Source organism: Pseudarthrobacter sp. 1C304 (assembly GCF_052245515.1).
Lineage (GTDB): Bacteria > Actinomycetota > Actinomycetes > Actinomycetales > Micrococcaceae > Arthrobacter.
In genome coordinates, this window is the sequence record NZ_JBQQCH010000002.1 from 57,201 (window position 1) to 114,871 (window position 57,671).

A 57,671-nucleotide genomic window follows, 5' to 3' on the forward strand; every position below is an offset into this window, starting at 1 on the left:
GGCTGCGGGCGGGGCTCGGGCCGGGGCTCCTGGGGTCGTTCACCACGTTCTCGGCGGTGGTGTACGCCGTCGACCAGCTGTACCGTAGCGGCCTCCATGCCAGCTGGGTGGCCTACCTGGTGCTTTCACTGGTCCTGGGGCTCGGCGCGGCGGCCGCCGGCTGGAAAACCGGCAAGGCGCTGGCCGACCTGGGCGGCGGTGCACCATGATCACGCCGCTGCTGGTGGGGGTCTTCGGCGTCGTGGGCGCCCTGCTGCGCTTCGCCGTCGACTCCTGGTTTGCCCACCATCCGGGGCGGCATCCGCACTGGCCCTGGGCCACGCTGGCCGTCAATGCGACCGGTTCCTTCATCATCGGCGTCGCGATGGGGGCGACCGGCCAGCTGGGCCTGGGCCCCGAATGGCACGCGGGCATCGCGACGGGGCTCGCGGGCGGGCTCACCACCTTCAGTTCCTGGACCACCGCCACCGTACGGCTGGCGGCCGAAAACCGGTACCGGGCGGCCGCCCTTAACGTTGCCGCGAACCTGGCACTGGGCCTGGCGGCGGCAGCGCTTGGCCTGGCACTGACCGGACGGTAAGGGGCCCGGTGACGGGTGCCCCGGGGCACGTCGGGGCCCGTCCCATCACGTATCGTTGAAGGATGGTTACCCGACGCGAAGCAGCCCAGATCCTCGATATTCCGCTGGAAATGGCGCACCGTCACGGCATCCCGTCCCGCCTGAGCGAGGCCGAACTCGCAGAATTCCTCGACAACCCGCCGGCCTGGCTGGTGCAGTCCAAGGCCAACCGGACGGGCAAGCGCCCGGTCTGGGTCCAGCTGACCTGCGCCGTCTGCGGCTTCTCCGAGGCGGCCCGGCCGAAGAAATGGTGGCCGGACTTCACCTACGTGTGCTGCGCGCACCACGCCCCGCATGACGTTCCCGCCGTGGGCGCCGGGCTGGTCCGCAGCGAGTATGAGGGCGTGGGCAGCCGGTTCGTCGGCATCGTGGACGTTGCGGTGCCCGAGGCGTAACTTAATATCACGGGGCCACCCCGGCCCCCTGTGAGGGAGCGCCCACCATGCCTGACAAAACACCGCACCGGAGTTCGGTAAAAAAGCCGGTCAAAACCATCAAGGAAAAACGCGCCGAGAAGAAGTCCAAGAACATCGCGGAGACGCACGCGGACCCGGTTGCCCACATCAAGAAGCGCGGTACGCACTAGGAGTTGCCCGGTACCGGGCCCCCGCGTGTGCAGCCGCACCGGCACAGCAAAAAGGCCGGAAGCTGATGCTTCCGGCCTTTTTGCTTTGCTCTACGGGGTGAAGCACCGTTTCCAGTGCTCCGATGGTGGAGATGGGGGGAATTGAACCCCCGTCCGATGTCGTGTTGTCAGGGCTTCTCCGGGCGCAGTTTGCGTCGGATTTTCTCGGCCCCGGCCATGCTGCAAACAGCTGGCCGATCCGGGCCCAGTCACCAAAGAGTCCCGTTCACCCCGGTGACGGGGGTAAACAGCAGTGGCTATCTAAATGACGCCAGGATCCGGGGCAATAGCAACCTCGGGCTGACGGACTGTCTTACTGCTTAGGCAGCAAGAGCGAAGTCAGTGCGTTTTGATTCGGCACTTATTGGTTTGCAGACAGCGTTTACGAGATAATTCTGCATCCTCGGCCCGCTTCACCTGTCGCGACTAACATCGTCGAAACCGATCATCCCCGTATTTTGTTACCAACTAACCAACTTCTATTTTACTTCAGCCCGGTCCGGATCCTTCGGATCCTTCCCGGACTATCAATCATAACGCAAGGTACTCCGGATTCATTCCCGGCCCCTCCGGCGGTTCGTCAGCGCCGGTTCCGCTCCCGCATGACACGCAGCGCCTCGCGCTTGTCCTGCTGCTCGCGCAGGGTCTGCCGCTTGTCGTATTCCTTCTTGCCGCGGGCGACGCCGATCTCCACCTTGGCCCGGCCGTCCACGAAGTACAGCTGGAGCGGGACGATGGTGAAGCCTGACTCACGGATTTTGTGCGAGATCTTGGTGAGCTCCTCGCGGTGCAGCAGAAGCTTCCGACGGCGGCGCGCAGCATGGTTGGTCCAGCTCCCCTGGTGATACTCGGGAATGTGGATGCCCTCCATCCACAGCTCGTCGTTGTAGAAGGTGCAGAAGCCGTCCACCATGGAGGCGTGGCCCTCGCGGAGAGACTTTACTTCCGTCCCCATGAGCGCGATGCCGGCCTCGTAGGTGTCGAGAATGTGGTAGTCGTGCCGGGCCTTGCGGTTGGTGGCCACTACTTTCCGGCCACTTTCTTTCGGCACGGTAGAACTCCTCAGTCGTTGGATCGGGTCTGTTCCAGTTTAGAGCAGGCCCATCGGGTCGACGGCCCGGCCGTTGAGCCAGGTCTCGAAGTGAGAGTGGCAGCCGGTCGAGTTGCCGGTGGTTCCCGAGTAGGCGATCAGCTGGCCCTGGCTGACCTGCTGCCCGGGCGATACCGTCACGCTGACGTTGTGGTAGTAGACCGTGGTCAGCGAGTTGCCCTGCACTACGCCGTGGGAGATCTTCACGTTGTTGCCGCCGCCATCGTTGGCCCAGCCGGCGGAGAAGACTTTGCCGGCCGCCGCGGCGTAAACGGGCGTGCCGCAGGCCGCGGCAAAGTCGATGCCGGTGTGCATGTAGCCGCCCTGGCCGTAGAAGTCGATGGTTCCCGGCGGCGTTGCGCGCCATCCGAAGCCCGAGCTGATCCGGACACCGTTGAAGGGGTGCCGCAGCCCGAACGCGGACGGCGGCCCGGGCGGGGCTGGGACATACGGAGCCGGGGGCTTGACCTGGCCCTGGGCACGGGCCGCAGCCGCGGCTGCGGCAGCGGCAGCTTCGGCAATCCGGCGCTGCTCGGCTTCCCAGGCTTCGCGCAGCTTGCGGTCCCGTTCGGCGATTTCCGCCGCGACCGCGTCCTGCTGGGCCTTCACCTGCGCCAGCTGGGTCTGGATTCCGGGCTTGGCGGCCTGGAGTTCGGCGTCGAGGCGGGTGGTGTCGGCGATGAGCTTGTCCACCTGCGCCTTTTTGGACTCCGCCTCGTCGCGGGCGGCCTGCTCCCGCGCCAGGGCGGCGTCGGCCTTGGCCTTGAGGTCCTTGATCTCCGTTTCCACAGCCTCAAGCCGGGCCTGGGAGTTGACGTTGGTGGCGTTCTGCTGGGTCAGTTTGTCCATCGCGGCGTTCTGGCTGCGCATCGCCTGGTCGGCCAGGTCGATGGTGTCCGTGAGGCTGCCGCCGTTGTTGGACCCGAAGAACAGCGAGAGGTTGGAGGGCACACCGCCGGACTTATAGGCCTGGGTGGCGATCTGCCCGATCAGCTTCTTGGTGTCGGCGATCTTCTGCTTGTCGGTCTCCAGCTGCTGGGTGAGCTTGGCCTTGTTCTGCTGGGCCAGGTCCACCCGCGCTGCGAGGGCTTCGGATTCCTTGACCGCACTGGCCACGCGGCCCTGGGCTTCGAGCAGGGCCTGCTGCGCACCGGGCAGCTGGCCCTGGTACACCACCAGGTCGGAGGCTGCCTGGGCGATCCGGGAGTCCACGAATTCGAGGGAATGCTGGACCTTCGCCGCCTCGTCCCGGAGCGCGGCCTGCTGGTCCTCGAGGGTGTCGGCGGATGCCACGGGGGCCGATGCGCCCATGCTGGCCGCCAGCACCAGTGCCAGCGCGGCGCTGACCACGCGGCTGCGGCGGCCGGCCAGCCGGAGCCGGGCCGGATCCGGCTGCGGGGCGAGTCCGGGACTCGGTGTCATGGGCATTCCTTTTTCGTAGCGCACGCTAGACCTTCAAGTATCGACGCAGGGTCAGGAGTGATGATACCCCGGCAAGGAGAACCCCGAGCCCTATCAGCGCCGGCGCCAGGATCAGCGTCTGACCTGCGGAGATGAAGGCAGTGTCCGGATACTGCTGCGACAGGTAACCGCCGAGGAAGAAGTGCGCCACGGCCCACAGCGTTGCCGAGGCCAGGGCCGCGCCAATCACGGCCGCGATGACGCCCTCGAGGATAAACGGCAGCTGGATCACCATCTTCGAGGCGCCCACCAGACGCATGATCCCCGTTTCCCGGCGGCGGCTGAACGCCGAGAGCCGGATGGTGGTGGCGATCAGCAAAATGGCGCAGACAATCATCACACCGGCAACGCTGACGGCCACCAGCGAGGCGGCATTCATGACCGAGAACAGCCGCTCCAGCAACTGGCGCTGGTCGATCACGGTCTCCACGCCGGCCTGCGAGGAGAAAGTCTCGCTGATAATCTGGTACTTCTCCGGGTCCTTCATGTTGATCCGGAAGGAGGCCGGGAGCTGGTCCGGAGTCACCGAGTCGACAATCGGGGAATTGGAGAACTGCTCCTTGAAGTGCTTGTACGCGTCGTCCTTGGACTCGAACTGGAAGTCGTTGACGTACTGGGCCACGGCCGGTGACTCCAGGAGCTTGCCAAGGTTCTCCTGCTGCTCCGGGGTGGCGGGCCCGGTGGCGCAGCCCGCCGCCGTCGAGCCGTCACTGCAGAGGAAGATGGCGACCTGGACCTTGTCGTACCAGTAGCCCTTCATCTGGTTGATCTGCAGCTGCAGCATGCCGGCGGCGCCGACGAACGTCAGGGACACAAACGTCACCAGGATGACCGAGACGACCATGGACAGGTTCCGGCGGAGACCGCTGGCGATCTCCGCGAGGACAAACTGGAGCCTCACAGCTGGGCCTCCCCTGCGGCGCGTGCTTCGGCGCGGGCCTCGCTGCGGGTGGCGGCAGCTGCCTGCGGTTCCCGCCCGCTGGCATCGCGCAGCCGGCGCGAGGCGCCCACCACCGGGATCATGGAGGTGTACAGGGCCTTGGCCTCGTCACGGATGATGACGCCGTTGCGGAGTTCGACGACCCGTTTGCGCATCTCGTTGACGATGTCGTCGTCGTGCGTGGCCATGACCACAGTGGTGCCGTTCTGGTTGATTTTGTCCAGGACCCCCATGATCCCCATGGAGGTGGTGGGGTCCAGGTTTCCGGTGGGCTCGTCCGCGAGGAGGATGCCGGGACGGTTGACGACGGCGCGGGCGATCGCCACGCGCTGCTGCTCGCCGCCGGACAGTTCGTGCGGAAGGCGGTTTTCCTTGCCCTCGAGGCCCACGGTCTTGAGGACCTCGGGGACGGTGTCGCGGATAACGCTGCGGCTCTTGCCGATGACCTGCATGGCGAAGGCCACATTGGCGAACACGGTTTTCTGCGGCAGCAGGCGGAAATCCTGGAAGACGACGCCGATCCCGCGGCGGAGGCGGGGCACGCGCCAGCTGGAGATGTTAGCCACGTTCTGGCCGGCGACGTAGACGGCGCCGGAGGAGGCCCGGTCCTCTTTCAGGACGAGGCGGAGAAACGTGGACTTGCCGGATCCGGAGGCCCCGACAAGGAAGGCGAATTCGCCGCGGTCAATCTCAAGGTTGATCGAATCCAGCGCCGGACGCGCCTTCTGGTCATAGACCTTGGTGACATTTTCGAAACGGATCATGGCCCTAAATACCCTGCAGGACGTGGACACAAGAACCAGTGCTGCTGCCGGCGCGCGGGCTTTCTAGTGGGGGAAGTAGAGCTCCGGCTTCTCGACTATACGCACGGGTCCCGGCGGATCGGCCCGCGCGCGGGGGCGTGTCGCAGGATTAGACCCGAGGTACTGGTGTGACGCAAGAGGCGGAAGGTGTTACTTCTCCGCGTTGCGGTTGTCGGTCCGCCAGCGGATGCCCGCGTCGATGAAGTCGTCGATCTCGCCGTCGAACACAGCCGAGGTGTTGCCGACCTCGTGTTCGGTGCGGAGGTCCTTGACCATCTGGTAGGGGTTCAGGACGTAGGAGCGCATCTGGTCACCCCAGGAGGCCTTCACGTCGCCGGCGAACGCCTTCTTCTCGGCGTCCTCCTGCTCCTTCTTCAGCAGCAGCAGCCGGGACTGCAGCACGCGCAGGGCGGCGGCACGGTTCTGCAGCTGCGACTTCTCGTTCTGCATGGACACGACGGTGCCCGTGGGGATGTGGGTCAGCCGCACGGCGGAGTCCGTGGTGTTCACGGACTGGCCGCCCGGGCCGGAGGAACGGAAGACGTCGACGCGGATCTCGTTGTCCGGGATGTCGATGGAGTCCGTCTGCTCGATCAGCGGAATGACTTCGACGGCGGCGAAGGACGTCTGTCGGCGGCCCTGGTTGTCGAAGGGGCTGATGCGGACCAGCCGGTGGGTGCCGGCCTCCACGCTGAGCGTGCCGAAGGCGTAGGGCGCCTTCACCTCGAAGGTGGCCGACTTGAGCCCGGCTTCCTCTGCATAGGAGGTGTCCATGATGGTGGTCGGGTAGCCGTGGCGTTCGGCCCAGCGCAGGTACATCCGCATCAGCATCTCGGCGAAGTCCGCGGCGTCCACGCCGCCGGCGCCGGCGCGGATGGTGACCACGGCCTCCCGTTCGTCGAACTCGCCGGACAGGAGCGTCACGACCTCGAGGTCCTTCAGCGCCTTGCGGATCGATTCCAGCTCGGCGGCGGCCTCCCCCATGGAGTCGGCGTCGTCCTCGTCCTGGCCCAGCTCCACCAGGACTTCAAGGTCGTCGATCCGGGCGGCGAGCTTGTTCAGGCGCTCCAGCTCCGACTGCTTGTGCGAGAGCTTGGAGGTGATGACCTGCGCCGCGGCGGGGTCGTCCCACAGATTGGGTTCGCCGGCCCGTTCGCTGAGCTCGGCGATGTCCTCCTTCAGCGCCTCAACGTTCGAAACGTTCTCGATGGAGGCGTAGGTGGCGCGCAGGGCGCGGATTTCTGCGGGAAAATCAATGTTTGCCATGGTTTTTTAAGCCTACGCTATCCGCGCGGGCCGCCCGGACTGGCTGCGGGGACTGGCCGCTGGGGGCCGGACGGGGGCCGGCCGGCTGCGGTCCCCGTGGTCAGCGCGTCAGCCGCGAACGCGCCGTCGAACTCGCCTCGATCCTGATGCCGTCGGGGACCAGGAAGTTGACCACGGGCGGGTGGACGGCCGCACTGAGCACCACGACGGCGGTGGACCCGTCCGGGCTGCCTGTTCCCGGCCCGACGCTGAGGCCGCTGAACCGGGCCGACGCGCCGCTGCGGTCCAGGAAGTCGGCGGCGGCGCTCTGCACACGTGCGCCGGTCAGGATGGCGGTGGGGCTGCCGCCACCGGTCTCCAGCTGGCCGAGGGTGAAGCTGTCCGCGGCAGCCACCGAGGCGCCGTCGGCCAGCGACAGCAGCTTCTTGTGCTCGATGTAGACGCTGGAGGCGGCGGTGACCACCGTGGCCAGCAGGAGCGCGAGCAGCACAAAGCCAATGATCATCACCATCAGTTGCCCGTCGTCGCGGCCATCATCCGTGGCGGTCGGCCGCCGGATGGCCGTCATCGGAAGCGGCCCACGAGCTGCGTGGCGGAGGCGGTGAGCTGGCCCGCGTTCAGGCCAAGGGTCTCGTTGAACGGGACGAAGGGCAACGGTACGGTGAGGCGCACGGTCACGGTGACGGCGGACCCTGGGGCCATGCAGTCCGCGGGCGCACAGCTGGTCTCGATCCGGGCGTTGGCGGCGTCGTGCCCGTGGTCGGCGAGCGCCAGCAGAACGGCCTGCTCCGCGGCGGCCTGCCCGCCTGCGGCGTCGGCCTGGGCCACAAAGACTTTGGCGGCCTGGTCGGCGGCGCCGACCACCGCGAAGGAACCGCCCTGGAGCTGGCCCATCGTGATGATGAAGTAGACCAGCGGCACCATCAGCAGCAGTGACAGGAACGTGAACTCGACGACGGCGCTGCCCCGTTCGGCGCCGCCCTGCCCGTCAGGGCTGGATGGCTGCATGCCCCTTCACCTCCAGGACCGCACGGGGACCGATCAGCCCGATCACGGGCAGCGGCGCGCGGACCGTGACCTCCAGGGACCGGATCCCCTGGTACGTGGTTTCGCCGGTAGTCACGTCCGTCGCGAAGTCCGGGTTGAGTGCCACCCCGATCAGCTGTTCGGTCCGTTCCCTGGCATCGCCGGCGCCCCGGTCCGCGAGGGTGCCGTACCGGGCACCCGAGGCCGCGGCGTCGACGAGCGTGTTCCGGACATGGAGGACCAGCGTGAGCTGGACTATGGAAAGGAAGAACAGGGTCAGCAGTCCGCCGACGAGCACGAAGTCCACCACGGCCGAACCCCGCTCGCCCGGTCTGCCCGGGCCGGCGCCGGGCAGGCTCATCCGCTACTGCCCCACCTTGTCCATGGCCTGGTTGAACAGTCCTTCCAGTGCCGGGCCGGCGAGCGCGAGGAGCGCGGCGACGAGGACGGCCGACATCAGGGTGATCATGACCCACCCGGGCACATCGCCCCTTTCGCGGTGGTCCCCGGGGTGGGGCTGCCGCCCGTTGGGCGGGTGCGGTCCGGTAAGTCCGGACCCCAGACTGATGGTGCACAGCACCAGCTCCATGCGGTTCAGGATGTGTTTCACTGGTCTCCCCTTTTGGTCGGTGGTTTGGGAACTGCCTGCTGCTTCCGTGCTGTGTACCTCTACAAGCCCATGCTGATGGCGGCCAGGCCGGGAAAAACCGCGAACACGACCGTCAGTGGCAGGACGCCGAAAACGACCGGCACCATCATGGCGATTTCCTTCTTCCCGGCTGACTCCATCAGTTCGCGCTTCGCGGTGTCCCGGACGTCCTGGGCCTGCGCCCTCAGCACGTCGGCGAGGGGCGTTCCCCTTTCCACCGCCACGGTCAGCCCGTCCACGAAGCGGAGCAGCGGACCCAGTTCCGTCCGGGACGAGAATTCCTGCAGGGCGTCAACGAGGGGCTTGCCCGCCCTGGTCTCTGCCAGGACACGGGAGAACTCCTTGGACAGCTCTCCCCGGGCGCTGCGGCACACCCTGTCCAGCGCGCCCGTGGCACTCTCGCCGGCGCTGACGGCGAGCGCCATGAGCTCGGCAATGCTGGGGAACTCGGCCATCATGCGGGCCTCCCGCTTGCGGATCTGCGCCCCGAGAAGATAGTCCCGCAGCATAAAACCGCCCATTGCGCAGCCAATCACCAGCACCACGGCCATGAGGGGGCTGAACCGCCCGGCTGCCCCGAAGAGCACCACCACGCCGACGGCCGCGACGAAGCCGCCGGCGCCCCAGAGGAGCTGTTCGGCCCGGAAGTCGACCGGCGACTTGGCGCTCCCGGCCCTGGCCAGCCGGCGGGTTAAGGCCTGGGAACCTGGATTCAGCCTTCCCAGCCATGCCACGGCGTCGCCTATGACCGGACGCAGGATCCGTTCCAGGGGCCCGAACGGGGTGATGTTTCCAGGGACGGTGAGCAGGAGCCGGGATTCGATGCTGTGGGACTTCAACTGCGGGGCGATGCGGTCAGCGAACGTGGTGGGGCGCATAAACGGGAGCCTGACCACCAGCAGCCACAGTCCGCAGCCCAGGATGGCCCCGCAGGCGGCCGAGGCCGCCACCAGGCCGGTCACCGGAGCACCCTTTCGTCCGCCGGGAGCGCTCCGATGCGCAGCATCACGGCGTAGGACAAAAGGGAGACCGCCAGCCCGCCCAGCAGGACAGCGGCCCCGACGGGCGTGTTGTACGCCGCAACAGCCTCGGGCCTGCTGGCCAGCAGCATGAGGACCACCCAGGGCGCCGCCACCGCAAGCCGCGCGGCGTTGACGGTCCAGGACTGGCGGGCTTCCAGTTCGCTCCTGGTGCGGGCGCTTTCCCGCAGGAATTCCGCGAGGGTGCCGAGCAGCCGGCCAAGGTCCGAGCCGCCCACCTCGCGGGTCAAACGCAGCGCTTCGACGATCCGGTCCGCCACGGGGTCCGCCAGCCGGTCTTTCAGCCGGGTCAGGGACGGATCGAACTGCCCTCCGGAGCGGTAGTCGGAGCCGAAGTCGCGGAACACGTGCCGGAGTTCCTCGGGGCCCTTGTCGCCCAGCTGGATCAGCGCTTCCGGCAGTGACAGACCGGCCCGGATCGCTGACCGGAGGTGGTCGACGACGTCGGGCCACAGCTGGCGCAGAACGGCGGCGCGTTTCCGTGCCCGCCACTTGACGATGGCCATGGGCAGCCAGGCCCCAAACAGGCCAAAACAGACCGCGATCGGCCATGATCTGGTGACGGCCAGGAAGGCGAGTACGGTGAAGGCCCCGACGCCCAGGCAGCTCGCCAGCAGGCCGGCGCCGCTGACCTTCTCGATTCCCGCGGTCCGCAGCAGGTCCTCCAGCCGGCTGGTTCTGGGCGTGCGGCTGGCGGGTGCGGGTTGTTCCCAGGCGGACCACCAGATCAGCAGGAGTCCGGCTCCCGCCACCATGCCGAGGATCGCCGCCATCAGCGCGGCTCCAGCAGGGCCGCAACGTCGTAGCCCGAGCGGGAGAACTTCTCGGCGGAGGGCATTGAGTTGGCCCTGGGCCGCAACTGGCCGTCCGCCAGGGCGAAGACCATGGAGGACTCGATGATGCCGTTCTCGACTCTCCGGCCCAACGACAGGATCTCTGTCACCTCCCGGCGTCCCCCGGCTTGGCGGGCACAGTGGACCACAAGGTCGATGCAGGATGCGACCGTCGGAACCACGAACGCGCTGGAGATGTTCTCGCCGGCCAGCAACGGCAGGGTACAGATCTTGGTAACGGCGTCGTGGGCCGAATTCGCATGGACCGTGCACATCCCGGGAAGCCCGGAATTCAGGGCGATCAGCATGTCCAGGCTCTCAGCCTCCCGGACCTCGCCCACCACCAGCCGGTCGGGCCGCATGCGCAGCGCCTCCTTGACCAGCCGGCGCATGGGGATTTCGCCTTCGCCTTCAAGGTTGGGCTGCCGGCACTGGAGCCCCACAACGTCCCGCAACGGAAACTGCAGTTCGAAGATCTCCTCCACGGTGATAACCCGCTCGCGCGTTCCTATGCCTGCGGCCAGGCAATTCAGCATGGTGGTTTTGCCCGCCTGGGTGGCGCCGGAGACCAGGATGTTCAGGCCGCTGGCAACGGCAGCGCCGAGGAACCGGGCCGCCTGCGGTGTCAGCGTACCCAGCTCCACCAGGTGTTCAAGCCGGCTGGCCTTCACCACGAACTTGCGGATGTTGACCGCCCAGTGGCGCCGCGTCACATCCGGGATGACGACGTGCAGGCGGGACCCGTCGGGAAGGGCGGCGTCTACGAAGGGGGACGACATGTCGAGCCGGCGCCCGGAGCTCTTGAGCATCCGTTCCACCAGGTCCCGGACCTGCTGGTCCGTGAGCGAGATCGACGTCAGTTCGGATTCCCCGTTGCGTGCCACAAAAATCTCGTGCGGGGCGTTGAGCCAGATTTCCTCGATGGCAGGATCGTCGAGCAACGGCTGCAGGGCCCCGAACCCGGCAACGGCGTCGAAGACGAACCTCCGCGCGCTCTCCAGCGGTCCGATAGGGGGCAGCGGAGCGAGCAACGCCCGCTCGTCGTAGTCCATCACTGCCGCCTCGACAAGGCGGCGGACCTCGCCGGCCTGCCGCATGGGATCCAGGCCGCGCCGGCGGATCAGCTCGCGGACCTCGTCCTCGACAATGCGTACAGCCTCCACAGTGGCCCCCAATAGAACTGCCGCCCTGTCCCCGGGGCGCTGCAATTGGGTTAAAACTAGGGGCGCCCCGGCCACAGGACAAGGGCAGGGCAAGCCTTATGTGGAAAACTCGACCAGCCGTTCATAACAATTGCCACACCAGTAACAGCAGAAACTCTGGTTCTGTTTAACCGGCGGTGTTAGGGTGAGCGCGACAAAGTCAGACATTCCCAGGTCCAGGCAGCCTCGCCGGCTCTCCAGCGGCCGCGGGATCACTATGGCGCTGCCAATGAGCGGTGTTGTTTCCGGAGCGGCAAATGAAGCGGACCATACTTCCCCCCAACAGTTCCGGCAGCCGGGTCGGAGCAGCCCTGCTGGCTGTCTCCCTCATCGCCGGGCCGGGGCTGGCGTCCCCCGCCACCGCCGCGCCGCCGGCAGTTACAGCGATGCCCGTGACGGCGCCGTCGCCCGTCACTACCCCGGCCCCTACACCAGCGCCCGCCGCCTCCACTGCGCCGGCAACGCCAACCGCCACGCCCACCCAGACCCCTGCCACCACGCAGGCCACGCCCCCGGCTCCGGCCGGCGCCCTGGCACCGGCTGACCGCTCCACGGAGGGCTACCGTGCCGCCATGGCCGCGGCCACCGCTAACGGCGGAGCTGAAATGGGGCAGGGAAGCCGCGCGGAAGGAGTCGCGGCCGTTGGCGGGGAGAGGGCCACCACCGAGGCGCTGACCACGCAGGGCACCTGGATGCCCAGCTACGGCGTCCAGGGACTGGACGTCAGCATCTACCAGGCCGGCATCAACTGGCAGACCGAGTGGAACATGGGCGCCCGGTTCGCCTACATCAAGGCCACCGAAGGCAACTACAACATCAGCTCCACCTTCAGCAGCCAGTACTTAGGCTCCCGGGCCGTCGGCATGATCCGCGGCGCCTACCACTTCGCCAACCCCGCGGCCTCCTCCGGCGCGGACCAGGCCAGGATCTTCGTGCGGAACGGCGGCGGCTGGAGCGCCGACGGGTACACCCTGCCTCCGGTGCTGGACTTTGAGGGGAACCCCTATGCCGGCCAGACCATCAACGGCTATTACCAGGGCAACAGCTGCTACGACATGACCCCTGCCCAGCTGACCTCCTGGGCGCGCGACTTCGGCAACACGATGGTGGCACTGACCGGCCGCCTGCCGGTGATGTACACCACCACGTCGTGGTGGAACTACTGCGTGGGCGGGCCTGCCGGCTTCGGTGACTGGCCGCTGTGGATTGCCCGCTGGCCCAGCTCCCCCAGCGACAGCCCGGGCGCCCTGCCCTCCAGCTGGGCCAACTTCAGCTTCTGGCAGTACAGCGAGTCCGGCCCGTTCGCCAACGGCGGCGACTCCTTCCGCGCGGCTTCCCTGCCCCATTTCAGCTCCGCCGTTAGCGGTGGCCGCGGCCATGGCGGCACGGTAGCCCTCCGTGGAGCGGTCAGCCGGTGCCAGGGCGATTTCGACGGCGACGGCCTCGCCGACCAGATCCAGCGCAGGGCCGACGGCGAACTCTGGTTCTACCCCGGCAACGGCGCCGGGCAATACCAGGCCGGGCGCCGGATCGGTTCCGGCTGGGGCATCTACGACCGCGTCCTCGGCGTGGGCGACTACAACTCCGACGGGAAGAACGACCTCGTCGCCAGGAAGCTGGACGGCTCACTGTGGTTCTATGCCGGCACCGGGCGGGTGTCCGCGACCGACGAGGGGTACCGCCCCGTCGTCAAGATCGGCGAATTCGGCTGGAACGCGTTCGACAGCATCGTGGGCGTCCGGGACTTCGACGGCGACGGCAGAGCCGACCTCGCGGCCCGCACGCCCGACGGCAGCCTTTACCTTTACTCCGGGACCGGCGCCGGCCAGACCGGCACGGCCCGCAAGATCGACTACGGCTGGCAGATCTTCGACCAGCTCATCGCCATCCAGGACTTCGACGGCGACGGCACCAGCGACCTGGCTGGCCGGCGGCCCGACGGCACCCTGTGGCTCTACTCGAACACCGGCCGCGCCGTGCTGGTCAACGGCCGCCTGATCGGGTCAGGGTGGGGAATTTACGGCGACATCGTGGGGACCGGGGACGCCAACGGCGACCGGATGTCGGACTTCGTGGCCGCCGACGCCGCCGGCGCCGTCTACTTCTACGCCGGAACCGCCATGAAGGACCAGGGCTACGAGGCCGCCCGGAAGATCGGCGAATACGGCTGGGGTGCCTTCAACGCGCTCATTCCGGTCCAGGATTTCAACGGCGACGGCAAGGGCGACCTGCTGGCCCGCAAGCCGGATGGAACCCTGTGGTTCTACCCTGGCAACGGGACCGGGGCCTACGGCACCCCGAAGAGGATCGGTGACTACGGCTGGGACGCCTTCGATGCTTTCGCCGGCGTGGGTGACTTCAACGGCGACGGGAAGGGCGACCTTGTCGCCCGGAAACCGGACGGCACGCTGTGGCTGTATCCGGGGACGGGACGGGTGGATGCCGGCAGCAACGGCTACGCCGGTGCCACGAAGATCGGCGTGGCCGGCTGGGAGGTCTTCGACACCATCACCGGGACCGGGGACCTGACCGGCGACGGCAGGAACGACCTCCTGGCCCGGAAGCCCAACGGTTCGCTCTGGCTGTACAAGGGCACCGGAAAAGTCGATGCCGCCAACAGCGGCTACCAGGGCGCCGTCAGGGTCGGCGACTACGGCTGGGAAGTGTTTGACCAGATCTTCGGCGCCGGCGACTTCAACTCCGACGGCAGGAACGACCTGCTGGCCCGCCGGCCCGACGGCACGTTCTGGCTCTACCCCGGCGACGGCACCGGAAAGCCCGGAGCCACCATCCGGATCGGCACCGGATGGAACATCTTCGACACGGTGCTCAACGGCTGGAACCTCAACGGCGACAGCAACCCGGATCTGGTCGCCCGGCGGCCGGACGGGTCCCTGTGGGCTTACTCCGGGACCGGAATGAAGCCCAGTGAGGGCTATCTGGCGCGCACGCTGGGCTTGGTTCTCTGAGCAGGCGGACTCCCGGACTGACTTAGACTACTTAGAGCCATGACTTGAGGCGGGCCGTCAGCAGCACGGACACTGCCCGCCATTCCCTGAGGAGCCCGCACCTTGAAGCACGCCATCATGAGTCCACCGGACCGCAACCCCGGTGCCAGATGGTTCTGGTGGCCGCTGCTCGCCATCTTCGTGATGAGCTCCGGGTGGGCGCTGGCCTCGCCGGTCTCGTCCATCCCGGACGAACCGGCCCATATCGTCAAGGCCGCCGCCGTGGTCCGCGGCGAGCTGGTGGGCGCCCAGACCGGCGACGGCGGCCCCCTCCTGGCCGTCCAGGTCCCCCGGGCCATTGAGCACACCAACCAGATCACCTGCTTCGTGCGGGACATCACAGCCACCCCCAAGTGCTCGCCGCTCATTCCCGGGGACCCCAACGAAATCGTGTCCGCGCTGACCACGGCAGGCCTGTACAACCCGGTCTACTACGCAGCAGTCGGGTGGCCCTCCCTGCTGGTCGGCGGTTTCAAGGCCGTCTACGGCATGCGGCTGGTCAGCGCCCTCCTCACCAGCGTCTTCCTGGCGCTGGCGTTTTCCGCGCTGTCCCGCCTGCCCCGGAACAAGTGGGCCACCCTCGGCCTTGCTGCCGCCGTCACGCCGATGACCCTGTTCCTGAGCGGCTCCGTCAACCCGAACAGCCTGGAATTCGGAACAACCGCTGCCATCGCCGCCAACCTCACGCTCCTCCTGAAGGGCTCGCTCAAGGGCCGGGCCCTGATCGTGCCGGTGGCCGCAACAACGGTCGCGGCCGCCCTGCTGGCCAACACCAAGGCACTCTCGCTGCTCTGGATGCTGGTGGTCGTGGTGGCGGTCCTCCTGCTGGGGACGGCGGCCGAGATCAAGTCACTCCTTCGCCGCCCGTCCGTCTGGGCCGGCTCCGCAGTGATCGGCCTGTCCTGCGTGTATGCCCTCTGGTGGGTGGCCAGCCACAACAGTCTTGCGAGCAAACCGTTCGACGGCGCCGGGCTGGGCTTTGATGCCGGGGCCGAAATCATGATCGACAGGACCTTCCTCTTTATGCAGGGGTACATCGGGCAGTTCGGCTGGCTTGAACTGGATGCGCCCACCGGGGTGATGGCACTGTGGACGGCGGTCTTCTTCGCCGCCGTGCTCGCGGGAATCATCTACGGCCGGGGCCGCTACCGCGTGGCCACCATCTTCGTCTCCGCGGCACTGCTCCTGCTCCCGGTTCTGCTCCAGGCCGTGATCATCACCGACCAGGGCATGGTGTGGCAGGGCCGCTACATCCTGGCGATCTTCGTTCCCTGCCTCATGATCGCGGGAATGGCGCTGGACAACTCGAATCCCCGGCCGTGGCCAGCCCCCGCCGTGCCCGCCCTCAACACGCTCATCGTGCTGCTGGCGTTGAGCCACGTCGTGACCTTCGTCTGGGTCCTGCGCCGCTACGTCACCGGCCTGTCGATGGAGATCCGGTGGATCGAGATGCTGCAGAACCCGCAGTGGCAGCCGCCCCTGGGGACGCTGACCGCAGTGGCCGTTTTTGCGGCCGGCACCATTCTCGGCGCCGTCCTGCTGCTGCGCCACGTCCGTGCCAACGCGGTGGCCCCAGCCCCCCGGACTCCGGCCTCCGGAACCCCGGAGACAGGAGCCCCGGCGACAGGGACCATGGCCGTCCCGGCCCGGACGGCACCCGCCCCGGCCACGGGCCCGGCCCGTTCCGCCGACCCCACCCCCGCCACCACCGATGACCGGAAACGCCTCGCGCCGGTCCAGATGGGCAAGCCATGACCCGGACAACACCCTCGGATAAAGACGCCCTGGGCAACCCGGCCACCCCTCAGGAGGCCGTTCAAAAGAACAACCCTGACACACCGGCCCCGGAGAAGAAGCCGGCGGACAAGCGCCGCGGGCTGATCGGCAGGTTCTTTGGCCACAGCGCCGTCCGCTACCTGATTGTGGGCGGACTCTCGTTCGCCGTCGACTTCGGCCTCCTGGTGCTCCTGCGCGAGGTATTCCACTGGGACGTGGGCGTGGCCAGCGCCACCGCCTTCCTCGCCAGCCTGGTGTTCAATTTCCTGGTCCAGCGGAAGTTCTCGTTCGAATCGGCGCACCGGACCCACGTGAGCATGATCCGCTACGGCATCCTGGTAGTCGCCAACACCCTGGCCACCGTGCTGATTGTGCAGCTGCTGACGCCCACCATCATCGGGTACATGGGCGGCAAGATCGTTTCGACAGCCGCCATGACGGTGTGGAACTTCTTCCTCTACCAGCACTGGGTGTTCGGCAAGAAGGCCACCCACCACGGCCCGCACCAGCACAAGCACGCCCGCATGGAAGAGACCGGCCGCGCCGGGAAACAGGCGACGGACGCCGACTAGGAAAACCAACACAGCGAGGCCCGGACTGGAATCCAGTCCGGGCCTCTCTGTGTGTGGTGCAGTGCGCGCCGCGCTAGACGGAACTGCGCAGGTATTCCTTGAGCCGCTGTGAGGCGTCGGCCGGGGTGAACCCCGTTGCTTTGATCTTGTCCAGCTCCAGGACGCTGTTGAGCGGCCGCGGCGCGGCCTGCTTGCCCCGGAAGTACTCCTCGGTGGAGACGCCCGTGACATCCCCGCGGGACGCGCCCACCAGTTGAAAGACCTCGGCGGCGACGTCGGCCCAGGACTGGGGCTCGCCGTCGTTGGTCACATTGTAGGTGCCGAACGGCGCCTTGGCCTGCAGGAGGTGCTTGATGCCGGCCGCGAGGTCCCCGGCGAACGTCAGGCGGCCCACCTGGTCGTCCACGACGGCCGGGGCGATGCCCCTTGCAGCGAGGGACGCCATGGTGCGGACGAAGTTTCCGCCGTCGCCGATGACCCAGCTGGTGCGGACAATGTAGTGGCGGGGCACCACGCTGACGGCGGCGTCCCCGGCGGCCTTCGTCTGGCCGTACACGCCCAGCGGGGCCGGCTGCTCGTCCTCGCTGTGGCTCTTCAGGGAACCGTCAAAGACGTAATCGCTGGAGACGTGCACCAGCACCAGCCCGTAGGTTGCCGCGACCTTCGAAAGCGCCGCGACGGCGGTGACGTTGAGGGCCCAGGCGGCCCGGCGCCCCTCCTCGGTCTCTGCTTCGTCCACCGCGGTGTAGGCGGCGGCGTTGATGATGGTGGAGTACCGGCGCCAGTTCCGCTTCTCGAAAGAGGCGGGATCAGCGACGTCGAAATCGCTGCGTTCGGCGAACTCCACGCTGGTGTCCCCCGCGTAGGCGTCGCGGAGCGCCCTGCCCAGCTGTCCCCCGGCGCCGAGAACCAGCGTGCGCCGCGGCGGCATGGGGACCACGTCCGCCAGCCTGGGGTGTGCCTTGTCCTTGTCGGAGAGTTCGGCTTCCTCCAGCGGAATGGGCCAGGGGATGTTGACGGTCTCGTCCGCGAGGTTGAGGAAGGTGTATTCCGCGTCGGCGGACCAGTGGTCGTTGACCAGGTACACATAGGAGGTGTTGTCGTCCAGGGTCTGGTAGGAGTTCGCGACCCCGCGCGGGATGAAGATCGCCTTGCCGGGATCCAGTTCGGCGGTGAAGACCGTGCCGAACGTGGGTCCTTCGCGCAGGTCCACCCACGCGCCGAAGATCCGCCCGCTGGCAACGGAGACGAACTTGTCCCAGGGTTCGGCGTGGATGCCCCGGGTGGTGCCGGCCTTGTCGTTGAACGAGATGTTGTTCTGGACCGGCCCGAAATCGGGCAGGCCGGCGGCCAGCATCCGTTCGCGCTGCCAGTTCTCCTTGAACCAGCCGCGGTTGTCCCCGTGGACCGGAAGGTCGAACAGGAGGACCCCCGGGATAGGCGTCTCCGTCACGGAGAGCGTCTTCGAAAACTCCATCCCTACTGGCCCTGCTCCTTGTACTTGGCTTCCGTGGCGGCCTTCTGCGGGCGCCACCAGTCCTCGTTGTCCCGGTACCAGGCAATCGTGTCCTCGATGCCGGCGTCGAAGTTCGAGAACTGCGGCGCCCAGCCCAGCTCGGTCCGCAGCTTGGTCGAATCGATCGCGTAGCGCAGGTCGTGGCCGGGTCGGTCCACCACGTGGTCGTAGGCGTCCCGGGGCTGGCCCATGTGCTCCAGGATGAGCTCAACGACCTCTTTGTTGTTCTTTTCGCCGTCGGCACCGATCAGGTACGTCTCGCCGATCAGGCCCTTGTCGATGATCGCGAGGACGGCCGAGGAGTGGTCGTTGGCGTGGATCCAGTCGCGGACGTTCTCGCCCTTGCCGTAGAGCTTGGGGCGGATCCCGTCGATCACGTTGGTGATCTGGCGCGGGATGAACTTCTCCACGTGCTGGTACGGGCCGTAGTTGTTCGAGCAGTTGCTGATGGTCGCCTGCAGCCCGAAGGACCGCACCCACGCGCGCACCAGCAGGTCCGAGCCGGCCTTTGTGGAGGAGTACGGGCTGGACGGGTTGTACGGGGTGTTCTCGGTGAACCGCTCCGGATCATCGAGTTCCAGATCCCCGTAGACCTCGTCGGTGGAGATGTGGTGGAACCGCTTGTTGTGCTTACGTGCGGCCTCGATCAGGGTGTACGTGCCGATGATGTTGGTGTCCAGGAACGGACGCGGATCGTGCAGCGAGTTGTCGTTGTGCGATTCAGCAGCGTAATGCACCACAACATCGTGGGCGGCCACCAGCTCGTCCACCAGCGGCTGGTCGCAGATATCGCCCTGCACGAACCGGAAACGGTCGGCCGGAAGATGCTTCAGGGATTCCAGGTTGCCCGCGTACGTGAGCTTGTCAAGGACGGTCACGAAGCTGTCCGTGGAGGACATGACATAGTGGACAAAATTGGAGCCAATGAAGCCGGCACCGCCGGTTACGAGTAGTCGCTGCATAGTTTCAAAGGTTACCGGATTTGGCCGATGCACGAGTTAACAGGAAAGATGGCCCGTATGCGCGGAATCATTTTGGCCGGCGGTACCGGCTCCAGGCTCCATCCGATTACCCTCGGCGTCAGCAAGCAGCTGGTGCCGGTATTCGACAAGCCGATGATCTACTACCCGCTCTCCACGCTCATCCTGGCCGGCATCCGGGACATCCTGATCATCACCACCCCGCACGACGCCGAGCAGTTCCAGCGCCTGCTGGGCGACGGCTCGCAGTTCGGTGTCAGCCTCACCTACCTCCAGCAGCCCTCCCCCGACGGCCTGGCCCAGGCCTTCGTGCTCGGCGCGGAGCACATCGGCAACGAGCCCGTGGCACTGGTCCTGGGCGACAACATCTTCTACGGCCCGGGGATGGGCACGCAGCTGCGCCGGTTCGAGAACATCGACGGCGGCGCCGTCTTCGGCTACTGGGTGTCCGACCCCAAGTCCTACGGTGTGGTCGAATTCGACGCCGAAGGCAAGGCCATCTCCCTCGAGGAGAAGCCGGCCAAGCCCAAGAGCCACTACGCCGTGCCGGGCCTCTACTTCTACGACAACGACGTCGTTGAGATCGCCCGGGACCTCAAGCCCTCCGCCCGGGGCGAGCTGGAGATCACCGACGTCAACCGGACCTACCTCGAGCGCGGAAAGCTCCACGTGGAGATCCTGCCCCGCGGCACCGCCTGGCTCGACACCGGAACCTTCAACGACCTCAACGACGCGTCCAACTTTGTCCGGACCACGGAGAACCGCCAAGGCCTGAAGATCGGCGCCCCCGAGGAAATCGCCTGGCGGCTGGGGTTCCTCACCGACGACGAGCTGCGGGAACGTGCCGAACCGCTGGTTAAGAGCGGGTACGGAACCTACCTGCTTGGGCTGCTGGAAAACGGTCGTTGATCCAGGCCCCGGCAACCCGCCGGCAGGACCCGGACAGCCCGGAGCGCGCACGCACGGCTGACCGTGTACAGCGTTCCGGCCAGCGCAAGGTGTTCTGGTGGGCGTTCCTGGTGCTGATGGGCCTGTCCAGCGCCTGGGCCGTAGCCACCCCCCTGATGGGTGTCCCCGACGAACCCGCCCACGTCATCAAGGCTGCCGCGGTGGTCCGCGGCGAGCTGACCGGCCGGGAAATGCCCGGCGGCGGCGCGTTCCAGCTGGTCACCGTGCCGGCCGGCATCGGCTACTACGACACGTTCGGCTGTTTTGCCCAGAAGAGGGACACCCCGCCGTCGTGCGTGCCTCCCTTCAGCGGCGACCACAGCACGCTGGTGGACGCCCGGACGTCGGCCGGCAACTACAACCCCCTCTATTACGCCGTGGTAGGCCTGCCGTCCCTCGCCAGCCACGGTGCCCCCGCCGTGTACGGGATGCGCCTGGTGAGCGCGCTCTTCAGCTGCCTCTTCCTGGCCTCCGCGTTCTCGGCACTATCCGGGCTGCGCCGGCGGAAGTGGGCCATGGCCGCCACCGCCGTGGCGATGACGCCCATGGTCTTGTTCCTCAACGGTGCCGTGAACCCGAACTCCCTGGAGTACGCCACGTCCGCGGCGCTGCTGGCCAACCTGGTGCTGCTGCTGGAACGCTCGGCGGACCGCACCGCCTACCCGCGCTACGTGCCGGTGATCACCGCGGCGGCCTGCGTGCTGGCCAACACCAAGGGCCTGTCCCTGCTCTGGCTGGCGCTTATGGCCGCCACCGCCTGCATCCTGGGCACGTGGCCGCAGATCAAGGCGTTGAGCCGCAACGCGTGGGTGTGGGCCGGTACGGCCGCCATTGGATTGTCCTGCGCCTTCGCCCTGTATTGGATCACCCGGCATGACAGCCTGTCCAGCAACCCCTTCGAGGCGGCAGGTTCCTCCCCCCTGACCGGGGCCGAGATCATGCTGGACCGGACCTTTGACTACGCCACCGGCTACGTCGGACAGTTCGGCTGGCTGGAAGTCCCGGCACCGATGGGCGCGTTTGTGCTGTGGCTGGGGCTCGGCACTGCTTTGGTGATGGCCGCCGTCGTGCTGGCCAGGGGACGCGGCCGGACCGCGGCCGCCTTCCTGCTCGCCGCCCTGCTGCTGCTGCCGCCGCTGCTCCAGGCGCAGGCGGTGGGAACGATCGGGATCGTCTGGCAGGGCCGGTACATCCTGGCTGTCTTTGTCCCGCTGCTGATGGTGTGCGGCCTGGCACTGGACCGCATGGATGCCCGTGGCTTCTCGCCCCAGGCCGCGGCACTCCTGAACGCCACCGCCGTCCTTCTTACCGTGTTCCATTTCTGGACCTTTATGCAGACGCTGCGGCGGTACGTGACCGGCTGGGCGGTGGACCGCCGCTGGATCGACATGGTCACGGAGCCGTCCTGGCAGCCGCCCGGCGGCACCCTGCTGAGCGTTGCCGCCTTCGCGGCATTCCTTGCCCTGGCCCTGTGGCTGGTCCGCGGCGCCATCCGCGCCGAACGCCGCGGCACAGAGCCCGCGCCGGCGCCCTCCCCCACAGCCTGAGCGGACGCCCTAGCGGCGCGGCGCCCGCCCGTCCCTGCGTTCTCCCCCTGCGGAGGCGTACGCGCCCTTCGCTGCCCCGGCCTAGCGGACCGTGTAGATGTAGGCCGGCTTGCCCTCCCACTGGAGTTCCGAGACCAGGGCCAGGCACGCGGCCTGCAGCGGCTGTGAGGAGACAATCCGGTCCAGGTTCTGCCAGGCACCCTTGAGCACGCAGGGGTCAATCGTCACGCCGACGGCGTCGAAGTCGTTCGTCTGGTAGGTGGTGGGCTGCCCCGGGGCCCACGAGAAGAAGATGTAGCCTCCTCCGCGGTTCCATTTGTTGGCATACGCGGATTCTGGATCAAGTTTCTGCCACGCCGCCGCGTCCGGGCCGGACCGCTGGAGCCCGGACAGGGAGGGCATCCCGTTGGACAGCAGCAGGGTGTTCAGCTCCGGTGAGTCCGCCGCCCAGAGCTTGCCGTCGGCCCGCGCCGCGGGCGCCTGGGCCGCCACTGCCTTGGCGGCGTCCGAGGCCCGCAGGTCCCCAAGGCCAACCAGTACCGGGTTGGCCCGCGCCACGGGAAGCGCCGCAAGGACAACGCAGAGAGCCAGCGGCCACAGCCGCTGGGGGTATTTGGTGATGGCTGCCACGGCCACGCCCACAGCCAGAGGGACCAGCAGGATCTGCGCGTCCGGCAGTTCCGGCAGGTCTGCCGCTTTCAGCAGGGACGCCGCGTACCCAGTGACGAGGGCGCACGCCGCGCCGGCCAGCAGCGGAACGCGCCACGAGGCCGGCGGCGACCAGCGGCTCAGCAGGAGGCTGACGAGGATGACCGCGAGCACTCCCACCACCTGCGCCGCCCGCGGGGGCGTGACCAGGTTGAGCAGGGGGAACTTCTGGCTCATGGGGCCAAGGTCCAGGCTGATCCAGACGATCCACAGCGCCGACCAGGAGCCGAACGTCCATTCGGCAATGTTGTCCCGGAAGCCCGGCCGCCACTGCGCGGCCAGCAGGAGCACCAGGATCCAGACAAAGAAGACCGTGAACGACGACGACAGTTCGCTCGCGTTGACGCCCACCGGTTCGAAGTACTGCAGCGGTCCCAGGGCGGGCGCGCCGAAGAGGCGGCCGAAGGGCTGCGGATCCGCTTCCGCCCGGCGCGAGCCCGGGTACACCGTGTTGAACAGGGCCTGCAGGCCCTCGCGGTTCTCGAAGAGCGTGCCGGCGCCGAAGACCACGGCGGTGCCGCCGGTGATGAGGACGGCCTTCAGCCGGGGCGCCCAGCCGCTGCGCTGCAGCAGGATCCACGCCGTCGAGGCGATCAGCACAGGGAGGCCCAGCAGCAGGGACCACGGCGCATAGAAGGTGGGAAGGCCCGCGATCAGGATGCCGCCCACGGCTGCCAGGGCGGCCGGCGCGAAGCGCTGTCCCCGCTCGAAGCGCTGGTAGGCGGCGATCATGAGGGCGCACCCGCCGAGGGTGTAGGCGATCAGCGCCACCGGCTGGAGCGACCACCAGGCGTTCGACGGCGACAGGATGATCAAGATCGCCGCGAACCAGCCATATCGGCGGGAACGCCCGAGCTGATGGAACCAGGTGGGCATGGCAAGCAGCAGGATCAGCGAGGGCAGCCACCAGTGGGCCGCGAACAGCATATGTTCCGGGATCACCGCGGCGGCGCGGAGCAGGGTCGAATCAAAGAAGACGAACTGCTCGAAGAAGCCGTCGGTCGGGAAACGGTGCACCAGATCGGCGCGTGCCGCGAGCGGACTCAGGCTCGGCGCGCCGTGGGTGGCCAGGATGGAGAGGACGATGGCCGAAAAGGCGTGGATCTCATCGGACCTGATGGGCCGGGACTTGCCGAACTGCCAGCCGAGCGGGTCGGCGGGATCCTGCCGGAGGTCGGAAATTCCGATGGACGACGTCGTGATGCCGAACAGCACCAGGACCACAAAGACCAGCACCGTTCCCAGCCGGGCGGCGCGGTCGTTGACACATACCCAGCGCCAGGCGCTCCGCACTGCGTCGCCGGCGGGCGCGGGAAGTCGTGTTTTCAACTAAATTCCTCCAAGCGCTCCACACCATCGCGTGCACGTCCACGGGGACGTGGTGCTGGGAGGCTGATAGTCAGGTCAATCCTTGCGATCAGTCGGCGGGCCGCTGCGGCTGCCAGTCCGCCGTGGCCGACGGCGCCGCAGGCGCAGTCCGGCCGGCGTCACCGGCTGCCGCTGAGAGGGCCTCGACCTTCCGTTCCAGCTCTTCCAGGCGGACGCGTCCGATGGCGGCTTCCTCCGACAAAGTGCGCGCTTCCTCCTCCAGCACGGACACCTCCCAGGACAAGTGCAGGGCAACGCCGGTGAGGAAAATGATGCCCATCGCAAAGAGGAGGTTGGACGGGACCTGCACGCCGATCAGGGTCGTGACCGAGCGGAGCATGCCCGGGATGGCGGTCAGCACCAGGCACGCGATGCCGACAAACAGCCAGAGGAAGGCGTACTTCTCCCGCAGTCCCTTGCCGCGGAGCAGGAACACCACACTGCCCAGGACAAGCAGGGAGAAGATGAGTGCTGCAATGCTTTCCACGGTCAGATGTCGCTTTCGTGAGTTGTGCGGGCTTTGCCGCGGGTCATGGCAAACAGGAGTGCCAGCATTGACCGGACCAGGTAGATCGCCGATTTCGCCGGATTGTGGCTGGGCTGTCCGCCCTGGCGGGGCCGCATCTCCACACCGGTCTGGGAGACCACGCACCCGGAGCGGATCGCCACGACGAGGGAGTCGATGGTGTCGCCCAGGTACTCGGCCGGATAGTGCTTCAGGTACTGCTTGATGGCGCGGACGTTCCCGGCCCGGAATCCGGACGTGACATCCGTCAGTTCGGTCCGCGCGATCCGGGAAATGACGGCGGCCAGCAGCCGCATGGCCCATTTCCGGGGCCCGCTGACGGTGTACTGTCCCTTATCCGCGAACCGGGCCCCGATGGAGATGTCCGAGTGTTCCAGCCCCGCGATGACGGCGGGGATGTCTTTGGGGTCGTGCTGCCCGTCCGCGTCGACCTGGACGACGGCGTCGTAGCCCATCCGGTGCGCGTACTTGAACCCGGCCCGCATCGCACCGCCGACGCCGAGGTTGAACGGCAGCCGCAGGACATGCGCTCCGGCGGCCTCCGCCAGCTCCGGCGTCCCGTCCTCGGAACCGTCGTCGACGACCAGCACGTCGTAGTTCCGTCCCAGGTCAATGACTTCCCGGACGGTGTTACCGATGCATGCCCGCTCGTTCCAGGCCGGCATGATCACCAAAACCTTGGTCGCGGCTGGAAAACGCACCTTGCTCCGAACTTCTGTCATGTTGCTACTTGGTCCCCTCATGTACGTTTTCCGGCCGCCCTGACGGGTTCCGGCGCGTGCGCCACACCACCATCAGGCTCCAGCCCAGCATCCCGGCGACGGCCACGGCCCACACGGGAATGCCGATCCGCCAGCCCGGAGGCTCGAAGTTAATGGTGATGAGCTTGCCCTGGGCGTCCGCGGGAATATCCAGGCCCAGCAGGTACCCGCCGACGGGACGCTCCATCAATTCTGCCCCATCCACCGTATATCCCGGCCACGGCAGCCGGCTCAGGGCGGCGCGCCCGCCTCCCTCCGGAACCTCGTCAACCTTCAGGACGATCCGGGTGTCGTCCCGGGAGACTTCCGTCAGCTTCGTCCCCGGCTGGGTCCAGCTCACGCCGCCGGCCGGGCCGAGAGGCACGTCCCGGCTCCACAGCACGGTGCCGTCGGTTTCCGCGGCGACGTGCCACCCGGCCGGAACGGCAGGGATCTCCAGTTCCTCATCGCGCGAAACGTAGTTGTTGGACGCCATGGCGACCTGTGGCCTGTTGAAGGACTCCTTGAGGATCTGCACATTGTCGATGTTCAGCTCGTCCACGAGCATGAGTCCCGTCTCGGCCCTGCGGTTGAAGAGCCGCTCCGCCAGCTCCGGGCACGTGCCGCCCAGGTACCGCAGGCACAGGAGCTCGTTGAACTTCGAGAACCCCACCAGCTGGTACCGGTTCAGGACGCTGGCGTCGCTGAGGTACCAGGCGTTGGCCATGAGGGTCTGCTCCCAGGTCTCCTTCTCCTGCGGGTAGTCCAGGGCGTCGCCCACCACCAGCACGTCGTTCTCGACGCCCTTGAGCACACCCTTGTAGGTGGAGACGTCCGCGGGCTGGTTGGCGATGGACAGGCCGCTCCGGGCGGAGGTCCGGTGCTGCAGCAGGGTGGTGGCCGTGGTGGCCAGGAGCACGCCGATGGCGATCAGCGACATGGCGCCCAGGCCGAATTTGTTCCAGCGGTGCGACTGCGCCTCGGGGTGGTTCAGCAGCCACCACAGCGCCACCAGCGCCGCCACGACCACGACGGCGGCCGCGAAGATGGTGAAGTAGCGCGACGGGACCTGAGCCCAGCCCAGGTAGGAGCCGAGGGCCACCAGGCCGAGGGCGAAGTACAGCGAGGGCCGTCCGATGTGCGGCCGCCGGGCGCGCGCCAACGCCACGATGACCAGCAGCACAGCGCCGGTGGCCACATACGGCATAAACCGGGCAGGGTACCGCAGCGGACCGATGGTCGTCGGCAGCAGCACGAACGCGGCAGCGGCGGCGAGGAAGAAGAAGAGGTCGCGCAGCTCGGGGCTGAGCTTCTTGAAGCGGCTCCAGCTCACGAACGCGATGGCGGGCAGGAACCATGCGATGTACGCCGCGGGGCTGGTGGCTCCCGTGCCGGACCACCACCAGGACAGGAGCTGCGGGTAGGCGGTGGCGATCGGCGCCATGAGCAGGCTGTTGAAGTCGATGCTCATGTAGTCGTCGTTCCAGATGCCGGTGGTCCCGCGGGTGGTCACGGCGGCGGTCAGCACGCCCGGGAGGAAGACCACCACGGCTACGAGGCCCAGGGACACGCCGGTGACGGCAATGCGGACGGCGGGGTGCCAGGCCTTGCGGATCAGCGTCTCGATGCCGACGGCCAGCAGGATGAAACCGATGGCCACAGTGCCGGCCACATAGCCCACCGTGACGATCAGGTACCCCGTGATGAACGCCCAGAAGGGATTCCTCTTGCCGGCCATCAGCTTCCGCAGCTCGGCCCAGAAGAAGGGGAAGATGGCCCATACCAGCGCACCCGTCACCCAGGAGGGCGCGTCGAAATACATCGTGAAGCCGTTCAGGGGAACGGCGATGCCGGCGATGAAGGCCCACTCCGGGGACAGTGAATAGCTCCGTGCGAGGACAAACGTGCCCATGCCGGCCGCCACCAGCATGGCAACCTTTAGGGCAGTGGTCAGGACCACCGCGTTCGGGCTGATGTAGGCGAGCACGCCGAACAGCATGACCAGCGGGTTCCAGGTGCCCCATTGCCCTTCGGCGATGTAGTTGCCGCTGGACCAGACGGACGGGTTAAGAACCGGAACCCGGCCCTGCAGCAGGTTTTCACCCAGGTGGTACCAGACTCCGTAGGCGCCGTTCTCGGTATCGTCCTGGAAGTAGTAGCGCGTGTAGAAGAGCAGCGGAATGAGGCTCAGCACCAAGACTGATCCTGCGGTCAGCAAGAGCCACTTCCTGTTGCGCGACGAGGACGATAGGGAAGGCTGCAAGTCAGGATCCGTTCAGTTTGGGCATGCGTCCACCGCAGGACGGCGCGCGAGGGACAGGTTCATATTACCCGAGGTGCTTTCCCGGGCCCGGAACACCCCGCGCGGCAAGGCGCCGGGCCGCTCCGGCGGAGAGCACCTGCGACAACGGCGCGGACAGGAGCCGGTAGAATCTCCTGATATGACACTCGCTCAACCAGAGACCAACTCGACGCCCCACCGCATATCCGTGGTCATCCCCGTTTACCAAGGCGAGAAAACTCTGGTCGGAGTCGTCAACGAACTCCTCCCCTACCGCGAAGTGTCGACCACCAAGGGCGGCCACGATTATGTAGTCTCCGAAGTCCTCCTGGTCTTCGATCACGGTCCGGACAACTCGGCCGCCGTCATCCGCTCCCTTGCCTCGTCGATTGACATTGTCCGGGGTGTCTGGCTGAGCCGGAACTTCGGCCAGCACGCCGCGACCCTTGCCGGCATGGCCTCCGCCGGCGGCGACTGGGTGGTCACCATGGACGAGGACGGCCAGCACGATCCTGCCGCCATCGCGGACCTGCTCGACACGGCCATGGCGGAGAACGCCTCGGTCACCTACGCGATGCCCAGCAACCCCGCCCCGCACGGCTTCCTCCGGAACATGGCATCAAAGAGCGCCAAGCGCACCGTCCGGTTCCTGCTCTCCAGCGACGACGCCACGAGCTACCAGAGCTTCCGGCTGGTCACCGGGGAAGTCGCCCGCTCAGTCGCCGCCTACGCGGGCCACGGCGTCTACCTCGACGTCGCCATGGGCTGGATCGCAGACAAGGTGACCACCTGCCCCGTGATGCTGCGCGAGGAAGGCGACCGGCGCTCCGGCTACCGGCTGCGCTCGCTGCTCTCCCATTTCTGGCGCATGGTGATCTCCAGCGGGACCCGGGGCCTGCGGCTGGTCAGCCTGATCGGCGCCGTCTTCGCCCTGGCCGGAATCGGACTCGCCATCTATTTCGTGATCGCCTACATGACCGGCCACGGCGCCGGGCAGCAGGGCTGGACGTCCACCATGGTGGTCCTGCTCGTCAGCACCGGGGCCATCCTGTTTGCCCTGGGCGTCATTGCGGAATACGTGGGCGTCAACGTCAACATGGCCATGGGGAAGCCCGCGTACCTGATTGTGAGCGACCCGGCCCTGGGCCCGCTCGGCAAGACGGTCCACGCGGCGCCGGCCACGTTGCCCTCCGGCCCGGTGGCCGATGCAGGGTAGGCCCGTATGGGTGATCGGTGCCGGCGGCCTGCTCGGCAAAGCCGTCGTCAGAGAGTTCCAGTCCCGCGGCGAAACCGTCCTGACCAGCAGGATCCCGTGGTCTGAGCCGGACGCCGCACTTGCTGCGTTCCGGGCCGGCGCCGAATGCCTCCGCGACGCGGCAGGTTCCGGGCCCTGGACCATCGCCTGGTGCGCAGGCGCGGGGGTCACCGGCACGTCCCCGGAGGCCTTGGAGGCGGAACTCTCCCTGCTTGCCGAGGCCCTTGGCGTGTTTGAAGAAGTTCTCTGTACCGGCGGCGGGCAGAACGGCGCATTCTTCCTGGCATCCTCCGCCGGCGGGGTTTACGCCGGGTCCAGCGCTCCCCCGTTCACCGAGCACAGCCCGGTGCAGCCCCTGGCCCCGTACGGCTTCGCCAAACTCCGCGCCGAAGCGACCGTGGCCGACTTCGCCCGCCGCGCCGGCGTCCGCGCCTTTATCGGCAGGGTCAGCAACCTCTACGGCCCGGGCCAGAACCTGCGGAAGCCCCAGGGGCTGATCTCGGTTTTCGCCAAGGCCCACCTGACGGGCGCTCCGGTCTCTGTGTACGTGTCCCTGGACACCCTGCGGGACTATCTCTTTGTGGACGACGCAAGCCGGCTGGTCGCGGACGGGCTGGACCGGCTTGTCCTGCCGGACATCCACCCGGGAGAGACCGTGGTGAAGATTCTTGCCTCCCAGCGGGCCGACACGATCGGCAACCTGATCGGCGCCTGCCGGGCGATCTTCAAGCGCCGGCCGCTGATTGTGCTGGGTGCCTCCCCGTTCGCCAAGGCCCAGGCCCACGACCTCCGCCTGAAATCGGTCGTATGGCCGGAGCTTGACGCGCACCCCGTCACCCCCCTCGCGGTGGGGATCAACAACACGGTCCAGGAGGTCCAGCGGCTGGCCCTTTCGGGTCAGCTCTGAAGCGGTCCCGCCGGCTTCCGCCCCGCCCGTCCGGGCAGGTGCATTGTGACGGCGCCGCCGCGCTTCGGTAGTCTAGGGTGTGTGTTTGCCGGTAACCGGCCCCAGATTTCAGAGAACAGGCGGGATCCATGAAGCAGCCAGAACCGACCGAGGAGGCTGTCAAAGGTATCCACAACGGCCCCCCGGGTCCTCTCCTGAAGCTGATCAAGGACGAGCGGGTCGCGTTCGTTCTGGTCGGCGGCGCCAACACCGCCTTCAGCACGGGACTTTTCATCGCCGTTGCCTGGATCTACCCCGGCCTGCCGTCGCCGGTGGTGCTGAGCATTGCGTTCGTTATCTCGCTGATCTCAGTGTTCTTCGTCTACCGGAAACTGGTCTTTCGGGTCAAAGGCCACTTCTGGCTTGACCTGGGCAGGTTCACGCTGGTCAATCTGACCATGTTCTTCACGAACATGGCGCTGCTGCTGGTGGCCCACGAGGTCCTCGGGTACCCCCAGATCCCGTCCCAGATCGCCATCACGTGCGTGACCGTCATCATCAACTACTTCGGCCACAAGTACTTCTCCTTCCGCCGCAGCCCTGAACAAGCGTCCCCCAAGAAAGCCACCGAGGAAAGCACCCCATGAGTCCCAAAGTCTCAATCGTCATTCCGGCCTACAACAACGTCCAGTACATCGAAGAGACCCTCCAGTCCGTGCTGAACCAGACGTTCGAGGACTACGAGGTGGTGATCGCGGACCACTCCTCAATCGACGGCACGGCAGAGGCGATCGCCCGTTTCGCGGACAACCCCAAGCTCCGGGTGCTGACGCCCACGCCCACGGGCGGCGGCGCGCAGGCCAACTGGAACCGGGTCAGCCAGGCGGCCACCGGCGAATACCTCAAGCTGGTCTGCGGCGACGACCTCATTGCGCCGGACGCGCTGGAACTGCAGGTCAAGGCACTGGAAGAAAACCCGGGCGCCGTCATGGTCTCCTCCCAGCGCGATCTGGTCGACGCGGACGGCCGGCTCTTCCTCAAGGCCCGCGGGCTGCAGGGCGTCAGCGGACGCGTCACCGGCCGCCAGGCCATCCGGGCCACCGTCCGCGCCGGGTCCAACATCTTCGGCGAGCCCGCCTGTTCGCTGTTCAAGCGTGAACTGCTCGCCCAGGACGGGTGGTGGGACAACTCCCATCCCTACCTCATCGACGAAGCAACCCTGGTGCGCATCTGCCGACACGGCGACTTCGTGGCGCTGCGGAAAACGCTGGCGTCCTTCCGGATCAGCGCCAGCCAGTGGAGCGTCCGGCTGGCCCGCCAGCAGTCCGACCAGGCCATTGCGTTCCACAAGCAGCTCCGGGCGGACGATCCCACGCTCCTGAGCCGGCTCGATCTGGCAGTCGGCAACGCCAAAGCCATCGCCATGTCCTACGCCCGCCGGCTGGCATACGTCCGGCTGAACCGGCGCATGGGCCACCAGCACGCTGTGAAGAGCACCGTCTAGCATCCGGCGCCGGCACCCTGCCGGCCGGCCCTCCGGCCGCCAGCCACAACAGCCCCGGGGCGTATCACCATGTGATACGCCCCGGGGCTGTTTTGCGCTGTCGCCTGGAGCCGCTGTCGCCTGGAGTGTTGCCTAGACTGTTGCGGCGACTTCCGGTGCCGGCTGCGGGCTGCCCGGCCGCCTCCGCCGGTGCAGGAGCAGTTCCGCGAGGCTCCATGCCACGGTCACCCCTGCCGCCAGCGTGATGCTGCCTACGACGGCGGGCCATCCGGGCGGCGCGAACCGGACAGTGACCGTCGTCCCGGCAGATCCCGCCGGGATTTCGATCTGGAGGAGGTAGCCACGCAGCGGGGCCACGACGGTGGCCCCGTCGGCGTCGTACCCCGGCCACGCCAGCCGGCTGAACACCGCCTGCGCCGGTGCATCGCCGGTCCGGTCCACGCGGAGCACCACCTCTTGGCTGCTCTCCGAGACCACCGACACATCTGTCCCCTCCGAGGTCCAGACCACGTGGCCCGTGTTCAGCAGCGGCTGGTCCCTGACCCAGACCACCGAGTCGGCGGACCTGCCGGCTTCGTGCCAGCCGCCGGGCGGGGGGCCGTTGAAGGCCGTGGCGGACTGCGGGTCCGCCGGGTCGCGCAGGATCTGCACCGTGTCGATCGACAGCAGGTCTGCCAGGATCCTGCCGGTGGCGGGGTCGGTCTCGAAGAGTTTTCCGGCCGCCGCGGGACAGGTCCAGCCATGGCTTGAGATGCACAGGTCTTCAGCGTATTTCGCGAACATGATCGGCGTGTACAGGTTCTGGACTTCAGCGGAGTTCAGGTACCAGGCATTCGATGCGAGGGTTTCGTTCCAGATCTCCGGGCCCAGCGTGGTGGGATCGCCGACGATGAAGGTCCCGCCCTGTGCCTCCGGCAGCTGGCTCGAGTAACCTCCGGGGCTGTCAGGCATCCTGTAGTCGGGCAGCGGCGAGGACTTGAAGGCCACATGCTGTCCTGCGGCGATCACCATGCTCACGAGCAGCACCCCGCCGGCCAGGGCGGCCGGGCTCCGGAAGCGGGAGTGCAGCCGGTGGGAATAGAGCACCATAAGAAGTGCGACAATGCCGCCGAGCGCGAGGAAACCAAAGAGCGCCGCCACCCGGAAGGACGGATACTGGCTCCAGGCAAGGTACAGCCCGGAGAGCACAATGGCGGCGGTGGCAGCGATCCGTCCCCGGCTGAGCGCGGGGACCCGGAAGCGCGACACCATCACCGCGAGCACCAGCAGGACGGTCAGGGAGACGTAGGGCATGATGCGGATGGGAAAGCGAAGGGGCCCCAGGTCGCTGGGTGCGAGGGTCAACGCCAGCGACAGCGCCCCCACGACCCACAGCGCCGTCATGTCCCGGCCGGCCGCCCGTACCCGGGCGTAGTCCACCACGGCGAGGACCGGGAGGAACCAGGCCACGTACAGGAGGGGCACCGTGGCGAAACCGCCCCACCATCCGGTGACCTGCGGCAGGCTGCCGGGCACCCAGGCGGTGTACATTCCGGTCAGGTCGGGCGTCAGGAAGCCGCTGTTCGCGATGCCCCCGGACCGCGCGGTCACCGGTGCCGTCAGGACGCCGGGGAGGTACACCGCCGTCGCGATGAGGCCGCAGACCAAGCCGGCGAAGAGCAGCCGGAGGGCAGCCCGCCGTCGGCCGTTCAGCCAGGCCTCCAGCAGCAGTCCCAGGAAGACGATGACCAGCATCAGCGTCCCGTGCACGTAGCCGATGGTGATCAGCACGTAGGCGGGGGCCAGAGCGGGGAACGGGTTGCGCTCCTGGAACGCCATCCTGCGCAGCCCCCACCAGGTGAGGGGCAGGAGGCTGAAGACCATAAGCCCGGTGACCCAGGATGCGGCGTCGATGTACACAGTGAATCCGGTCAGGGTCACTGCGACGCCGGCGATGGCGGACCATTCCGGCCGGGCCTTGTAGCTCCTGGCCAGCAGGAACGTGCCGGCCGCCAGCAGGCAGAGGAAGCTGATCTTCAGGATTGTCGAGAAAACCACGATGTTGGCTGAACGGCTCGCCAGCCAGCCGATGAGGAGAATCAGCGGATTCCAGATGCCCCACTGGCCCTCGGCGGCATAGTTGCCGGCGCCCCACGCGCTGTCACTGAACAGCGGCCACTCCCCCGCGCTGAGCTTGGTTCCGATTTCGAACCAGATGCCGAAGGCCCCGGCCTGGGTGTCGTCGTAGTAGTAGAACCTGTTATTGGTGATCAGCGGAATCAGCGAACCCAGGAAGGCAACGGCCACCGTCGCACTCAGCCAGGCGAGGTCGCTGCCGGTGCGCAGCGGTTTCACAAACTGTCCCCGGACTCCGCGTGCGCTGAACGCCGCCTGAGCTCCGCCACGACCCCGTGCACCTCCCCGTCCATGACCACCTTGCCGTGCTCGAGCAGGACGCCCCGCTCGCACACGGTAGCCACCAGGTCCAGGTCGTGGCTCACCACAAAGAGGGTCTTCCCCATCTCGGAGAGTTCTTTGATTTTTGCGATGCATTTGCGCTGGAAGGGCTCATCGCCCACGGCAAGGATCTCGTCGATCAGGAAGACCTCTGGGTCCGTGTGCACCGCGATGGAGAATGCCAGCCGCAGGTACATGCCGGAGGAGTAGAACTTCACCTCGGTGTCGATGAACTCGCCGATTTCGGAGAACTCCACGATCGAGTCGAACTTCTCGTCGATCTGTTTTTCCGTCATGCCCAGGATGGCGCCGTTGAGGTAGACGTTGTCCCGGCCGCTGAGGTCGTGGTGGAAGCCTGCGCCGACCTCGATGAGCCCGGCGACCCGGCCGCGTGTCCGCACCGTACCGCCGTCGGGCTGCAGGACGCCGGAGATGAGCTTCAGGAGCGTCGACTTGCCGGAGCCGTTGAGCCCCATGAGCGCCACCGTCTCGCCCTGCTTCACTTCCAGGGAGACGTCGTCGAGGGCCAGGAATTTCTTCGACAGGTCCCCCTTCCGTCCCTTGACCAGCCACACCAGGGCCTCTTTGAGGGAACGGGTGTGGCGCAGGACGAACTGCTTGCGGAGGTCGATGCAGCTGATGGCTACATGGCCGTGCGGGGTCATGTCAGAGCTCCTGGGCGAAATGGACGGCGAGCCGGCGGAACGTCAGCTGGCCGAGGAACAGCAGGGCGAGGGAGATCAGCATGGCGATCGGAAGCCACAGCGACAGCAGCCCCGGCGGGATGGTGTCAATGACCATCTGCTCGGGCGTGAGCGTCGGCTCCCAGAAGGCCCAGTGGAACACCTCCACTGCCACCGTCATGGGGTTCAGCTGGTAGACCCAGAACCAGGACCCCATCACGTTCTCGACCATGGTCCAGACGTAGAGGACGGGCGACGCCCAGGTCACCACCATCACGATCATGTCCACGATGTTCTCGGAATCGCGGAAGTAGACGTTGGCGGCCCCGAAGATCAGGCCCAGTCCGGTGGCGAGGACGGCGACCATCAGGAAGATCAGGACGGCGGCGGCCAGCTGGAAGACCGTCGGCGTCCATCCCACCACCAGGCAGGCGCCCACCAGCACCAGCAGCTGGGGAAGGAAATGCGCTGCCGATACCCACACCGTGGCCACGGGAAAGAGCTCGCGGGGCAGGTAGATCTTCCGGATCAGGTCGCGGTTGTCCACGATGGACCGTGTGGCGTTGGAGAGGCACTCCGTGAAGAAGTTGACCAATACGATCCCGGCAAAAAGGTAGATCGCATAGTTCGGCGTGCCCCGCTGGAGGTCGAGGAAAACGCCCAGCGCCACAAAGTAGATGAGGAACTGGACCAGCGGCTTGACGTACGACCACAGAAGCCCCAGGACCGAGCCCCGGTACCGGACCTTGATTTCCTTGCGCACCAGCAGTTTCAGGAGGAAACGGTCACCGTAAACGTCGAGGAGGCCCCGCCCGCTTCCGGGTTTTACCAGCTGGTCGGCCTGACCTGCCATCTAGTCGCCGTCCTTGGTGTTCGCCTCGAACGTCTTCTTCCACGCGTCGAAGGAGCTGATCTCCGCCACGGCGGACCTGTACTGCCGGGCGAGCTTGTCCCATTCGCGGAACAGCTGGGCGTGCAGGCGGGTCGTTTCGGTCAGCATCGCTTTCAGCTTCTTCGGGTCCCGCTGGTACCAGGACGCGCCCGTACCTTCGGCGTTGGACACCACAACACTGTCGTAGTGCGCCACCCGGTACCAGCGGTTGTCCCGGTGGGCCAGGTAGCCCTGGGGCCGTTCGGCGCTCTCGGGGCCGGGCGCCTTGATCAGCTGCCGCGCAACGGTTTTGATGCCCCACGGGATGAGCTGCTTCTTGCTGGGCAGCCCCACAACGGTCCCGCCCATCGGGCCGCGGCCGATTTTCGGCGCGGGGAAGTCGTCGACGTCGTCCTTCAGCTGGGCGTCCGGATACTGGGACTTCAGCGCATTGATCTCCGGCAGCTTGGTGCCCAGCACCTCGTGCAGGTCCCCGGGCCCCTTCAGGAGGTCCCGCAGCGCCTCGATGTGCCCGTGTTCGGTGAAGTACTGCATCGACACGAGGTGCTTGACGTCGGACTGGAACGATTCGCGCAGCACGCGCCCGCCCTTGGGGTACGGGCTGTGGATCAGGGTGGTGATCAGCCGGTTGCGCGCGTGGAAGTAGGCCTGCCAGCCGACAAGGTCGTCCTTGTCGATCCATGACACGTGCCAGACGGCGGCGCCGGGCATCGAGACCGTGGCAAACCCGGCCTCCCGGGCGCGCAGCCCGTACTCGGCGTCGTCCCACTTAATGAACAGCGGCAGCGACAGCCCGATTTCTTTGATGACGGCGGTGGGGATGAGGCACATCCACCAGCCGTTGTAGTCCACGTCCACCCGGCGGTGCAGCCAGGGGGTCTGGCGCAGGTTCGCGACGCTGAAGTCGTGCCGGGTTTCCATGTCTGCGTGCGGCAGTGCCGGTACGATCCGGAAGGGGTCCACCACTTCGCCGAAGGTGTGCAGCACGCTGCGGTTGTAGAGGTCGAACATGTGGCCGCCGACAATGGTCGGCTTGCGGCAGTGGTCGGCGAAGGTGACCAGGCGGACGATGCTTTCGGGTTCGACGACGATGTCGTCGTCGAGCAGCAGGGCGTAGTCACTGCCGTTCTCGACAGCCTCGTACATGCCGCGGGCGAACCCGCCGGATCCGCCCAGGTTTGCCTGGTTGATGATCCGCAGCTTGCCGCCGAGGGCATCCCGAACGGCGGCGAAGCCGGGCTCGTCCTCTACTTTCTGCGTGCCCTGGTCCACGATCAGGATTTCCTTGACGTTCTCCAGCACGTCAGGGTTCTCCGACAGGATGCGGGCGTTGTTCAGGCAGAAATCCGGCTTGTTCATGGTGGTGATTTCGAGGGTGACCTGGCCCTTGGGGCCGTCAGTGGCCGCCGTCTCCCACTGGCCGCTCTCGAGCACGAGCCCATCGGCGCTGGCAGCGAGATCGAACCAGTACCAGCCGCCGTCGCCGAACGGCTTCAGGGACAGCTCGAAGACGGACGTGGAGTCGCCGTCGACGTGGACGCCGTCCACGCGCTGGACCGAGCCGCGGGCGTTCGACTTGTACACGGTGACGGTGCCGGTACCGGTGGTCCGGACCACCAGCCGGATGTCCCGGACCGAGGTCCAGCGCCGCCAGTAGCTCGCCGGAAACGCGTTGAAGTAGGTGCCGAAGGAGATCTGCTCCCCGGAACGGACCCGCATGGAATGCCGGGTGAGCAGGTCCTCGAAGTGTGCCTGCTGGCTGCCGGAGCTGAACATCTGCAGTTTGTCTTCAGGCAGCTTGGGCGTGCGGGCCAGTTCGTCGTTCTCGCGCAGCCGGATGCCGCTGGCACTGCCGGCGTCGGCGTACAGCGAGACCGTGTCCGGCTGGTCTGCCGACGGCAGGATGACGCGCTGGATGGTGGCCCAGTCCTTGGTTTCTACAGCGGCGCTCATGCGTCCACTCCTCCGCTTTCCAGTGTGGCGCCGCTTTCGAAGTGCGGGCGGATCTTGTTCTCGAACATGGTCAGGGCTGAGCCGATGGCCATGTGCATGTCCAGGTACTTGTAGGTGCCGAGGCGTCCGCCGAAGAGGACGTCCTTCTCGGCGGCCGCCAGGTCGCGGTACTTGAGCAGGCGCTCACGGTCCGCGGCGGTGTTGATCGGGTAGTAGGGCTCATCGCCCTTTTCCGCCGCCCGGGAGAACTCGCGCATGATGACGGTCTTCTCCGTCTGGTAGTCGCGTTCGGGGTGGAAATGGCGGGGTTCGATGATGCGGGTGAACGCGACGTCGTCGTCGTTGTAGTTGACCACTGACGTGCCCTGGAAATCACCGACGTCGAGGACCTCCTCCTCGAAGTCGATGGTGCGCCAGGAGAGGTCGCCCTCGGCAAAGTCGAAATAGCGGTCGACGGGCCCGGTGTAGACCACGGGGACGGTGCCCACCACGTTGTTTTTGTTGTATTCCTGCGACTCGTCGAAGAAGTCGGTGTTGAGCCGGACTTCGATGTTGGGGTGCTCCGCCATCTTCTCGATCCAGGCGGTGTAGCCGTTCGTCGGCAGGCCCTCGTAGGTGTCGTTGAAGTACCGGTTGTCGTAGTTGTAGCGCACCGGGAGCCTCGAGATGATCCCCGCGGGCAGGTCCTTGGGGTCCGTCTGCCACTGCTTGCCGGTGTAGTGCTTGATGAACGCCTCGTACAGCGGCCGGCCGATGAGCTGGATGCCCTTGTCGTTAAGGTTCTGCGGATCGGTGCCCGCCAGTTCCCCTGCCTGGTCCTGGATCAGCTCCCGTGCCTGCCCCGGCGTCATGTTCGCGCGGAAGAACTGGTTGATGGTGGCCAGGTTGATCGGCAGGGAGTAGACCTCGCCCTTGTGGACTCCGTACACCTTGTGCACGTAGTTGGTGAAGGTCGTGAACCGGTTCACGTACTCCCACACCCGCTCATTGGAGGTGTGGAAAAGGTGGGCGCCGTAGCGGTGCACCTCGATGCCGGTCTGCTCTTCCTTTTCGCTGTAGGCGTTGCCGCCGATGTGATGGCGGCGGTCGATGACAACCACCTTCAAGCCCAGCTCTGTGGCGGCCTGTTCTGCGATTGTCAGGCCGAAGAAGCCCGACCCTACGATGACGAGGTCAGCGGTCACAAACTCTCCTGATTCGAATGCGGGCAGCGCAATGGTGCGCATTGTCTGCTGCTCTAGCCTACCCGAGCGCCCGCCGTAATCAGCCATGGCAGGCTCCGTCCACATAGCCCGGATCCGCCGCGCAGTCCGCCCGTGCCGGGGTCTAGCGTGGGATCCAAACCACTGCCCGGGAAAGGATTCCGCGTCGATGATGCTGCACTGCACCCTGGTGGCGGCGCCGGGGTCGGACCTCACCGCCGGGCCGCTGGAACTCGCCGTCGACGTCCCCGCACCCTGTTCGGGCGCGGAACTCCAGCGGGCGCTGTCCCGGCGGTACGGGACCGGTGAGCTGACCGTGGACCGGATCCCGGTGGCTGCGCTCACCGTCGGCGAGGCGCCGCTGGTCCCCGGCGCCGTGCTGGTGGACGGCATCGTGGGCGGCGGCGACCGGGAAAAGGACCGGGCAGCGCGGCCCGCCGCCGGGGACGCAGCGGCCCTCGTCCTCGCGGTGCACAGCGGGCCCGCCGCCGGGCTGCTCGTTGCGCTCAGGCGCGGGCGGTTCCGGATCGGGCGCAGCAACACCGACGTCGCCATTCCGGATGCGGAGCTGTCCCGCGACCATGCGCAACTGGAGGTCTCCGACTCCGCTGTGACGCTCCTGGACCTTGGCAGTGCGAACGGGACCACCGTCGACGCGAAGCGCGTCCATGCGGCGGCTATCTCCACGGAGTCCCTTTTCCGGTGCGGCGGTTCATCGATGTCCCTGGTGTTCGGCGGCGCGGCCGTCGGCGGAAGCCTGGCCCCGGGGGTCCCGGCCGCGGCTGGTTCCGACGTCTCCGAGCCGTTGACGGTCAGCAACCCTGCGGCCGGCAGCAACCGGAGGGCCCTGGTGCTGGCCGCAGTCCTGCCCCTTGCCCTCGGCACCGGCCTCGCCGTGGCAACGGGGATGTGGATCTTCCTGGCGTTCACCGCGGTGTCGGCGGTGTCGGTGCTGGTACCGGTCGCTGCGGGCCGGCGGCAGCGGCGCGAGCTGGGGTCCGCCGTAGCCGCCGCTGCCCGCCAGGACGCGGAACGACGGCGGCGGGCGGCGCCATCGGCAGGAGAGCTGTCCCTGCGGTGCTGTTTCTCCGGGCCCGGTGGGATGCAGGGTCCGGCTGTTCCGGGGCCTGTCTGGTTGCGGCTGGGCCAGGCGCCGCAGCGCGCGAACATCCGGCTGGACCCGCCCGATCCCGGATTCCGGGCGCCGCCGCTCGGCATGGCGCCGGTGACCCTTGACCCGGCGACGGCCGTGACGGCGCTGCGCGGCCCGGAACCTGCTGTGTCCGGGCTGCTCAGGTCAATCCTGCTGCAGCTGGCCTGCTACCCCGCGGCAGGGCGGACCAGAATCCTCATCCACGGCCCGGCACCGGCCCTCCTTCCCGCGCGGTTCCTGGCGGCGGCAACGCTCTCCGGGCAGGAGTCGTCCACCCTGGAAGCACTGGCCGGCGGCCCCGGCGGGGAGGACGAACGCGGGGTGCTGATCATCGCCGGATCCACCGCGACGGCCGCCCTGCGCGCAGCGGCCGTGGCCGGCGGGTGGCAGGTGATCGACTGCGGCGGCGATCCTGCCGCCGACGTCGTCCTTGTGCTCAGCGAGCGCACCGGGCGGCTGAGCACTGCGCGGAAATCGGTGGAGTTCATTCCCGACCTCGTTCCGGCCGGCGTCTTCGACCGCAACTGCCGCCGGCTGGGCGGCAGCGCACCGGTCACGGTCCGGGCGGCGGGCATCCCGGGAACCTGCCCGCTCGGCGCGGTTCTTCCGCTGGGCGCGCCGGACATCGCCCGCCGGTGGGCGGAGTCCTCAACGGGCGGCGGCCTGCCGGTCGTCGTCGGCGTCGGAAGGTCCGGTCCCCTGTGCCTGGACCTCCAGGCGGACGGTCCCCATGTCCTGGTGGCCGGAACCACCGGATCCGGCAAATCGGAGTTCCTCCGGACGCTGGCCGCCGCGCTGGCGGCAGCGCACCCGCCCTCGCGGGTCAACGTGCTGTTCATCGATTTCAAGGGCGGCTCCGGTTTGGGCCCGCTGGCCGGACTCGCGCACTGCGTCGGGCTCCTGACGGACCTTGAGAGCAGCGAGGTTTCGCGGGCCCTGGTGTCCCTGGCAGCCGAAGTCCGACGCCGGGAGGAACTCCTGGCCGCGCACCGGGCCGCCGACCTCACGGCCTACGAGTCCCTTCATCATGGCGGCCCGCCGCTGCCGCATCTGGTCCTGATCATCGATGAGTTCAGGCTGCTGGTCGACGAGGCCCCGGCCGCCCTGGCTGAGCTCATGCGGATCGCCGCGATCGGGCGTTCCCTCGGGATACACCTGGTCATGGCGACCCAGCGCCCGCAGGGGGCCATCTCCGCCGATATCCGCGCCAACGTGACCAGCCGCATCGCCTTGCGGGTCCAGTCCGACCCGGACTCCCTCGACGTCATCAATTCCCGGCTGGCAGCAACCATCCCCATCACGGTTCCGGGCCGCGCCTACCTGGTCCGCGGAAACGAAGCCCCGGAGGAATTCCAGACCGCCACCGTCACGGCGCCTACCCGGGAGCCGGTCCGTGGCCCCACCGTCATGCCGGCGATGGAATTTTTCAACCGACCGCCCGACGGCACTTTGTCCGGGCAGGCCGCCGCTGCAGCCCCGGAGCCTGACCCGGGGCTCGCCCGCCTGGTCGGGGCAGTGAACTCCGCCTGGTCGCTGGCCGGCGGCGGCGCGCCGCGCCGTCCCGTCGCAGCGCCCCTGCCCCAGCAACTGCCTTTTCCCTCGAACCCGGTGCCGCCGGATCAGTTGGCGCCGGATGTGGCGGCGCCGGGCCGCCCCCGGATCAGGCTGGGCCTGCTGGACGTGCCCGAGGAGCAGCGGGTTGCCGAGTTCGGCTGGCTCCCGGGCTCCGACGGCCACCTCGCGGTGGTGGCCGGAACCGCGGGCGGCGCCGACGCCGTCCTGAAACTCGTCGTGGAGCAGCTTCTTCACTGCCGGGCCGAGTCGCACGTGTATGTCCTCGACGCCGCGGGCCTCTTCGGCACAGCGGCCACCGCCGCCAGGGTCGGGGCTGTGGCGGGCCCGCACGAACTCCGCCGGGCGGCGCGGGTGCTGGAGCGGCTTGCCGAAGAAATGACCCGCAGGCTGGGCGCCCCGGACCCGCTTGCCCCTCCGGCGATCGTCCTCGTCCTGTGCGGCTGGGGGTCGTGGGCGTCGGCATTCCGTGCCGGGCCGCTGGCCTGGGCTGAGGACCTAGTCCAGGACCTGGTCCGCGACGGCGCCAGGGCCGGCATCACAGTGGTCGCCGCGGGCGGACGCGAGCTGGTGACCGCGCGGTTCTTCGCCGCCCTTCCGAACCGCATCTTCCTGCCCGCCGGATCGAGCGAGGAAGAGCGGCTTGCCTGGCCGCGGCTGCCAGCTGTCGACGCCGGCCGGGTGGCGGTTTTTGGACCGATGTCCCCGGCAGCCTCGGCGGCCGGTCACGTGGGCCAGCTCTTCGGGCCCGTGTCCCCCGGGGTCCAGGTGCATGATGTTGCCCTGGCGCACCGGCCGTTCCGCGTCGAACCGCTGCCCGGGCATGTGACGGTCAGCGAGGTCCGCTCCCGTGCGGGTGGGACGCCACGGAACAACACGCTGCGCCTTGGGCTCGGCGGCGACGAGCTCCTCCCGGCAGGGATCCGGCTGCCCCGGGGCGGCACGGTCGCCGTCCTCGGCGGCGCGGCGTCCGGGAAGAGTTCGCTGCTCTTGGCCCTGCCCGGCCTCAACCCGGGAGCGAGCTGGCTGAGGGCCCCGGATACGGGCGCTGAACGGTACTGGTCCGGGATCCACGATGCGGCGCTCTCCGGCACCCTGGATCCGGCGGCCATCCTCCTGGCGGACGATCTGGACCTTCAGCCGGCCGAGACGGGCAGCCGGATGGTGTCGCTGAACAGCCTCGGCTGGCGGGTGGTCTTCACGGCCGGCTTCAGTCCCGGCATCCGCCAACGCGTACCTCTGGCACTCACCGCGGCGAACCAGGGACGGGGCATCCTGATCGCGCCGCGGACCCTGCTGGACGGAGAACTGTTCGGCGTCCGGTTCGACGTCGGGCACAGCCCTCCCCCGGGGCGCGCGGTGGTCATTGCGGACGGCCGGACGCGCGTGGTGCAGCTGGCCTGTGAAGCCTGAGCTACAGGGCCGGCGGCGCCCCGCCGGCGCGGGACGCGAACGCAATGACGCGCTTGTCAAACAACAGGATGATGGCGAGAACCGCCGGGACCAGCATGGCCAGGCCCGCCAGCGGGTATCCGCCGGACATCGTGGGAAAGCCAATGGTGAGGGTGAAAAGCTGTGCCACCAGCGCACCCGCACGCGGCCACCGGTAACCGCGGAACAGGAAAATGGCCACCGCGGAAAGCCAGGCCGAGAAGCCCAGCAGGAGCACCAGCGTGAACACCGCACCCCAGAAGGAGAGCACCGGGGCGCCGGTCAGCAGCTGGGTTCCGTACCAGAGGGCCGCCACCAGCAGCGCTGCCGCTTCCAGCGCCACAACGACCGCTATGACAAGGATGCCGGCGGGCCGCTCCGGAGAGCCGGACCCGGCGCCGTCCGCGGAAAGACCCGCGGGTTCGCCGTCGCGGTCGCGGGCAGGTTCTGAGGGGTTTTCGGGGGCTCTTGACACACTGGCACAGTACCGGACATAGTCGGCTAAAGGTGCGTGCTCCGCCAGCCAATGTGATGCATCGCTCACGATCTCAGCGCAGATTGCCGCCAAATACCCCTTGTTTACACAGCGTTAACATGACACGCTTAATCCAGATGACCGAGGGGGCCCCAGAGGGCCCCTTTCTTATGTAGCCTCTAGTGAATAATTTCACAAAGGCATTTAACGAGTGCCCAGGAAATGGAGTAACTGATCAGCATGGATTGGCGTAACCGCGCAGCGTGCCTTGACAAGGACCCGGAGCTTTTCTTCCCGGTGGGAAACACCGGCCCCGCCCTCCTGCAGATCGAGGAAGCCAAGAGTGTGTGCCGTCGATGCCCCGTTGTCGACACCTGCCTCCAGTGGGCCCTCGAGTCCGGGCAGGACGCCGGCGTCTGGGGCGGTATGAGCGAGGACGAACGCCGCGCCCTGAAGCGCCGCGCAGCCCGCGCCCGCCGCGCCTCCTGATAGCGCAGCCCTGACATAACAGCACTGACATAACAGCACTGACGCTGCACTCCTGACGCCGTTCCGGCGGCAGGACGGAAATGGCCGCAGACCTTGGTCTGCGGCCATTGCCGTTAATGCCGCCGGGAGGACATCGCGGTAGGCAGGGCTACCGCTTGGCCAGGCTCAGGACAATCTGGACGGCCGTTCCGCCGCCCTCCCTTGCTTTCCACTGGATACTGCCGCCCAGTTCGCTCGTCACAAGGGTCCGCACGATCTGCAGTCCCAGGCCCTCCTCGTACGGTGTGGCCGGAATACCGACCCCGTCGTCCGCGATTGTCACCGTGAGCAGCTCGTCGCCGTCCTCGCTTTCGGAGCGGTCCGCGATGAGCCAGACGGTTCCGGTCCGGCCCTCCAGGCCGTGCTCGACGGCGTTCGTCACCAGCTCGTTGATCACCAGTGCCAGCGGGGTGGCGAAGTCGCTGGGCAGTTCGCCGAAGAGCCCGGACCGCGCGGTCTTCACCTGCTGCGACGGGGAGGCGACCTCCGCGGAGAGCCGGAACTGGCGGCCGATGAGTTCGTCGAAATCCACGCTTTGGGTCAGCCCCTGCGAAAGCGTCTCATGCACCAGGGCAATGGTGGCGACGCGCCGCATGGCCTGCTCAAGTCCCTGCTTCGCCTCGTCGCTGACCATGCGCCGTGACTGCATCCGGAGAAGGGCGGCCACGGTCTGCAGGTTGTTCTTCACCCGGTGGTGGATCTCGCGGATCGTGGCGTCCTTGGTGACAAGTTCCATCTCCCGCCGGCGCAGCTCGGACACGTCACGGCAGAGCACCAGGGCACCGAAGCGCTGCTGCTCGTCCCGCAGGGGGATGGCGCGCAGGGACAGGCTGACCCCGCGGGACTCGATCTCGCTGCGCCACGGCATGCGGCCGGTGACAACCAGTGGAAGTGTTTCGTCCACCATGCGGCGGTCCTTCAGCAGCCCTGCGGTGACCTCGGCCAGGCTCCGGCCCTCCAGCGACTCGCCGTCGCCGAGCCGGCGAAAGGCGGAGACCCCGTTGGGGCTGGCGTACTGGACGATGCCCTCGGCGTCGAGCCGGATGAGGCCGTCCCCGACGCGGGGTGCGCCGCGGCGCGACCCTGTGGGCGAGGCGAAGTCCGGCCAGAGGCCGAGCGTCCCCATCCGCAGCAGGTCGTAGGCGCACTGCCGGTACGTCAGTTCCAGCCGCGACGGCATCCGGGAGCTGGAGAGGTCCATGTGGGTGGTGACGATGGCCAGCGTCCGGCCGTTGCGGACCATCGGCACGGCCTCGACCCGGAGCGCCATGTCGCTGCTCCAGTTGGTCTCGTTGGAGCGCTCGATGGTGCGGCTCTCCCACGCCTTGTTGACCAGCGGCAGCAGGTCCGACCTGATCCCCTCCCCCACGAAGTCGGCGTGGAACACCGTGTGCGTGGTGGAGGGGCGGACGTGGGCCAGCGCCACGTAGCCGAAGTCAGGGTGCGGAAACCACAGTGCCAGGTCGGCGAACGCGAGGTCCGCCACCATCTGCCAGTCGCCGACCAGAAGGTGCAGCCACTCGGCATCCCCCGGCCCGAAATCAGCATGCTCCCTGATAGGGTCCGTAAAGATTGCCACAGCACCTCCATTTGCGACGCCGGCAGCGGCTGCTGCCTAGCGTCGGACGATTGACCTCAAGAGCCTCAATGCTACCGACAGCGACGCCATGTCATCGGCTTCGAGGGCGTTCACCTCGTCGAACATGCTCTTCGCGCGCTCCAGCTGCTCCACGTTCTGGCCTTCCCACGCCGCCAGCCGTTCCTCTGCGGACATGTCGGCAGAGGTTGCCTCCAGCACCGCCGTCGTCATGTCCGAGACGGTCGAGTAGAGATCGTCGCGGAGGGCCGCGCGGGCCAGGGCCTGCCAGCGGTCCTCCCGGGGCAGCTTGGTGATGCGTTCGAGCAGGGAGTCGGCGTGGAAGCGGTTGAACACTGTGTAGTAGACATGCGCGATGTTCTCGACCGGTTCTGTGCTGACGTGGACGATCTTGGCGATGTCCAGCAGGACGAAGCTCTCGAACAGCTCGGCCCAGCGGTGGGCGAGGTCCTCAGGGAGGTCCCAGCCGCGCGCCTTTTCCAGCCATTCGGACACCCGGACCCGGTCGTCGCCGCGCAGGTAGTCCAGCAGCCGCGCCCGCATCGGGTCCATCAGCGGCTTGAACTCGCCCACGATCTCGGCAATCGGCCGGGATGCGTTGCCCTGGCTCAGGACCCACCGCACGGCCCGGTCCAGGAGCCGGCGGATGTCCAGGTGGACGGTGCACCAGTGCTCCGTGGGGAAGGACGCGGGCAGCTCGTTGAGTTCCCCGACCATCACGTCGAGCTCGTAGATTTCACGGAGCGCGACGAACGTCTTGGCCACGGCGGCTTCGGTGGCCGAGGTCTCCTCCATGGCGCGGAACGCGAACGTGATGCCGCCCATGTTGATCATGTCGTTCGCCACCACCGTCGCGATGATCTCACGCCGCAGTGGATGGGTGTCGAGGTCGGCGTCGAACCGGTCCCGCAGCTGCTGCGGGAAGTAGGCGCGCAGGGTTTCGCGGAACCACGGATCGTCGGGCAGGTCGCTGTCGCGCAGCGCCGAGGCGAGTTCGATCTTCGCGTACGCCGCCAGCACGGAGAGCTCGGGCGAGGTCAGGCCCTGGCCCTGCTCCAGCCGCTCACGCAGGGTGTCCGTCGTCGGCAGGGCCTCCAGGTCGCGCTTCAGCCCGGCGTGCTTCTCCAGCCAGTCCATCAGGCGTTCGTAGCTGGGGCTCCATTCGGCGACCCGCATCCGGTCGTTGAGCAACAGGATGTTCTGGTCGATGTTGTCTTCCAGCACCAGCCGGCCGACCTCATCGGTCATGGACGCCAGGAACTCCGAACGCTCGGCCGGGTCCAGCTTCCCGGCCGCGACCATCCGGTCCACGAAGATCTTGATGTTGACCTCATGGTCGGAGCAGTCCACACCGGCGGAGTTGTCAATCGCGTCGGTGTTCAGGATGACGCCCTGGAGGGCGGCCTCAATGCGGCCCCGCTGGGTCATGCCGAGGTTGCCGCCTTCGCCGACCACCTTGACGCGCAGGTCCCGGCCGTCGACGCGGATGGCATCGTTGGCCTTGTCGCCCACCTCCGCATTCGTCTCCGTGGCGGCCTTCACGTACGTGCCGATGCCGCCGTTGTAAAGCAGGTCGGCGGGCGCCAGCAGGATCGCACGCAGCAGTTCGGGCGGGCTCAGCTGGGTGGTTCCGTCAGGCAGGCCGAGCGCCGCCCGGACCTGCTCGGAGACCGGAATCGACTTAGCCGTGCGGGCGTACACCCCGCCGCCTTCACTGATCAGCGCCTTGTTGTAGTCGTCCCAGGAGGAACGTGGCAGCTCGAAGAGCCGCTGGCGTTCGGCGAACGAGGCAGCCTCATCCGGCGTGGGATCGAGGAAGATGTGCCGGTGGTCGAAGGCCGCGAGCAGGCGGATGTGCCGGGACAGCAGCATGCCGTTGCCGAACACGTCACCGGACATGTCACCCACGCCGACCACCGTGAACGGCTCGGACTGGGTGTCGAGGTCCAGCTCGCTGAAGTGGCGCTTGACCGACTCCCAGGCGCCGCGGGCGGTGATGCCCATGGCCTTGTGGTCGTAGCCGACCGACCCGCCGGAGGCGAAAGCGTCACCGAGCCAGAAGCCGTACTCCGCCGCCAGTCCGTTGGCGATGTCGGAGAACGACGCTGTTCCCTTGTCGGCCGCGACCACAAGGTAGGAATCGTCGTCGTCGTGCCGCACGACGTCGGCCGGCGGCACCAGCCGCTCGCCCTCCGGCGTCGGAACGAGGTTGTCGGTGACGTCCAGGAGGCCGCGGATGAAGGTCTTGTAGCTTTCGACGCCCTCGGCCATCCAGGCGCTGCGGTCCGCGGCCGGGTCCGGGAGCTGTTTGGCGTAGAACCCGCCCTTGGCGCCGGTGGGCACGATCACGGCGTTCTTGACCGTCTGGGCCTTGACCAGGCCGAGGATTTCCGTGCGGAAGTCCTCGCGCCGGTCAGACCAGCGCAGCCCGCCGCGGGCCACCTTGCCGAATCGCAGGTGCACGCCTTCGACGCGGGGAGAGTAGACCCAGATTTCGAACATGGGCCGGGGGGACGGCAGACCGTCGATGCCTGCCGGGTCCAGTTTAAAGCTCAGGTGCGGCTTGTTCTGGTAGTAGTTGGTCCGCAGGGTCGCCTGGATCAGGTTCTTGAAGGTGCGCAGCACGCGGTCGGCGTCGAGGGTGGCGACGCGTTCGATTGCCACGTCAAGTCCCTCGATGACCTCCTTCTGCCGGAGCCGGCGCTCGTCCTCGGCCAGCGCGGGATCGAACCGGGCCTCGAACAGGGCGCTGAGTCCGCGGTTGACGTCCGGGTTCGCGAGCAGCGTGTCGGAGAGGAACCCGTAGGAGTTGGTGTTGCCCATCTGCCGCATGTACTTGGCGTAGGCACGCAGCACCATCACCTGGCGCCAGTGCATTCCCTCGCGGAGCACCAGCCGGTCGAAGCTGTCCGATTCGACGGCGCCGGAAACAGCGGCGCCGAAGGAGTCCGCCAGCAGCTGGCCGGTCTTGACCGGGTCCACGCCTGCCGGGTACTTCAGGCCCAGGTCGTACAGGAAGAAGTCGCGGTGGTCCGCGGTTTCGATCTCGAACGGCCGCTCGTCCAGCACTTCCAGGCCCAGGTTGTGGAAGTACGGCAGGATCTGGCTCAGGCTCTTGGGCTCGAGCATGTAGAGCTTGACGCGGGCGTCCTCTTCCAGGGTCGCTCCGGCCCCTTCGGGGAGGTAGACATGGACGCCGGGGTGTTCCTTTGCGGATTCCGCGCCTCCGGCGCCGAATTTCTCGAAGCGGGCGATGTCCTCCAGGGCATCCTCCACTTCGTAGTCGACGCGGTAGCTGGCCGGGAAGGCCTCTGCCCACACGGCGGCAAACTCCTCGGCGTGCTCATCCTTGCCGCCGTCAGCGGCGCGTGCGCGCAGGACCTCAGTGATGCCTTCGCTCCAGGACCGGGCGGCGCGGACCAGGCGCTTCTCCAGCTCGTCCGTGTTGACGTTGCCGACGTCGGCGTTCTTGGGCAGCCGGATCCGGAAGAAGAGCCGGGCCAGCGCGGACTCGGTCATCCGGGCCTCGTAGTCGATGGAGACGGCGTCGAAGGTTGCGCGCAGCTCTTCCTCGATGCGCAGGCGCACGTTCGTGGTGTAGCGGTCGCGCGGCAGGTAGACCAGGGCGGACATAAAGCGGCCATAGATGTCCGGGCGGAGAAACAGCCGGGTGCGGCGCCGTTCCTGCAGCCGCTGGATGCCGGTGGCAATGGCGGCCAGGTCGGGGATTTCGATCTGGAAGAGCTCATCGCGCGGGTACGTTTCGAGGATGCCCAGCAGGTCCTTGCCGGAGTGGGAGTCCGGCGGGAAGCCCGCATCCCGCAGCACGGCGGCGACCTTCTCCCGGACCACGGGGATTTCCCGCACGGATCCGGAGTAGGCGGTGGTGGCAAACAGTCCGATGAAGCGGCGCTCGCCGTTGACGTTGCCGTTCGCGTCGAAGCTCTTGACGCCGATGTAGTCCAGGTACGCCGAGCGGTGCACGGTGGAGCGGGAGTTGGCCTTGGTGATCACCAGGGCGCGCTTCTCGCGGGCCTTCTTCCGGCCTGTCTCGGTGAGGTGCTGGATCTGGTGCGGGGTGTCGGCGCCGCCGCGCAGCAGCCCCAGCCCGCTCTCCTCCCGCGGTTCCAGCACGTCTTCGCCGGATTCGTTCTTCAGGTCGTATTCGCGGTAGCCGAGGAAGGTGAAGTTCCCGTCGTCGAGCCACCGCAGCAGTTCCTGGGCCTGGCGGAGTTCTGCGATCTGCGCCGGGTTGGCGAGCTTGTCCAGGTCCTCGGAGATCCGGAGTGCCTGGTGCCGCATCTTCGCCCAGTCCTCGACGGCGGCGCGCACATCGGCGAGCACCCGCCCGATTCCCTCGGTGAGCGCCGCGCGTTTCGCGTCTCCCACCCGGTCGATTTCGACGGCGATCCACGACTCCATGTGCGAGGCGTTGTCGCCCTGGGCGATCAGGTGGGACAGGTTGGGCATCGCCGCCGTGTCGCCGCTGGAGATGCCCAGGTGCGAGGGCACCCGTGGGACCTTGACGAGCCGGCCGCTCTCCCGGTTGCGCGTCACGACGAACATCGGATGCATCACCAGGTGGATCGGGGCGTTCTGCCGGACCAGTTCCGCGTTCACCGAGTCGACGAGGAAGGGCATATCGTCGGTGACGATGTACACGACGCTGCGCTCAGCCTCGTCGGCGATGGTGATGCTGGCGCTCCCCGGGAACCGGTGCTCGGCGGTGGCACGGTGCGTCTCTGCCCGCGCTGCGAGCAACTCCCCGGGGTACGCACGGGCGTCCTCTTCGGCGAGGTGCTCGTAGTAATCCTTCAGGTAGCCTTCTCCGGCACCGATCGAAACGGGTTGATCCTCCACGCTGGACCCAGACGACATCGACAAACGCCTCCATCAGACAAGTTCGCGGGCGCTTCGTTGCACCCCTCATGGCGAGCCTAGCCCTTTAGGAACCGCTTCGCTGTGGAGGAGACTACAGAGGAACGGACATTTTGCTGGACGGGTGCACAAACCAGTTCAGCGATGCCCTTCCGGAGGGACGAGTCGGGTGCAGCCTCCAGCAGCAGCGACCCCGAGAGCAGGGCCGCATCGCTGGACACCGGGTCCGCCGGGAGGAAGGCGGACACCGGGACGCCGGGCCCGTACCGTTCCCATGCCTCACGCAGCTGCCGCTCCGGGGACCGTCCCACTGCGGACGAACGCACCTTGTTCAGCACCACCCGCGGCGAGGCGGGCGGAACTGCCGACGCAAGCTCCGCGAGTCCTCGGACGAGCCGCGGGACGCCGATCGAGTCCGCTGCCCCGACGGCGAACACCGTGTCCGCCAGCTCCAGGCTGGTCAGCGTGGCGGCATTCCGGCGCGGCGCCATGGTGTCGAAGCTGAGCTCCTCGTCGGATTCCAGGCAAAAACCGGTATCAATCACCGTGAACTCGGCGACCTGCCGGGCCCGGGCCAGGACGAGCGAGAGCGCGGCCGCGCGGAGTTCGGTCCAGCGGTCCGCGCGGGTGATTCCGGTCAGGACGCGGAAGGTTCCCGTCCTGGTGGCCACCGGCGTGGCAATCCTGAGCAGCGCCTCGGCGTCGAGCAGGCCCTGGTCTGCGAGGCGGCAGGCCTGGGCGAGGCCGGCCGCCTCGTCCAGGAGCCCGAGCATCGACGCGACACTGGCCCCATAGCTGTCGGCGTCCACCAGCAGCACCGATTTTCCCTCGGCCGCCAGCTCTGCCGCCATGTTGGCCGCGATCATGGTCCGCCCCGGCGCGCCGGCGGGTCCCCACACTGCAATGATCTGCCCGCCCGTGGATTCCGCGGGACCGTCGCAGGCAGTGCGGCCGGCCGGGCCGGCCATGTCACCGCCAAGGTAGGCGCTGCCCGGGCTGGCGCTGCCAATGCCATCAGCGCGCCCGGCCCGCAGGCCGGCTCCGGCAAGCTGGGCGACCGCCCCCTCGATGCGGCCGGCCAGCGCCTCGGCATCAACCCAGGTCACTTCGGCGGCCACACCGATCCCCCGGAGCCGGGACTTCTCCTCCGGATTATCGGTCAGTGCGAGAACGGCGACTCCGACGGCGGCAAGCCGGTCCACCAGCGACGCCGTCAGCTCCTCGCTGCCCTCGGCCACCACCGCGGCCCGGGCCAGGCCGCTCTGGCAGGCCGCCAGCAGTTCCGCCAGCTCGTGGCAGCGCCGCACCACGGACACCGGCCCGTGGAGCCGTTCCAGCCGGCCCACCAGGTCTTCCCGCGAGTCCCCGACAGTGACGACCGGGATATTCATCGGCTTGTGCCCCCTGGGTTCCAGACCACGGAGATTTTTGCCTTGTTGGCCTGCGCGCCGAGCAGGTCCGGCATCTGTCCGTCCTCCACCAGCACCATCACCACGGTGGACCGCGCGGACCCCAGGGCAGTGCTGCCCGGAGTGACCTGGGCGATTTCCGCGCCCGGCAGCAACAGCGACGGCGGGCTGAAACCGTTGCGGGCATCGGGCAACGCCACCCAGACATCCACCCGGGAGCCCGCCACCGCCTGCGCCGGCAGGGCCTCCTCAACGGTGACGGCGACCGGTTTCCGGCCCTGGCCGTCAGGCTGCCCGAGGCTCCCGCGCGGCACCAGCTGGTCCTTGCCGATGCGCTGGGCTGCCACGAGCCCCTCCGCCACGCCGGTAGCGGGGGTCAGGTAGTGCTGTTCGACGTCGCCCAGGCGCACTTTGACGCGGTTCAGTTTGTCCACCGTCAGCTTTTCGCCGACGGCGATCGGCTCCCGCGCGGTGTAAGCCTCGGCCGTCTGGTCGGCGGCCCCGACCAGGGAGACCACCCCGGCGACGGAGGCCAGGACCAGCAGGATGCCGACCAGGAGCTTTGGATCTTTCCACGACGGCTTCTTCAGCCGGGCAACGCCGGCCTCCGTGCTCGCACTCATGCGCCTGCTCCCCCCCGTAGTCGCCGCCCGGGTCCGGCCGGGCACCATCATTCTCACCCCTTCCCGCCCGGACGGGAAGGCCTCACGGCAAGGAGGTGCAAACTGTGGATAACCGCCCCAGACGGGGCCATCGGTGGCAAACTGGTCTTATGCCCCGATTCCTGACCCTTGCCGACGTCGCAGAGCAGCTCCAGATCAACGCCCCTGCCGCCTACGCGCTGGTACGCAGCGGCGAACTCAAGGCCATCCAGGTCGGCGGCCGCGGCCAGTGGCGTGTTGAGGAAAAGATGCTGGAGCAGTACATCGAGGAACGGTATGCCGAGGCCAGCCGGATGATCCAGGAAGCCAAGTCCAAGTCCCGGTAAGGCGGCCTGACCCCGGACTGCAGGCTCCGCGCCCGGCAGTCCTTCCGGTCAGCCGTGTGCAGGAAGGCCCAAGGTTCTTGCCGACCGTATCCCGGCCAGGGCGGACAGCGGAATCGTTGCCAGCTGGAGGACGTTGGCCGCACGGCGCTCCTCGCCTGCCCCGGTGACAGCAAGGTCGAGGTAGTCGCGCCCGACCCTGTCAATCACGCCGTGGAACGTGGTTTCCCCCGTAGGGCCGCCTGAAACGATCACGGCCAGGGCGGCGCGGTCCCTCGCCAGCGCGCGCAGCGCACTGGCCAGTCCCAGCCGTTGCCGCACCCGCGACGGCTCGCCCACCGCCAGCCGGGACAGCCCGGTGTAGCGGACCGCCGACGCATAGGGAACCAGCACCTGGTGCCGTGGTTCATCCAGCACCAGCGCCTGGCTGCCCGCGTGACTGAGGGTCCCCTCGACGGTTGATCCGGATGCGAGCTGCACCGAAATGGCCAGCCCCAGCGAACCGCGGAGCCTGTCGGCGAGCTCCACCGCGGACGCCTCTGCCCGGGCCCGCTCAGTAATTTCCGAGTCAAGGTCCAGGCGCTCCCCGGCAGCCATCTGGCTTTCCAGGTCGTCAAAGAGGGCATCCCAGCGCATGGCGCCAGCGTAGGCCAGCCCCCGGGAGGGGTCAACCGGAGGGAATCGAAATCAACTCTGGACAAATCGGACGCACCGGGATCACACTGGCTCTAAGCACATCAAACAGCACCAAAATGCATTAAACGAACCGAATGATGGTGAGGCGGCGGCTCATGAAGACAGCGGAACTCCCGAATCCCCGGCGCCGGCACGTCGCGTCGGCTGACGCGGCCATGGCTGCCGTCATCCTGGCGCTGGGGCTGGTCCTCGCAGGAACCGGAAGCAGCATGGTGCAGCGCTGGCGGTCGTCGTCGGCAGGCCACCAGTCGTTCGGCTTTGAGGACCAGCTCGGCGTGGTGGCGAACACGGCCGGCCTGATTCTGACCCTCTGGTGGGCCATGTCGCTGGCAATTGCCGTCGCCGCGGCACTGCTGGAGCGCAGCGGCAGGGTCCGGGCCGCCGCGGCCACCGGAAAATTCGCCCCGGCCTTCATGCGCCGGCTCGCGCTGGCCGCCGTCGGGATCCAGCTGCTCACCGCGCCGCTCGCGACAGCCTCCACCGTGCAGCCGGCTCCCGGCACCATATCCTCCCCTGCCGCTTCACCCGGCTGGACCCCGGCGCCCCTTCCGCCCGGGACCGGGGACTCCCCCGGGCTCCCGGGCAGCGCACCGGTCGTCCAGCCGCACTGGCAGCCGCTCAGCCCCGCCGTTGAACCCGGCCCGCTGGCGGGGCCGCACCACCGCCCGGAGAGCCGGCCGGTCATGGGATCGGAGGTGGCGGTCCGCGCCGGGGATTCGTTGTGGAGCCTGTCGGCGGCCCGGCTCGGTCCGTTCGCCTCCGACGTGGACATCGCTGTGGACTGGCCGCGGATCTACCAGGCCAATAAAGACGTCATCGGCGGCAACCCCGACCTCCTGCGGCCCGGCCAGATCCTGAGGCTGCCGCCCGCACTCTGAACCGCCCTCCCCGCACCGCAGTCCCTGCACCAATCCCGCACCAGCCACCCGCAAAGGAAGCCCCATGAGTGCCATGACCAGCCGCCGCGCCGCGGCGGACAACCACCCACCCGCTGGGGAATCCCCCGTACCACCGGCTCCGCCGCTGCGCCTGGTGCCCGGTGCCGGAGTGACGGCCGTCCCGCCGGATGCCCTTCCCCGCCCTGACCTGGCGGCGGCGCCGCTGCGACGGGTGGCGGATGAAGAACGGGAGGTTTGCGCGATTTCCCGCAGCACCGTGCAGGCCGCCGTCGAAGTGCTGGCCGGCACGCGGCCGGCGCAGCAACTGGCCCGGCGTCTCGACGAGCGTTGCCTCGCGGCCCTGCAGCACCGGGCCGCGCTGACCCGCCGGGTGCCGTGCGGGTCCTCACCCACTGCGGGCCGGCTGCACCACAACCCTTCTGTCCGCTCGGTCCGGGCCTGCCGGGTATCCGACGACGTGTATGAGGCCAGCGCCGTCGTGGTCGAGGAGCTGCGGGTCCGGGCCGTCGCCCTGAGGCTGGAGCGCAGCAGGGTTTCCTGGCGCGTCACCGTGCTGGAAATCGGCTGACGGATAACCCGCGGCCAACCGTCCGCGGCGCGCGCCGAAGGCTTGCTGGCACACCGACGAAAGGAGGAACCGGCAGCAAAAAGAGGACCGGAGCATGTGCACTGCTCCGGTCCTCTACTTCTGGGTCCCTGCCCGCCCCTCTGACGGGCGGGCTGCCACCAGCCGATCAGTTAGCGCCGCTTTTTCCTGTTCGCACGGCGCGGGGCGTCCTGGGCTGCGGCCTTGGCCGGGTTGCCGGATCGTCCGGAGGCTTTGGCCTCGACCCGGGTCTGCGCCGAACCGTCCTCGGCCGGGGCCGTGTACTGCAGCTGGGCGGGCCGCTCGGGCGCTTCCAGCCCTGCCGCCCGGATCTGCGGCTCGTGGTGTTCGGTGTGCTGGCCGGCCGCGTCCGCGACGACGACGTCCTCGGCGGGCGTCACCTCAACCTCAAGGTTGAACAGGAAGCCGACGCTTTCCTCCCGGATGGCCTCCATCATGGCCTGGAACATGATGAAGCCCTCGCGCTGGTATTCCACCAGCGGGTCGCGCTGGGCCATCGCCCGCAGGCCGATGCCTTCCTTGAGGTAGTCCATCTCGTAGAGGTGTTCCTGCCACTTGCGGCCAATCACCGACAGGACGACGCGGCGCTCAAGCTCGCGCATGCTCTCGTTGCCAATGGCGTCCTCGCGGGCCTGGTAAACCAGGCGGGCATCGGACAGGATCTCTTCCTTGAGGAAGTCCACGGTGATCCGTGACTTTCCGCCGGCCTCGTCGATCAGATCGCGCGGCGTGACGGTCACGGGGTACAGGGTCTTCAGGTTGGTCCAGAGCAGGTTGAAGTCCCAGTCGTCCCCGGTGCCCTCGGCGGTGGCTTCGTCGATGAACGCCGTGATCGTGTCTTCCAGGAAGTACTGGACCTTCTCGTGGAGGTCGTCGCCCTCAAGGATGCGGCGGCGGTCGCCATAGATGGCTTCGCGCTGGCGGTTCAGGACGTCGTCGTACTTGAGGACGTTCTTGCGCTGTTCGGCGTTGCGGCCCTCCACCTGGCCCTGGGCCGAGGCGATCGCGCGGGAGACAAGCTTGGATTCGAGCGCGACGTCGTCCGGCACCGAGCTGTTCATCAGCCGTTCCGCCGCGCCGGAGTTGAACAGGCGCATCAGGTCGTCGGTCAGGGACAGGTAGAACCGGGATTCGCCCGGGTCGCCCTGGCGGCCGGACCGGCCGCGGAGCTGGTTGTCAATCCGGCGCGACTCGTGCCGTTCGGTGCCGAGCACGTACAGGCCGCCGAGGTTAAGGACTTCTTCGTGTTCGTCCTTGACGGACTGCTTCGCGGCGTCGAAAGCTGCCGGCCACGCGGCCTCGTACTCCTCGGAGTTCTCTTCCGGGTCCAGCCCGCGCTTGGCGAGTTCGGCGACGGCGGTGAACTCGGCGTTGCCGCCAAGCATGATGTCGGTACCGCGGCCGGCCATGTTGGTCGCCACGGTCACGGCGCCCTTGCGCCCGGCCTGCGCCACGATCGCGGCTTCGCGGGCATGGTTCTTGGCATTGAGCACCTCGTGCCGGACGCCCTCCTTGGCCAGGAGCCGGGAGAGGTATTCGCTCTTCTCGACGCTGGTGGTTCCGACCAGCACCGGCTGGCCTGCAGCGTGCCGTTCCGCGATGTCCTTGACGACGGCGTCGAACTTGACGGCCTCGTTCTTGTAGACGAGGTCCGCCTGGTCGATGCGCTGCATGTCGCGGTTGGTGGGAATGGCCACGACGCCGAGCTTGTAGGTGCTCATGAACTCGGCCGCTTCGGTCTCGGCGGTGCCGGTCATGCCGGCCAGCTTGTCGTACATGCGGAAGTAGTTCTGCAGCGTGACGGTGGCGAGCGTCTGGTTCTCGGCCTTGATCTCGACGCCTTCTTTGGCCTCGATCGCCTGGTGCATGCCTTCGTTGTAGCGCCGGCCCGCGAGGATGCGGCCGGTGTGCTCGTCGACGATCAGTACCTCGCCGTCGAGGATGACATAGTCCTTGTCCCGTTTGAAGAGCTCCTTGGCCTTGATGGCGTTGTTCAGGAAACCGATCAGGGGTGTGTTGGCGGATTCGTAAAGGTTGTGGATGCCGAGGTAGTCCTCCACCTTCTCAATGCCGGACTCCAGCACACCGACAGTGCGCTTCTTTTCGTCGACTTCATAGTCCTCCTCGGGCTTGAGCCGGGTGACCACCTTGGCGAACTCGCTGTACCAGCGGTTGGTGTCGCCCTGAGCCGGGCCGGAGATGATGAGCGGGGTCCGCGCCTCGTCGATGAGGATGGAGTCGACTTCATCGACGATGGCGAAGTTGTGGCCGCGCTGGACCAGCTCGGACCTGTCCCACGCCATGTTGTCCCGCAGGTAGTCGAAGCCGAATTCGTTGTTGGTGCCGTAGGTGATGTCGGCGGCGTACTGCTCGCGGCGCAGGGCCGGGTCCTGGTTGGACAGGATGCAGCCGCTGGTGAGGCCAAGGAAGCGGTAAACCCGGCCCATGAGGTCGGACTGGTATTCGGCGAGGTAGTCGTTCACGGTGACAACGTGTACGCCCTTGCCGGCCAGGGCGTTGAGGTAGGCGGGGGCGGTGGCAACCAGGGTCTTGCCTTCACCGGTCTTCATTTCGGCGATGTTGCCCAGGTGCAGGGCGGCGCCGCCCATCAGCTGGACGTCGAAGTGGCGCATGCCGAGCGTGCGGGATGAGGCTTCGCGGACGGCAGCGAAGGCCTCCGGCACGAGGTCGTCAAGCTTTTCGCCGTCCGCGTGGCGTGCACGGAGCCGGTCCGTTTCCTCACGCAGTTCCGCGTCGGTAAAAGTCTGGAAGGAACTCTCTAGGGCATTGATGGAATCGGCATAGTTCCGCAGTTGCCGCAGGGTTTTTTTGTCCCCTGTGCGGAGAAGTTTTTCGATAAGTGATGCCACGTGATGTTGCTCCCAGTCTCAAGCCGCCGAATTCTGGCGTGTTTAGTCTACGGGAGAGACACAGGACCGGTTACGCCTGTTCCCTCAGAGCGGATCCACCGCTTCCCGCTACGGACACAGCGTCCGCGAGCGCCGCCGCCAGGTCCCCTCTCGGGGAAACGACCACCCGCTCCAGTCCCAGCCACTCTGCCATGAGCTGCAGCTCGGCGGCGAGTTCGCGGGCCGTGTCGGCCGGT

At 67.7% G+C, this 57,671-nt stretch carries 49 protein-coding genes and 1 other RNA gene (2 of these 50 cut by a window edge); 18 read left to right on the forward strand and 32 right to left on the reverse strand.

Translation table 11 applies throughout. The features are described from left to right. From ACTWQD_RS04335 to ACTWQD_RS04350, 4 genes are all read left to right on the forward strand, one after another. On the forward strand, positions 1-209 hold the 3' portion of the coding sequence (locus ACTWQD_RS04335) for a fluoride efflux transporter FluC (protein ID WP_443194964.1). 205 nt of this gene lie to the left of the window's left edge; 209 of the gene's 414 nt are visible here — the last part of the coding sequence; its start codon lies beyond the left edge, outside the window; the stop codon is at positions 207-209. Next, a complete protein-coding gene (locus ACTWQD_RS04340) occupies positions 206-580 on the forward strand; it encodes a fluoride efflux transporter FluC (RefSeq protein ID WP_443194965.1) in 375 nt (124 codons plus the stop codon). The genes ACTWQD_RS04335 and ACTWQD_RS04340 overlap by 4 nt, the downstream gene beginning before the upstream one ends. Positions 581-642: 62 nt before the next feature. Beyond that, positions 643-1,014 carry a hypothetical protein gene (locus ACTWQD_RS04345; protein ID WP_443194966.1) on the forward strand — a complete coding sequence of 124 codons (372 nt, stop codon included), beginning with the start codon at positions 643-645 and terminating at the stop codon, positions 1,012-1,014. Positions 1,015-1,061: 47 nt separating this feature from the next. Then, a complete protein-coding gene (locus tag ACTWQD_RS04350; protein ID WP_197410550.1) occupies positions 1,062-1,205 on the forward strand; it encodes a hypothetical protein in 144 nt (47 codons plus the stop codon). Between the two features lie 123 nt (positions 1,206-1,328). Here the strand turns inward: ACTWQD_RS04350 and ssrA are convergent. From ssrA to ACTWQD_RS04415, 13 genes are all read right to left on the reverse strand, one after another. Then, positions 1,329-1,697: a transfer-messenger RNA gene (gene ssrA / locus ACTWQD_RS04355) on the reverse strand. Between the two features lie 127 nt (positions 1,698-1,824). Next, the gene (gene smpB, locus ACTWQD_RS04360; protein WP_066432833.1) at positions 1,825-2,295 is read right to left on the reverse strand and encodes an SsrA-binding protein SmpB; all 471 of its coding nucleotides are present in this window, start codon (positions 2,293-2,295) and stop codon (positions 1,825-1,827) included. 39 nt (positions 2,296-2,334) lie between these two features. Further along, positions 2,335-3,756 carry a peptidoglycan DD-metalloendopeptidase family protein gene (locus tag ACTWQD_RS04365; RefSeq protein ID WP_443194967.1) on the reverse strand — a complete coding sequence of 474 codons (1,422 nt, stop codon included), beginning with the start codon at positions 3,754-3,756 and terminating at the stop codon, positions 2,335-2,337. A gap of 25 nt (positions 3,757-3,781) precedes the next feature. After that, the gene (gene ftsX, locus ACTWQD_RS04370; protein WP_443194968.1) at positions 3,782-4,696 is read right to left on the reverse strand and encodes a permease-like cell division protein FtsX; all 915 of its coding nucleotides are present in this window, start codon (positions 4,694-4,696) and stop codon (positions 3,782-3,784) included. Beyond that, positions 4,693-5,499 (reverse strand): cell division ATP-binding protein FtsE, encoded by an 807-nt coding sequence (gene ftsE, locus ACTWQD_RS04375; RefSeq protein WP_443194969.1) that lies wholly within the window; start codon positions 5,497-5,499, stop codon positions 4,693-4,695. The genes ftsX and ftsE overlap by 4 nt, the downstream gene beginning before the upstream one ends. 189 nt (positions 5,500-5,688) lie before the next feature. Further along, positions 5,689-6,804, reverse strand: coding sequence for a peptide chain release factor 2 (gene prfB, locus ACTWQD_RS04380; protein WP_443194970.1), 1,116 nt, complete (start codon positions 6,802-6,804; stop codon positions 5,689-5,691). Positions 6,805-6,904: 100 nt separating this feature from the next. After that, positions 6,905-7,372 (reverse strand): pilus assembly protein TadG-related protein, encoded by a 468-nt coding sequence (locus ACTWQD_RS04385; RefSeq protein ID WP_443194971.1) that lies wholly within the window; start codon positions 7,370-7,372, stop codon positions 6,905-6,907. Next, entirely contained in the window at positions 7,369-7,812 is a 444-nt protein-coding gene (locus tag ACTWQD_RS04390; RefSeq protein WP_443194972.1) for a hypothetical protein, read from the reverse strand. The genes ACTWQD_RS04385 and ACTWQD_RS04390 overlap by 4 nt, the downstream gene beginning before the upstream one ends. Continuing rightward, positions 7,793-8,191: a TadE family protein gene (locus ACTWQD_RS04395; RefSeq protein WP_443194973.1), complete on the reverse strand. Its 399-nt coding sequence runs from the start codon at positions 8,189-8,191 to the stop codon at positions 7,793-7,795. Before ACTWQD_RS04395 ends, ACTWQD_RS04390 begins: the two co-directional genes overlap by 20 nt. 3 nt (positions 8,192-8,194) lie before the next feature. Next, a complete protein-coding gene (locus ACTWQD_RS04400; protein WP_443194974.1) occupies positions 8,195-8,440 on the reverse strand; it encodes a hypothetical protein in 246 nt (81 codons plus the stop codon). Between the two features lie 59 nt (positions 8,441-8,499). Continuing rightward, the gene (locus ACTWQD_RS04405) at positions 8,500-9,441 is read right to left on the reverse strand and encodes a type II secretion system F family protein (RefSeq protein WP_443194975.1); all 942 of its coding nucleotides are present in this window, start codon (positions 9,439-9,441) and stop codon (positions 8,500-8,502) included. Continuing rightward, a complete protein-coding gene (locus ACTWQD_RS04410) occupies positions 9,438-10,292 on the reverse strand; it encodes a type II secretion system F family protein (protein WP_443194976.1) in 855 nt (284 codons plus the stop codon). The genes ACTWQD_RS04405 and ACTWQD_RS04410 overlap by 4 nt, the downstream gene beginning before the upstream one ends. After that, the gene (locus ACTWQD_RS04415) at positions 10,292-11,515 is read right to left on the reverse strand and encodes a CpaF family protein (protein WP_443194977.1); all 1,224 of its coding nucleotides are present in this window, start codon (positions 11,513-11,515) and stop codon (positions 10,292-10,294) included. The genes ACTWQD_RS04410 and ACTWQD_RS04415 overlap by 1 nt, the downstream gene beginning before the upstream one ends. A 296-nt stretch (positions 11,516-11,811) precedes the next feature. Here ACTWQD_RS04415 and ACTWQD_RS04420 point away from each other — a divergent pair, with 296 nt between their 5' ends. The 3 genes from ACTWQD_RS04420 (at position 11,812) to ACTWQD_RS04430 (ending at position 16,910) form a co-directional block, all read left to right on the forward strand. Then, positions 11,812-14,523 (forward strand): GH25 family lysozyme, encoded by a 2,712-nt coding sequence (locus ACTWQD_RS04420; RefSeq protein ID WP_443194978.1) that lies wholly within the window; start codon positions 11,812-11,814, stop codon positions 14,521-14,523. Between the two features lie 117 nt (positions 14,524-14,640). Continuing rightward, positions 14,641-16,317, forward strand: coding sequence for a DUF2142 domain-containing protein (locus tag ACTWQD_RS04425; protein WP_443194979.1), 1,677 nt, complete (start codon positions 14,641-14,643; stop codon positions 16,315-16,317). Beyond that, on the forward strand, positions 16,314-16,910 hold the full coding sequence (locus tag ACTWQD_RS04430) for a GtrA family protein (RefSeq protein WP_443194980.1): 597 nt from the start codon (positions 16,314-16,316) through the stop codon (positions 16,908-16,910). The genes ACTWQD_RS04425 and ACTWQD_RS04430 overlap by 4 nt, the downstream gene beginning before the upstream one ends. A gap of 73 nt (positions 16,911-16,983) precedes the next feature. On the opposite strand, the gene ACTWQD_RS04435 is transcribed toward ACTWQD_RS04430, so the two are convergent. Continuing rightward, a complete protein-coding gene (locus tag ACTWQD_RS04435; protein WP_443194981.1) occupies positions 16,984-18,387 on the reverse strand; it encodes a sugar nucleotide-binding protein in 1,404 nt (467 codons plus the stop codon). Positions 18,388-18,389: 2 nt separating this feature from the next. After that, positions 18,390-19,388: a dTDP-glucose 4,6-dehydratase gene (gene rfbB, locus ACTWQD_RS04440; protein ID WP_443194982.1), complete on the reverse strand. Its 999-nt coding sequence runs from the start codon at positions 19,386-19,388 to the stop codon at positions 18,390-18,392. Positions 19,389-19,445: 57 nt separating this feature from the next. Here rfbB and rfbA point away from each other — a divergent pair, with 57 nt between their 5' ends. Beyond that, complete coding sequence (rfbA, locus tag ACTWQD_RS04445) at positions 19,446-20,315, forward strand: glucose-1-phosphate thymidylyltransferase RfbA (protein ID WP_443194983.1); 870 nt, start codon at positions 19,446-19,448, stop codon at positions 20,313-20,315. Next, complete coding sequence (locus ACTWQD_RS04450; RefSeq protein ID WP_443194984.1) at positions 20,312-21,901, forward strand: DUF2142 domain-containing protein; 1,590 nt, start codon at positions 20,312-20,314, stop codon at positions 21,899-21,901. Before rfbA ends, ACTWQD_RS04450 begins: the two co-directional genes overlap by 4 nt. An 81-nt stretch (positions 21,902-21,982) precedes the next feature. On the opposite strand, the gene ACTWQD_RS04455 is transcribed toward ACTWQD_RS04450, so the two are convergent. The 4 genes from ACTWQD_RS04455 to ACTWQD_RS04470 form a co-directional block, all read right to left on the reverse strand. After that, complete coding sequence (locus ACTWQD_RS04455) at positions 21,983-23,938, reverse strand: DUF7657 domain-containing protein (protein ID WP_443194985.1); 1,956 nt, start codon at positions 23,936-23,938, stop codon at positions 21,983-21,985. An 88-nt stretch (positions 23,939-24,026) separates the two neighbouring features. Beyond that, positions 24,027-24,464: a DUF2304 domain-containing protein gene (locus ACTWQD_RS04460; protein WP_443194986.1), complete on the reverse strand. Its 438-nt coding sequence runs from the start codon at positions 24,462-24,464 to the stop codon at positions 24,027-24,029. 2 nt (positions 24,465-24,466) lie between these two features. Further along, positions 24,467-25,168 carry a glycosyltransferase family 2 protein gene (locus ACTWQD_RS04465; protein ID WP_443194987.1) on the reverse strand — a complete coding sequence of 234 codons (702 nt, stop codon included), beginning with the start codon at positions 25,166-25,168 and terminating at the stop codon, positions 24,467-24,469. A gap of 61 nt (positions 25,169-25,229) precedes the next feature. Next, on the reverse strand, positions 25,230-27,437 hold the full coding sequence (locus ACTWQD_RS04470) for a hypothetical protein (RefSeq protein ID WP_443194988.1): 2,208 nt from the start codon (positions 27,435-27,437) through the stop codon (positions 25,230-25,232). A 247-nt stretch (positions 27,438-27,684) separates the two neighbouring features. Between ACTWQD_RS04470 and ACTWQD_RS04475 the strand changes: the two genes are divergently transcribed. The 4 genes from ACTWQD_RS04475 to ACTWQD_RS04490 all read left to right on the forward strand — a co-directional run bounded on the left by ACTWQD_RS04475 (position 27,685) and on the right by ACTWQD_RS04490 (position 31,169). Further along, complete coding sequence (locus tag ACTWQD_RS04475) at positions 27,685-28,740, forward strand: glycosyltransferase (RefSeq protein ID WP_443194989.1); 1,056 nt, start codon at positions 27,685-27,687, stop codon at positions 28,738-28,740. A 10-nt stretch (positions 28,741-28,750) separates the two neighbouring features. Further along, on the forward strand, positions 28,751-29,686 hold the full coding sequence (locus tag ACTWQD_RS04480; RefSeq protein WP_443194990.1) for an NAD-dependent epimerase/dehydratase family protein: 936 nt from the start codon (positions 28,751-28,753) through the stop codon (positions 29,684-29,686). Positions 29,687-29,814: 128 nt separating this feature from the next. Continuing rightward, positions 29,815-30,312, forward strand: coding sequence for a GtrA family protein (locus ACTWQD_RS04485; protein ID WP_443194991.1), 498 nt, complete (start codon positions 29,815-29,817; stop codon positions 30,310-30,312). After that, positions 30,309-31,169, forward strand: coding sequence for a glycosyltransferase family 2 protein (locus ACTWQD_RS04490; RefSeq protein ID WP_443194992.1), 861 nt, complete (start codon positions 30,309-30,311; stop codon positions 31,167-31,169). Before ACTWQD_RS04485 ends, ACTWQD_RS04490 begins: the two co-directional genes overlap by 4 nt. A gap of 132 nt (positions 31,170-31,301) precedes the next feature. On the opposite strand, the gene ACTWQD_RS04495 is transcribed toward ACTWQD_RS04490, so the two are convergent. From ACTWQD_RS04495 to glf, 5 genes are read right to left on the reverse strand one after another with little or no spacing between them, the layout of a single operon-like run. Continuing rightward, entirely contained in the window at positions 31,302-33,503 is a 2,202-nt protein-coding gene (locus tag ACTWQD_RS04495; RefSeq protein ID WP_443194993.1) for a hypothetical protein, read from the reverse strand. After that, entirely contained in the window at positions 33,500-34,270 is a 771-nt protein-coding gene (locus ACTWQD_RS04500; RefSeq protein WP_443194994.1) for an ABC transporter ATP-binding protein, read from the reverse strand. The genes ACTWQD_RS04495 and ACTWQD_RS04500 overlap by 4 nt, the downstream gene beginning before the upstream one ends. 1 nt (position 34,271) lies before the next feature. Beyond that, entirely contained in the window at positions 34,272-35,141 is an 870-nt protein-coding gene (locus ACTWQD_RS04505; protein WP_443194995.1) for an ABC transporter permease, read from the reverse strand. Further along, on the reverse strand, positions 35,142-37,133 hold the full coding sequence (locus ACTWQD_RS04510; RefSeq protein WP_443194996.1) for a glycosyltransferase: 1,992 nt from the start codon (positions 37,131-37,133) through the stop codon (positions 35,142-35,144). Continuing rightward, complete coding sequence (gene glf, locus ACTWQD_RS04515; RefSeq protein WP_443194997.1) at positions 37,130-38,317, reverse strand: UDP-galactopyranose mutase; 1,188 nt, start codon at positions 38,315-38,317, stop codon at positions 37,130-37,132. Before glf ends, ACTWQD_RS04510 begins: the two co-directional genes overlap by 4 nt. A 187-nt stretch (positions 38,318-38,504) precedes the next feature. Here glf and ACTWQD_RS04520 point away from each other — a divergent pair, with 187 nt between their 5' ends. Continuing rightward, the gene (locus ACTWQD_RS04520) at positions 38,505-42,473 is read left to right on the forward strand and encodes an FtsK/SpoIIIE domain-containing protein (protein WP_443194998.1); all 3,969 of its coding nucleotides are present in this window, start codon (positions 38,505-38,507) and stop codon (positions 42,471-42,473) included. Position 42,474: 1 nt separating this feature from the next. On the opposite strand, the gene ACTWQD_RS04525 is transcribed toward ACTWQD_RS04520, so the two are convergent. Then, positions 42,475-42,966 carry a hypothetical protein gene (locus ACTWQD_RS04525; protein WP_443194999.1) on the reverse strand — a complete coding sequence of 164 codons (492 nt, stop codon included), beginning with the start codon at positions 42,964-42,966 and terminating at the stop codon, positions 42,475-42,477. 240 nt (positions 42,967-43,206) lie between these two features. Between ACTWQD_RS04525 and ACTWQD_RS04530 the strand changes: the two genes are divergently transcribed. After that, a complete protein-coding gene (locus ACTWQD_RS04530; protein WP_003804966.1) occupies positions 43,207-43,455 on the forward strand; it encodes a WhiB family transcriptional regulator in 249 nt (82 codons plus the stop codon). Between the two features lie 148 nt (positions 43,456-43,603). Here the strand turns inward: ACTWQD_RS04530 and ACTWQD_RS04535 are convergent, their stop codons facing one another. From ACTWQD_RS04535 to ACTWQD_RS04550, 4 genes are read right to left on the reverse strand one after another with little or no spacing between them, the layout of a single operon-like run. After that, positions 43,604-45,073: a sensor histidine kinase gene (locus ACTWQD_RS04535; RefSeq protein ID WP_443195000.1), complete on the reverse strand. Its 1,470-nt coding sequence runs from the start codon at positions 45,071-45,073 to the stop codon at positions 43,604-43,606. Between the two features lie 36 nt (positions 45,074-45,109). Continuing rightward, a complete protein-coding gene (locus ACTWQD_RS04540) occupies positions 45,110-49,969 on the reverse strand; it encodes an NAD-glutamate dehydrogenase (RefSeq protein ID WP_443195001.1) in 4,860 nt (1,619 codons plus the stop codon). Positions 49,970-50,028: 59 nt separating this feature from the next. Next, the gene (locus tag ACTWQD_RS04545) at positions 50,029-51,360 is read right to left on the reverse strand and encodes an AAA family ATPase (RefSeq protein WP_443195002.1); all 1,332 of its coding nucleotides are present in this window, start codon (positions 51,358-51,360) and stop codon (positions 50,029-50,031) included. Beyond that, positions 51,357-52,001, reverse strand: a complete 645-nt coding sequence (locus ACTWQD_RS04550) for a hypothetical protein (RefSeq protein WP_443195003.1) — start codon at positions 51,999-52,001, stop codon at positions 51,357-51,359. Before ACTWQD_RS04550 ends, ACTWQD_RS04545 begins: the two co-directional genes overlap by 4 nt. Before the next feature lie 149 nt (positions 52,002-52,150). Here ACTWQD_RS04550 and ACTWQD_RS04555 point away from each other — a divergent pair, with 149 nt between their 5' ends. Beyond that, entirely contained in the window at positions 52,151-52,366 is a 216-nt protein-coding gene (locus ACTWQD_RS04555; protein WP_066432775.1) for a helix-turn-helix domain-containing protein, read from the forward strand. A 48-nt stretch (positions 52,367-52,414) separates the two neighbouring features. On the opposite strand, the gene ACTWQD_RS04560 is transcribed toward ACTWQD_RS04555, so the two are convergent. Continuing rightward, positions 52,415-52,999, reverse strand: coding sequence for a hypothetical protein (locus ACTWQD_RS04560; protein ID WP_443195004.1), 585 nt, complete (start codon positions 52,997-52,999; stop codon positions 52,415-52,417). 155 nt (positions 53,000-53,154) lie between these two features. On the opposite strand from ACTWQD_RS04560, the gene ACTWQD_RS04565 reads away from it, so the two are divergent. Next, positions 53,155-53,937, forward strand: coding sequence for a LysM peptidoglycan-binding domain-containing protein (locus ACTWQD_RS04565; protein WP_443195005.1), 783 nt, complete (start codon positions 53,155-53,157; stop codon positions 53,935-53,937). A gap of 64 nt (positions 53,938-54,001) precedes the next feature. After that, positions 54,002-54,526 carry an Rv3235 family protein gene (locus ACTWQD_RS04570; RefSeq protein WP_443195006.1) on the forward strand — a complete coding sequence of 175 codons (525 nt, stop codon included), beginning with the start codon at positions 54,002-54,004 and terminating at the stop codon, positions 54,524-54,526. A 170-nt stretch (positions 54,527-54,696) separates the two neighbouring features. Here the strand turns inward: ACTWQD_RS04570 and secA are convergent, their stop codons facing one another. Continuing rightward, on the reverse strand, positions 54,697-57,435 hold the full coding sequence (secA, locus tag ACTWQD_RS04575; RefSeq protein WP_443195007.1) for a preprotein translocase subunit SecA: 2,739 nt from the start codon (positions 57,433-57,435) through the stop codon (positions 54,697-54,699). A 70-nt stretch (positions 57,436-57,505) separates the two neighbouring features. Then, positions 57,506-57,671: the final stretch of a winged helix-turn-helix domain-containing protein gene (locus ACTWQD_RS04580; RefSeq protein WP_443195008.1), read on the reverse strand. It continues 1,112 nt past the right edge of the window; only the last 166 of its 1,278 coding nucleotides appear in the window; its start codon lies off the right edge, out of view; it ends in the stop codon at positions 57,506-57,508.

Excerpts from the sequence above, each read along its gene's own strand:
- ACTWQD_RS04340 (WP_443194965.1), top strand. The coding sequence starts at position 206 with ATGATCACGCCGCTGCTGGTGGGGGTCTTCGGCGTCGTGGGCGCCCTG.
- ACTWQD_RS04345 (WP_443194966.1), top strand. The coding sequence starts at position 643 with ATGGTTACCCGACGCGAAGCAGCCCAGATCCTCGATATTCCGCTGGAA.
- ACTWQD_RS04350 (WP_197410550.1), top strand. The coding sequence starts at position 1,062 with ATGCCTGACAAAACACCGCACCGGAGTTCGGTAAAAAAGCCGGTCAAA.
- ACTWQD_RS04365 (WP_443194967.1), bottom strand. The coding sequence starts at position 3,756 with ATGACACCGAGTCCCGGACTCGCCCCGCAGCCGGATCCGGCCCGGCTC.
- ftsE (WP_443194969.1), bottom strand. The coding sequence starts at position 5,499 with ATGATCCGTTTCGAAAATGTCACCAAGGTCTATGACCAGAAGGCGCGT.
- prfB (WP_443194970.1), bottom strand. The coding sequence starts at position 6,804 with ATGGCAAACATTGATTTTCCCGCAGAAATCCGCGCCCTGCGCGCCACC.
- ACTWQD_RS04385 (WP_443194971.1), bottom strand. The coding sequence starts at position 7,372 with ATGACGGCCATCCGGCGGCCGACCGCCACGGATGATGGCCGCGACGAC.
- ACTWQD_RS04390 (WP_443194972.1), bottom strand. The coding sequence starts at position 7,812 with ATGCAGCCATCCAGCCCTGACGGGCAGGGCGGCGCCGAACGGGGCAGC.
- ACTWQD_RS04395 (WP_443194973.1), bottom strand. The coding sequence starts at position 8,191 with ATGAGCCTGCCCGGCGCCGGCCCGGGCAGACCGGGCGAGCGGGGTTCG.
- ACTWQD_RS04410 (WP_443194976.1), bottom strand. The coding sequence starts at position 10,292 with ATGGCGGCGATCCTCGGCATGGTGGCGGGAGCCGGACTCCTGCTGATC.
- ACTWQD_RS04420 (WP_443194978.1), top strand. The coding sequence starts at position 11,812 with ATGAAGCGGACCATACTTCCCCCCAACAGTTCCGGCAGCCGGGTCGGA.
- ACTWQD_RS04425 (WP_443194979.1), top strand. The coding sequence starts at position 14,641 with ATGAGTCCACCGGACCGCAACCCCGGTGCCAGATGGTTCTGGTGGCCG.
- ACTWQD_RS04430 (WP_443194980.1), top strand. The coding sequence starts at position 16,314 with ATGACCCGGACAACACCCTCGGATAAAGACGCCCTGGGCAACCCGGCC.
- ACTWQD_RS04435 (WP_443194981.1), bottom strand. The coding sequence starts at position 18,387 with ATGGAGTTTTCGAAGACGCTCTCCGTGACGGAGACGCCTATCCCGGGG.
- rfbB (WP_443194982.1), bottom strand. The coding sequence starts at position 19,388 with ATGCAGCGACTACTCGTAACCGGCGGTGCCGGCTTCATTGGCTCCAAT.
- rfbA (WP_443194983.1), top strand. The coding sequence starts at position 19,446 with ATGCGCGGAATCATTTTGGCCGGCGGTACCGGCTCCAGGCTCCATCCG.
- ACTWQD_RS04465 (WP_443194987.1), bottom strand. The coding sequence starts at position 25,168 with ATGCCGGCCTGGAACGAGCGGGCATGCATCGGTAACACCGTCCGGGAA.
- ACTWQD_RS04475 (WP_443194989.1), top strand. The coding sequence starts at position 27,685 with ATGACACTCGCTCAACCAGAGACCAACTCGACGCCCCACCGCATATCC.
- ACTWQD_RS04485 (WP_443194991.1), top strand. The coding sequence starts at position 29,815 with ATGAAGCAGCCAGAACCGACCGAGGAGGCTGTCAAAGGTATCCACAAC.
- ACTWQD_RS04490 (WP_443194992.1), top strand. The coding sequence starts at position 30,309 with ATGAGTCCCAAAGTCTCAATCGTCATTCCGGCCTACAACAACGTCCAG.
- ACTWQD_RS04500 (WP_443194994.1), bottom strand. The coding sequence starts at position 34,270 with ATGACCCCGCACGGCCATGTAGCCATCAGCTGCATCGACCTCCGCAAG.
- ACTWQD_RS04505 (WP_443194995.1), bottom strand. The coding sequence starts at position 35,141 with ATGGCAGGTCAGGCCGACCAGCTGGTAAAACCCGGAAGCGGGCGGGGC.
- ACTWQD_RS04510 (WP_443194996.1), bottom strand. The coding sequence starts at position 37,133 with ATGAGCGCCGCTGTAGAAACCAAGGACTGGGCCACCATCCAGCGCGTC.
- ACTWQD_RS04520 (WP_443194998.1), top strand. The coding sequence starts at position 38,505 with ATGATGCTGCACTGCACCCTGGTGGCGGCGCCGGGGTCGGACCTCACC.
- ACTWQD_RS04530 (WP_003804966.1), top strand. The coding sequence starts at position 43,207 with ATGGATTGGCGTAACCGCGCAGCGTGCCTTGACAAGGACCCGGAGCTT.
- ACTWQD_RS04540 (WP_443195001.1), bottom strand. The coding sequence starts at position 49,969 with ATGTCGTCTGGGTCCAGCGTGGAGGATCAACCCGTTTCGATCGGTGCC.
- ACTWQD_RS04545 (WP_443195002.1), bottom strand. The coding sequence starts at position 51,360 with ATGAATATCCCGGTCGTCACTGTCGGGGACTCGCGGGAAGACCTGGTG.
- ACTWQD_RS04550 (WP_443195003.1), bottom strand. The coding sequence starts at position 52,001 with ATGAGTGCGAGCACGGAGGCCGGCGTTGCCCGGCTGAAGAAGCCGTCG.
- ACTWQD_RS04555 (WP_066432775.1), top strand. The coding sequence starts at position 52,151 with ATGCCCCGATTCCTGACCCTTGCCGACGTCGCAGAGCAGCTCCAGATC.
- ACTWQD_RS04560 (WP_443195004.1), bottom strand. The coding sequence starts at position 52,999 with ATGCGCTGGGATGCCCTCTTTGACGACCTGGAAAGCCAGATGGCTGCC.
- ACTWQD_RS04565 (WP_443195005.1), top strand. The coding sequence starts at position 53,155 with ATGAAGACAGCGGAACTCCCGAATCCCCGGCGCCGGCACGTCGCGTCG.
- ACTWQD_RS04570 (WP_443195006.1), top strand. The coding sequence starts at position 54,002 with ATGAGTGCCATGACCAGCCGCCGCGCCGCGGCGGACAACCACCCACCC.